This window comes from Vibrio splendidus, from assembly GCF_002873455.1.
Taxonomy (GTDB): Bacteria; Pseudomonadota; Gammaproteobacteria; order Enterobacterales; family Vibrionaceae; genus Vibrio; species Vibrio splendidus_J.
The window spans coordinates 461,374-519,044 of sequence record NZ_MCUN01000010.1 but is presented as its reverse complement, the minus strand read 5'-3'; the positions used below and the strand labels follow the sequence as shown (position 1 = coordinate 519,044).

Sequence of the window (57,671 nt, the reverse complement as noted above, 5' to 3'; positions counted from 1 at the left end):
TTTGACACCCTCGGATTGTTCTAACCTGCCATCGGGCTTCATCTCCATATCTACAAGACTAATACGATAAGTCTGGGCTTCCTCACTTGGGTTAAATAAATATAAATGCTGTAATCTTTGATTAGGCTCAAACTCTATTCGGTAATGACTTAAACTGACACCAGCATGAATAATTGTAGAAAAGCAGAATAAAAACAAAATAACTACATACTTATTAAACATAATACTTCCTTAATATGCGTAATATTGAGTTATAAATAATAGAATTGGAGCTTCAATAGTTTGAAGCTCCTTTTATGGATTAAATATATTTTGCTGTTAGCGTATAGCTACAGTTGATATGGCCTGTTTTACCACCCTCGATACGCATGGTGACACCAACCGGGAATGAAAACTCTTCCTCGTCACCGTTATATTTCCAAGGCAATTTCCACCACTCTTCACCTGCAACAGGGGCACGATATATAGCCGCTACTTCAGAAGTAGCAATACCACCAGTACAGCTCGCGATTGCGCCCATATCAATTTGAGAACGCTGTCCTTTTGTTCCTTTGTACTTGAATTGACCGGGTACAGCGCCAATTGCCGGCACAGATTTCAAGAACAAAAGGCCCTCATATACTTTCCCATCAGTACTTAAAGTGATATGACGATCTTTACTTGAAACTGGAAACTTACCAAACGAAGCTGCTTGGCTTTCAGTTAACGAAATAGGGTTTAAAACATCGCCACCTACTTCACAGTCAGCATTATCTTCAGCAATTGCAAGCATAGGAATTGATGATGCAACGGCTATAGCAATTAATAATTTGTTCATAACACTATCCTTAATGTTATCTGCGCTTATTCACGTATAATGTCACGTAATCTCGCACTATTAATGTCAATAACTTTGTCATCACATATATGTGGCAGCCAGATTAACCATACATTCTGCGCCAATTTTAGCGACTTTAGGCGAATGGTATGTATAGTGAACAGGCTCCATGAAGTCATCTTGCGTAGGAGTCATGTTATAGGCATCTGGCTCATCAAGCACAACGGCACCATCTTCTCCCATAGCATCGCCAATATCCTGACAACCATCTAGAACAATGGCTTGGAACTGAAGCTCATAACCTTTCGTCGCTTCAACGTTGAAGTCTAACTGTGCCTTTGTTTGTGTATCAATTAACACTTTACCAAGTGCACCATTGTTACCATTTGTTGGTGCTGACACTGTAAGCTGGTTTAACACATCTGCAGTCACCGTTGCATTTGCGCTTGATGAATCCCAATTAGCATTAGCGACAAAAGAAGAAGAAGCTAAAGCCAAACCCATACTGACAACGATATATTTATTTTTCATAATAAATTTCCTTATTTCCTACTTATTGTAATGTCAATCAAACTGTTGACACTATGAATTATGGAATCATCCATTAAATTTTCATCACCCTTTTCGGGTGATTTAAAATAATCAGAAATAATTAATATTTAAGCATGGCAATTATCTTACGTTAGGTGCGCTATGGTTAGTTCAATTGCAGTATTGACAATAAACTCGAAAGTATCTTTGTGTTATTTATTTATTATTTCTAGCATCTTTATTCTTATCGCTGGATGCTCAGATAATGAATCGACAAATAATAAAGATATACAATTAGGATCACTCATAGAAAAGAACGAACTGTCCCTTAGCCCTTTAATTAATTTGTCCGTTCCCGACATAAATTCCCCAATCGCCCAACTGGGGAAAGCACTGTTTTATAGCAAATCCTTAGGTGGAGAAGAAGATAGCGCTTGTGTAACCTGCCACCATCCGTTACTTGGAGGTGGGGATGATTTAAGCCTGTCTGTAGGTGTCGGAGCAGAGCTACCCAATCTGTTAGGCGTAGGGAGGACAACGACTGATCGTTCGGCACCTACAGTACCTAGAAATGCGCTGACCGTTTTCAATATCGCGCTTTGGGAACAAACTCTGTTCTGGGACGGACGAGTTGAAGTTGTCCACAACGTTGGGCTAAAACAAATTAATACCCCCGATGGCCAACCTGATCTCAACGCCGGTGACGAGCTGTTATTCGCCCAAGCGGCTTTTCCTGTGACGTCCTCAGAGGAGATGCGTGGACATTTTAAACAAATGGCAACGAATGATGAACTACGAAAACACCTTGCCAAGCGGCTAGCTGACGTTCCTGATTATGGGGATCCTCAGCTTGCCTTCAGCCATTGGCCCGATATGTTTCGTACGGCCTTCAACCGACCTTCGGCAAGCGCAAGTGAAGTCATCACCCCTGCAAATATTCAATTAGCCTTAAGCGCTTTCCAACGAACAATGCTCTTTGTTGATAACCCATGGTTTGCTTACTTAAAAGGGGACATATCTGCACTCACAACACAACAAAAGCACGGGGCGATTCTCTTCTATGCAGAAAAACAAAATGGAGGTGCACACTGCGCAAATTGCCATAGTGGCCTTTTGTTTTCCGATGAAAAGTTCCACCCGTTAGGCTTTCCACAAATTGGCCATGGAAAAGGAGATGGCGTTGCAGACAGTAATGGAAATACCGATGATTTTGGAAGATACCGAGTAACAAATGATATTGAAGACATCTACAAGTTCCGTACACCGACACTGCTGAACGTGGCTCATACAGCTCCTTACGGTCATGCTGGAAGTTTCAACAGTCTAAAGGAAGTGATTACTTATTCTGCCAACCCATCACTATCATCTTCTACGTATTTTCTGGAGCATCAATGGTGTCAAAGCTCCCAACTATCTCGTTTAGAGGACTGTATGGAACTCTACCCTTTGGTTAAAGAACGAACCCAACAGTCGCTTTCTGCACGTCAAGCGTTTGAACAAAAACATCCAATTTCGGTCACTCTAACTGATAACGAGATTGAAGATATAGAAGCATTCCTTCATGCATTAACAGATCCATGCATTCTTAACAAAGAGTGCATGAAGCCTTGGCTCTACGATTCACCCGTTATAAACGACCCAGATGAAAACGTACTTCGAGCCGTGAGCGAATCAGGAGAATTGTTATGAAAACCATCAAGAGCTTGACTTTGTTTTTTTCTGTTTTTGTACTGATTACCAATACACATGCCTCTATTGACACTGCAGAGCGCCATTTAAAGAGGCTTCAATTGAAACAAGTCGAGAGTTTCGATTTTGGAAGACTCATAAGAAATGGAAACCTAAAGGGCACAATTACCATTTCTCCGTCCGGGCAAGTCATCGAAAGAAACATAAGAGCATTGGAGCGAATTAAGCCAGCTCTGTTCTATTTATGTGGCGAACCTAACCATAAATTTCAACTCGAATTGCCAACTCAGGTTAATTTGAAATCAATCAAAGCGAGTTCAATCTCCATAGGAGATTTCACTAGCAATTTGAACAACTGGGAAGGTCAATTACCAGTATCCGGGTGCAAAAACATAAGGATCGGAGCAACCATTGAGTGGTATTCGCACAAAAATATAGGTGGCATCGACAGTCACTTCCCAATTTCAGTCCACTATGTTAATCCCCAGTAGAACAAAACAGACAATTTTTAGACTACAGTTCTAATTAGAATAATGTTTTTCATCATCATAGGAACAACAAATTTATAGTCCATACTTATATCTGATATTAGGAATACACTGTTGAATAAACCTCATTTATAGATGATCATAAAAACAAATAAAATCACATTCAATTTGATCTCAATCAGTTAATTCATCACTTGATAAAGTTTTATTAAAACTTCACCCATTAGGGTGATGATAACAACTAAGTAAAATGAACAAATATAAAAGACGCATAGTATAAATCATTAATTCAACGAGTGTTGGCTACAATATGTCTATAAAAAATAATAACGAATTGACAAATCAAAATATCTCCTATCTTCCGAACGAGCTGGAAAGTGAAGTTCGTGAAGGACTAGAAAAAGTTGGAGTTGAACATGTGAGCCTAATCATTTTGTCCGAAGGTAAGGACATCGTTTTTGAAAGTTTGGAGAGTATTTCAAATAGAATATCCATTAACAGAAGAATATCGGAGAGCATTGAGATCTATCTAGACGCAGCCACTTGCCATGAGAAAAACATTTTGCACTTTACCTATGACAATGTTTTGGAAAATCGTATATTTGATCACAAAAAGCTGTCAATCATCACCAATAAACTGAGCCAATACTCTGTTTTTTCTCAGCTAAACTACGATCATAGAATGGTAGCTATCTTTCACAGTGTTGAATCATTATCTGAACCTCAAACCAAGCACTTACAACTGGTAGCTGATATCATGACAGCCTGGTCCAACTCATGGGTTGCCCACAACACTATGTTGCGCTACTGGAAAAAGTACTCCGAACCTAAGAACATAGATATTACTTCAACGTTAACCAAATCAGAATTCAACGTTTTAGAGTTATTGATAAAAGGGTTTACTGGGCCAGAGATATCCAGCATTAGAAACGTATCAAAGGAAACCGTACGAACTCAAATCAAGAGTATTCTTCATAAGACTCACTGTCATAGTCAAAACCAACTGATATCGAGATTTTCTCAATCTCAATGGACTATCAATTGTCACTACCGAGGAGTTTACTCTTAAAATTAGCAAATGATATTGAATCGACTTCAAGTTGTCAGTTAATTAATGGTTAAAGGATAAACCATCATGAATATTCTTAACTTTCTGATTATCAAAAGGAACATACTGATATCTTCACTAAGCTTACTAATACTGTTATTCCACTACAATAGTATTCATAGCTTGGTAAAAACAATAGAATTCGAAAAAGGGAAAAGAGAGGACTTAATCTCAAACCTAATTATAAATAATATCGATTACAACCTCTCTTTTTTAAAAAAAATTCTTGCTGACCTTGAAAAATCCACGTTTTTAGAAAGTAAAGAATCTAACGCTGGGAAGGTAGGCAAAGATTTTTTACATGATGTAAAAAGTCGCTTCAATTTAAATTATTATTTTGAAAAGATCTCCCCTTCAAATGCACAAAACATAATACTTCAAGACCAAAAAAATCAATATTATCTACTTTCAGGAAAACCCATTCGCATTGTCTTTTCCTCTTCCTTATCACCTGATTCAGAAAAAACATACCTCAAAGTAACACCTGTATCCCTGCTTTCACTCGATTTATACCAATTAGACTCGCGGAAAAATCGGTACTTTCATCTGATTAAAGTACCGTTACCAGTTTTCAATGGAAATGTACTCATCTTCGATGATATGACAAGTTCAGCTATCGAGCTAAAAAATGAGCTGCAAAGCCTCGTAGAGATCCTATTACTTCTTCTTGCTAGCTATATTCTCTTGGCGACTTTTGCAAAATATCAACACAATACCAACATAAAACTGGCTTCAGACGCCTTAACTGGGCTAAAGAATCGAGCCTATTTACAATCAGCAAACGTAAGATTAAAGCACGACCACCTTAAACATGCGTGTATCTGCGTGATTGTTATCGACCTCGATTATTTTAAAGATATCAATGATCAATATGGCCACCCAACCGGAGACGATATCCTCATCAGAGTTGCAAGTATTTTGGCCGATAATGTACGAAGCAATGACGAATGCTACCGCATTGGCGGGGATGAGTTCATTGTCATCGTTAAATCTCAGACTCTGTCTGATACTAAGAAATTAGCCGAGAGACTGAGAGAGAAAATTGCTGAAGATGAACAGCTTCATATCATGTCTAGGGGAGGTATATCAGCATCATTAGGACTCGCGGTATTGTTACCTAACCAACCTATTGAAGAGGTCGTATCAATTGCAGATGAGATGCTTTACCGAGCTAAGAGACAAGGGCGAAACTTAGTGCAAAGTTACATTTAGACATAGCTACTTAGACTTTGTATAAACGACTGCAAAGTCTACAAAACAGAGTCAAAATTGTAATACTCTCGACTAAATGGTACCCCCACTAGTCACTGACTAGCATACAAAGTCCATGATATTTGTTCATAACCTCAAATCTAGACCGACTTATGAAGCACTCAGATTTCAACCTAATACCCATATTCGTTGCTGTTATGGAAGAACTAAGCCTTAGTAAAGCCGCTCATCGTTTAAACATGAGCCAACCCGCTGTGAGCCAAAGTATCCATAAGCTTAAAATTCTGTTTGATGATCCTCTTTTCTTTCGTGAAAGTCATGGTGTTTCCCCTAGCAAGCTAGCTAAAAGTATTTATCCCCAACTGTCCACCGCGGTTCATCAAATCAAACTCACAGCCCCACCTCTTTCAAACTTTAATCCAGAAACCAGTTCCCGAAAGTTCATGATTTCAACTGCATCTGTATTCGGACTGAGTATTCTTTCTGTTGTTTCGAATCTTATATTTACGCAAGCTCCTAAGGTAAAAGTTAAGGCGGATTCAAACCTAGCGCACAAAGACATGAGTTCATTGCTCAGAAACCACTATGACTTGTCGATAGATATTGATCATGGGCAATATCCTGGACTCAAATCTGAAGAGATCTTACGAGAAGAGTTATGTGTTTTATGTCACGTAAACCACCCTCGCTTAACAAACCCAACAGTATCAATTGAGCAATTTTTGTCAGAAAAGCATGTCGTGCACACCACATCCAATCAGAAACAACCTTATTTACACGACAAAGGATTGGATTATGGTGATATCCTGAAACAACGAGATATAGCGTGGAGCGCGAATAGCATCGTTGAAATGATGAGTATCATTGAAAATAGCCACCATGTTTGTTTGTTCCCGAAGCGGTTACTTAATAAATACCTTCAACATTCAGATTTAAAACTCCTACCCTGTGATTTCATTTCAGAAAGTGTAAACGTCGCGATGTTTTGGCATCCAGCTCAACACGATGACATAGGGCATCGCTGGCTAAGAGATCTGATTTCTGAAGCGAGCTATTGTAGCTAACTGAGCTAGCACTCCTTGCTCCAGCTCCCAGGCGGCCAGTGACACCTCTTGTTTCTTGTTAGAGGCTTAATCTTGGTTGAATAAAATCAATAAACGCCGAGATTCGTTTAGAAACAGAAGACGACTTATAGTAAACGGCATTCACTCGTTCTCGGTCTGTATTGGCAAGTTTATCTTGTTCCAAAATAGGGATCAGACGCCCTGCTGCCATATCTTCCTGCACCATAAACCCCGACAAACAAGCAATCCCATTTCCAGTGAGTGCGAGCTGACGCACTGTTTCGCCATTACTGGCTGTCACAGTTGGCGCGACATAGCTTTGGTTTGGCAAAGGCCAGTAATTAAGTACCTTGTTTCCTGCAAAACCGACGATTTGATGCGAACTCAAATCTTCTGGCTTAGTGGGCACCCCACGCTTAGCGAGATAATCAGACGATGCAACAATGTGGAGCAAACTTTTGCCTAGCGGGCGGGCATGAAGTGTTGAATCAGATAACTTACCGATTCGAATCGCAACATCGGTTCTCTTTTCTAGAAGATCAACAAAGCCCTCGTTGGAAGTGAGTTCCAATTCAATGTCTGGATAAGCTTCTTTGAATGACTGCACCAAAGGCACCAATTGATGAAAAAAAAATGGGCTTGCCGCATCGACTCTTAAACGACCTTTGGGTAATTCTCCGCGCGACACAATTTCCTCTTCTGCGCTATGGATCATCTGTAACCCCAACCTTACTGAATCGACAAACTGCCGCCCTTCATCCGTTAACTCCACGCGCCTCGTTGTTCGGTTGAATATTGAGACACCGAGTTGCGACTCAACCTTACTCACCGAGCGAGATACCTTGGCCACTTGCACGTCTAATGCTTCTGCCGCTGCAGAGAACCCACCAGCATCGACCACAGTGAGTACCATTTCTAAATCATCTGAACGGGTTAGCATGAGGCTCCTTCGTTATTTTCATTTTAGTTATGCTCCTTTCGCTAGTGCTCATCACAGCTCAAATCATCCGTTTCTTTGAACTTTCATCCACTTATTTTTTATGATCGTCTAACTCTTCAATTATTGCAAATATCACAAAGGTTATTTGTTAATAGCGATATTTTTCACAAATATATTTTGCTAGATAATCCTCGCCATCAAACGAAGCGCACCTATTGCAGTCACAAGCTGCCCCATTTTATCGCGCTCGGTATTTAACAAAACATAGTAAGAGAGATGATTATGCCATTAGCATTACTTGCATTGACGCTCAGCGCCTTTGCCATCGGAACCACCGAATTTGTCATCGTAGGCTTAATCCCTACCATGGCGAGCGACTTAAATGTATCTCTGCCATCGGCAGGTCTATTAGTCAGTTTATACGCGCTTGGCGTTGCTATTGGTGCACCAGTGCTTACGGCGTTAACGGGAAAATGGAACCGTAAAGTGGTGTTGTTATCCGTAATGTCGCTATTTGTTGTCGGTAACTTACTGGCGTGGCAGGCTCCAGGCTATAGCACGCTGATCGCCGCACGAATTTTGACTGGTCTTGCCCATGGTGTGTTCTTCTCTATTGGCTCAACCATCGCGACAGGTTTGGTTTCAAAAGATAAAGCTGCCAGTGCCATCATGTTTACAGGTTTAACTGTTGCATTGGTTACAGGCGTACCACTGGGCACTTATATCGGCCAAAGTTTTGGCTGGCAAGCGACCTTCTTGATCGTTGCATTGCTTGGTCTTATTGCTCTTATCGGTAGCGCTATCTTGGTTCCAAGCAACCTTAAACAACCACCAGCGGCTAAGATTTCGGCGCAACTAAAAGTTCTAACTCAACCACGATTACTCTTGGTTTACGCTATCACAGCACTCGGCTATGGCGGTACATTCACAGCCTTTACGTTCCTAGCTCCAATACTTGAAAACGTATCAGGGTTTGATTCAAGCTCTATCAGCCTAATCATGTTGGTCTACGGTGTGTCAGTAGCGGTAGGTAACATATGGGGCGGTAAAATGGCCGATAAGATGGGCCCAATTAAAGCGCTGACCGTTATCTTCTCAGGTTTAGCTGCAGTATTAGTGGTATTCAACTTTACCGCAGTAAACCCTTACGCAGCTGTTGCGACCATCTTGGTTTGGGGTGCATTCGCGTTCGGTAACGTTCCAGGCTTGCAAGTTTACGTGGTTAAGCTGGCAGAGAAATACACACCTGACGCAGTCGACGTGGCTTCTGGATTGAACATTGCAGCCTTCAACGTTGGCATTGCATTAGGTTCATGGGGCGGTGGTTTGATTGTCGCGAAATCTGGATTAATGAACACCCCTTGGGTAGGTGCTGTGATTGTTTTAGTCGCTCTTGGACTGACTCGATTCAGCGGTGCGTTAGATAAGAAGCAAGCACAGCAAGCTGTTCCATCTAGCATCTAGCATCTAGCATCTAGCAAGAATAGAAAAACAAAGCCCGAACCTAGGTTCGGGCTTTGTTTATTAAATATCGATATTACTCGTTATCAATCGGCTTCAAAACTTTACACGGGTTACCTACCGCAACCACATTATCTGGGATGTCTTTAGTCACCACGCTGCCTGCACCAATCACACTGTTCTTACCAATGTTCACGCCGGGGCAGATGATCACACCGCCGCCGAGCCAAACATTGTCACCAACGGTAATTGGTGTGCCAAACTCCACGCCTTCTTCAACACGGCCTTTCACATCTAGTGGGTGGCCTGCAGTAAGGATTTGAACGTTCGGACCAAGCAGCACATTGTCACCAATGGTCACTTCAGCCACATCCAAAATCACACAGTTAAAGTTAGCGTAGAAATTCTTACCCAGCTTGATGTTTGAGCCGTAATCACAACGAAACGGCGGTTCTAAGTGCGCATTTTCACAGCCCGGAATGAGCTCTTGAGTTGCGGCTTCCCATTCGGGTGTGTCTGGAATACTGTTATTGAGTTTTTGAAGCACTTTTCGGCACTCAATTCGCGCCGAGTACAACTCTTTATCCCAAGCCTGATAAGGTTCGCCTGCTAGCATTTTTTGTTTTTCTGTTTTCACGTTACTTACCTGTTTTTAAATTACTTATCTAGTTTCACACTACTTACCTAATGGCGGTCAATTCAACTACCAAAAAAAGCAATATCGCACATCTAAATAACAGTGAATAAGGAGTGTTTGAGCTTGATTTCAGGGATGCGCAGCTCGTCACTTTTTGTGGGTAAAATATGGAACTCAATCACAGTTAAGTAAGCCTAGACACGCGGGGCAACCGAATCGCGCAGAACTAAACTTCCGGTAGTGCTGATCGATTCAACTTGTTCGATATCTCCTACAATTTTGAGGATCGCCTTTTGCGTCATTTGCTCTAATGGCACGCTTACAGACGTTAAGCTTGGTGTTAAAAATGCACCTACTTTGCTGTTATCAAAACCGACGATAGAAACATCATTAGGCAATAAATACCCAAGTTCGGTTAACGCTTTAATCGCGCCAATCGCCATGTCATCGTTTTCAGACAAGATCGCAGTGAAGCTTACTTTACTTTCCACTAAAGCTTGCGCGGCACGGTAACCGCTCCCCATCGTCCAATCACCCTGAACAACTTTGGACTCATTCAATGCAATACCATGTTTAGTTAACACATCTTGATAGGCTTGGTAACGCAGCTCATCGGTTGAAGAACCGGCTTTACCACGAATGACTGCAATGTCTGTATGGCCTTGCTCGATGATGTGTTCAACCATCAAACAAGCGCTCTGATAATGATCTGTGGTGATGGCATGATTAGGCTTCGACGGCATTTCACGGTTGAGCACCAAAATCGGTGTATTCGTACTTTCGATGATCTTTGCAATCTCGCTTTCGGTTAAGCACTGCGGATAAATGATGATGCCCGCGCACTTCATATCGAGTAGGAAATTGATCGCCTTTATTTCGTCTTCCGCACTGTGCTTACCGTCGGTGATCACCAATTGGTGATTCGACTTCTCACTGTATGACGCAGCGTGATACATCAAGGAAGAAAAGTAAGGGCCATTGAACAACTCATTTGTGATCACAAAACCGATGAAATTGGTCTTCTTAGTTGCCAGTTGTTGAGCCAACAAGTTCGGGCGATAACCCGTTTCTTGAATCGCATCGAATACCTTTTTCACCACATCTGGGCGCACGATATTCTTGCCATTTAAGACACGAGAAACCGTCGATTTAGATACCCCTGCGCGGTTCGCGACATCAAGCATGGTGACCATGAGCTTCTTTTCCTCATATAAAAAATTAGCCGACATAAGCCGACTAATTTAATGTTAATTCATATTGCGTGTAACTTTGTATTGCGTGTACTACGCAGCAAAACGCATTCTAAATAGTGGCACCGTTAGATGCAATCACGCCTTTATACCACTCGAACGACTTCTTGCGCTTACGCTCTAAAGAACCGGATTGATCATTGTGCTTATCTACGTAAATGAATCCGTAGCGCTTTTTCATTTCACCGGTAGTGAATGATACCAAATCGATACAGCCCCAAGGGGTGTAACCCATGAGATCAACGCCATCGATCGCCACTGCTTTTTTCATCTCTTTGATGTGATCACCAAGATAAGCAATGCGGTAGTCATCGTTAATGCTGCCATCTTCTTCGATGCTATCAACAGCACCGAAACCATTTTCGACGATGAACAATGGCACTTCATAGCGCTCATAAAGAGACGCTAAACAGAAACGCAGACCGGTTGGGTCAATCGGCCAGCCCCAATCGCTCGACTTGATAAACGGATTATCGACCGAGTTTTCATGGCCGCCGTCCATCGCCTCTTCAGTCGGCTGATGCGAAGAAGAATCCAAGGTATTCGACATGTAGTAGCTAAAGCCTAAGTAATCAGCCTTACCTTCTTTTAGGATCTGCTCATCTTCAGGCTGCATTTCAATATTGAAGCCTTTGATTGCCCAATCACGCTTAGCGTAATTTGGATAGTGACCACGCACCATCACATCAGAGAAGAAGTAGCGGTCACGCATCGCTTGCTGTGCCACCATAATGTCTTCTGGTTTAGAAGAACGAGAATAGAAAGGCACCATCGCACACATTGCGCCGATTTGAAGATCTGGGTTAATTTCGTGACCTTTCTTAACCACTAAAGCACTTGCCACAAACTGGTGGTGGACCGCTTGATACATGGCTTCTTGCGGCTTTTCGCACTGTGGGAATTTCACGCCAGAGCATAACCAACCAAAGATATCTGCCGAGGTGTTCATCTGGTTATTGATTTCATTGAACGTCATCCAGTATTTCACCTTGTGCTTATAACGCTCCATCACTGTAGTTGAGTATTTAACGAAAAAGTCGATCACATTTCGGTTCATCCAACCGCCGTACTCTTTGGCTAAATGGTAAGGCATTTCAAAGTGGCTCAGCGTCACCACTGGTTGAATATCGTATTTCAGAAGCTCATCAAACAGATCATCGTAAAACGCTAAACCCGCTTCACACGGCTCGGCTTCATCACCATTAGGGAAAATACGCGTCCACGCGATACTGGTTCTGAAACACTTAAAGCCCATCTCAGCGAATAACTTAATGTCTTCTTTGTAGCGGTGGTAGAAATCAACAGCCACTTGGTTTGGGTAGTTTTCACCATCAATCACACCATCGGTGATTCGGCGCTGTACTCCGTGAGCGCCTGCCGTTAACACATCAACTACACTCACACCTTTACCATTCGCATCCCAGCCGCCTTCTAGCTGATGCGCCGCAACCGCACCGCCCCATAAAAAATCGTTCGGAAATTCGTTGTTCATATTGCTACTCGCTAAGAAAAAAAGATCCACTAAGAGATTGAATCGCGAAAAAGTGATTCGCTAAAAAAGTACTGGTTCAAGACAACCAACTTGAACTCCGCAGCCCTGAAACCGATTTCAACATGGAACAACGATACATTTTGAAACCGGTTTCAGCAATAGTTAATCGATCTTTTTTGATCGAAAAACAGACTAATCAGAAGTCAGCGTCTCTATCAGTGCTCTTCAAAATATTGATCATGTGAGTGTTTGCTAGATTGGTCTTGAGTTCCTGGATAGAACTGAACCAAAGTCTTATCGGCTAGAGTGAGGTGGATCCAACCCTCTTTAACTCTCAACCAATTGGTGCCGTTTGTCTCATAGACGATAGGAAAACTGCCCCAACCAGACTCTGATACCTGCAGCTCTTGAAAGCGGTCAATCGATTTCAGTTTGTTACTTTCGAAGTCTGCGGCAGCATAGGTCACCAAGGGTTCGATAGCATTATCAGGCTTAAACGAATAACAACTTACAGAAGCTAAAGTGCGATCAAACCATTGATAGGGTTGTGCGCCTGTTAAATCGAAGACCGTGCAGTCGTTAAACTTAATGGCCCACTTTTGGTGATTCACAAAACCTAGGAAACCTATAGGTTCTTTTGGTAGAAGTTCTTGTGAGAATGGAGCAACCCCTGGGACAGTATCAGAAACCGTGCACCCCATAAGCCCAAGGCTAAAAATGAAACTCAACGTGCGCTGCATATAAACGTCCTGTGTTTAATGGATGGAAGGGTTAGCAAACCCGCCCATCTTAGTATCCTAGCATTTCAGTATCCTAACATCTGATGATGCCATCAGGCTTGCGTTGATGAAAGAGCCCAATAATCGACGTTTATCCCATCGAATCTAGCAATTCAGACACCAACTAAACCCCAAACAAAGATATCACTGCTAGTGATATCTTAAATCATCACGACTCTATTTCTAGAACCCTTAATCACAGACATAATATTCATAAGTTAATCAAACTTTGAGAGCATCCATGAAAAAAGCCACGCTACTTACCTTAATGGCATTCGCTTCTTCAGGCCTTATTGCCGCTGAAGTAAAAAAAGAAAATTACGTTGAAGCAGAAACAGACTGGTACTTTTCTGGCGTACAAAACAATGCGGGGGTAAACACATGGATGCACGACGCCCCTGTAGGTATTGATAATCAGCAAGTCATTCGCTCAAACCGAGATGTGGTGTACTCAATTGCAATTGTCGACGTATCACAAGGCGCAACCTTTACTGTTCCAAACTCAGAGCACTACCAAATTATCCACTTGATGGATGAACAACACCTATCGCACCAGGTCGTGTCTCGTGGTGAATCACTAACCATCAATGCTGATGATATCAACGGTGAGTATGTTTACCTGCTTGCGCGTACCAAAATTGCTGGTAATGACACCACTGAACGTCAAGCACAACTAAAGATCGAGGCTAATTCTTCGCGCCCTTATCAAGGTAAAGGCTATTCAGAAGCAGACGTACAAGCACTGCGTAATCAGCTAGTCATGGAGTTTGTTAAAGGCGAAGTGAAGATCCTAGAGCACATGTCTTTTGTAAAAGAGATTGAGCAAGCGGATCCAACTTCATATATCTACGCGACAGCGGTTGGTTATGGCGGCTTGCCATCATACGAAGCTCAATACTTACCATACGTGGTAGGTGGTGGCTCTGATAAAGCGTGCCAAACCTTCAATATGCCAAAGCCCGATCTCGATTATGCAAACGGTGGTTTCTTCTCTCTCACAACTTACGATACTGCGGGTTGGATTGTAGAAGACAATTTCTACATCGGGCATGAAGAGATGAAAGACAACGGTGACACTTTTGAAGTTGTATTTAACTGCCCACAGTTATCGCACTCAATCGATGTAAAGGATGGTTGGACGGGTGTATGGCGCTTCTATAAGCCAAACAATGAAATGGAATTTATCGAATTTATCGACGGTATTCGCTCTGTCAGCGTTCAATAACCTGACGCTTCGCAACCGCTGAACTTAACAAGGAGGGCATTCTCTCCTTGTTTCAAACGAATCCATTTTTGCAAAGATATTCATAAGGTAACACATGAAAAAGACTCTTCTGGCAACACTTATCACCATGACTAGCTTTTCTGCATTCGCAGGCACTTCAGCATCTGCGCTTGAAGCATCACATCAACCGTTTTCTTCAATCGAACCGATCAACTCATCAAGCTGGGACATCAATCCAGTCGATTATGGAATGACACCAGAACAGTTCCTTGAGGCCGAGTCTCTGCACTTCATGACCAACATGGCAAAACGTGAAGGTATCAATGGCATCTTCCACTTTACTACCTTAGCCAAAGCCGAAGATCGCTGGGTTGTATCTCCGAACAATGACGTGGTTTACACCATGATCGTAGTAGACGCGAGTGAGGGCTTTACTTTAACCATGCCAAACACAGGCGACCGTTACATCACGGCGCAAATCGTGTCGCAAGAACACATGTCTACCCAATTAATGGGTGGGGGTGTTTACGAGTTTGATGGCAGTGAGTTTAACGGCTCTCACGTGGCGATTGGCATCCGCGTTGGTACCGACGGTACGAATGCAGACGTACAATATGTGGTTGATAACATTCAACCTAAAATGACGCTAGAAGCGGCATCGAACAACCCAGTGCCAGATTACGATGTAGACACGCTACTGAAAGTACGTACCGCGCTTATGCAAGGTTACAACGCGCTACCTGATACCTTTGGTCAAATGACGGATAACGTGGCTAAAGTGCAAAATTGGGAGAAGTTCACCTATTCAACAGCTGGCGCTTGGGGGTTATCTGAAGACCAATACGCGATGTACGCTCCATACAACCCTGGCGTAAACCAAGAGACATGTTATACCGCGACCTATAGTCAACCAGACGTGAAAGACTTTTGGTCTATCACTCTATACAACAATGAAAAGTACTTGATGGCGAATGAAAGCAATGTGATCAACTCGGGTAATGTAAAGCTAAACAGCGACAACACCTTTACTGTTCACTTTGGTACTAAAGAGGCATGTTCTGACATCGATGGTATTAAGAACTTTGCGCTCGTCACCGAAGATAATTGGGGCTTTTTAATGCGTGCCTATGGCGCTGACGTTCAGGCATTCAAACAATACAACATGCCAGAAATAGAGCCAGCAAGCTAAGGGCTGACTTTACCGCGAACGGTTAGCATAGACTTTAAAGCTTAAGGTCAGGCTATAAAGCTTAAGGTCAGGCTATAAAGCTCAAGGTCAGAATTTAAAACCAAAGTCAGGCTTTAAATAAAGGGCTTAACACCATACTATAAACCTTCTACCTCAGTAGAAGGTTTTTTTGTTTCTAAAACAAGCCACCCCACAGGAGCATGCATGGATTACAATCTGATCAAAGTATTTGTTGCATTAAGTCAGACTCGCTCGCTCACCAAGGCCGCAGAAGCCATTGGCATGACCCAACCCGGTATTAGCATGGCATTAAAAAAGCTAAAATCGGAGGTTGGCTATGAACTCTATATACGCAAAGGTCGTGGGGTGGAACTGACAGCCGAAGGGCTTTGGCTAGCAGAGCGATTTACTCAAGCCGAGCAACTTCTCGATGTAACAGGTAATGCCGCGAAACCGGTCATCCACTGCACCGAGTCCCTGTTATACCTATTAGAAGACAAGATCTCAGGTCACTTTATTGAGTCCCCTCTGAGCGATGAGCAGCTCGTTGATGACTTAACATCAAGAAAGGTCCACCTAGTCATCGATCATCTTCCAAGGCAATCTAGCGCCTTAATTTCCGAGCCTGTCCATCAAGAAAGAATGGTCGTTATCTGTAACGAAAGCCATCCTCGCATCCAAGACCAATTGTCCGCACAAGACTACTTAGCCGAGCAACACGTAGCAATAAAGATGAAACGCCAAAGTATGTCTGCCTTCGATTACTTACTAGTTGGGCAGCCACAACAACGTAACGTGGTTGTAGAGACGAGTTCTATCGCCAGTATGATGTTATTGGTTGCAGAAAGTGATCGACTAGGCAGCACATCGGAAAGCATGTATCAAAGGTGGGGAAAGCGACTTGGCCTCAAATCGTTTGAATTTCCATTCGAGTTTACCCCTGTAGACTATCATCTCACTTATCACCGTCGCTATCTCAATGATGCAACCCATAAGCAGTTGCGAGAACAAGTGAAACACTGCTTCGAGATGAATAACTAAAGGCTAACGGCACTCTTCTCAATCAAACCAGTGAGAACCCGGCAACAACGAATTCACAAACCCATTTAGACGTAGCGATAAGACGCCATAGATGCCTCAATCAAATCTAACAATCACTTGTACTTAGCGGAGTGCTGATTAAACCACTACACCCTCAATAAAGAGCAATTCAACAGGCGCTCATTGCTCTTTTAATATAACGAATTAGCAGGTTTGCTTTGTTCTCCCTATCAAGCAGTAAGTTCTAAGCGATTACCATCAGGATCGAGCACGCAGCTCTCATAATAACCGTCGCCAGTTCTTCTTGGGCCATCTAAGCGCTCATAGCCGTCTTCGACCAAACGGCTTGTGAGTTCATCGACTGCTTGTTCTGAGCCTAATGAAATCGCCATATGAATGAAACCAGTGAACTGCTCATAGATATCATCTTTTGATTCAGGAACCGAGTCCATTTCCATAATCTCCAAGCGGCTACCACTCTCGAAAGATAGGAAATAAGAAGAGAAGCCTTTTGTTGGATTGTGATATTTTGAGTTCGATGTCGCGCCGAAATAATCTTCATAGAATCGTTTCAGCACTTCGAGTTGTTTGGTCCAAATTGCAATGTGTTCAATTTTCATTTCGTTCACCTAAGTTTGATGTCTAACGTTAGATTACTCATCAAATAAGGAACAATAAACAGAACAGAATCAATCAAAGGTGTTCCTATTTAATGGGTCAGTAGAGTTATCAAAATCACAACAATTAGCTGCACAGCATTAACATCTAAGCTTGTGTAATATATAGCTTTGATCAATAGTCAGTGTTTTACATATTCCGAGATTTAAACTGTGAGCTTTTTAAAACTGATAACGCTAGCTGCCATATGGGGAGGCTCGTTCCTTTTCATGAGAATTGCGGCTAATCCTTTAGGCCCAGCAGTCCTGATTGAAGCACGAGTTCTGTGCGCGGCGGTCACCCTACTCTTGGTTTCTTTTTATCTGAAAAGAAAGCTTTCCTTTAATGCTCACGCGAAACACTTTTTCATTCTAGGCTTGTTTAACACCGCACTCCCTTTTCTGTTTTTCGCTTATGCGGCTCAAACTCTCAATGCGTCGACCCTTGCCATCCTTAACTCTACAGCTCCGATATGGGCAGCAATCATAGGCGCTATATGGACCAAAACAACACTCGAGGCGAGAGTTCTATTAGGGCTTGGGATTGGGGTTGCGGGCGTTGGTGTGTTGGTCGGTTGGGATGCGATGAACATTGGCCGAGAAGCTGTACTTCCTATTTTTGCTGCGGTGATGGCAGCTTTTAGTTACGGAATAGCATCAAACTATACCAAACAAGCGCCTAAAGTTGAGGCATTCAATAATGCTCATGGCAGCATGTGGGCTGCAGTATCAATCGTGTTGCCGTTTGTCTTTTTCATGCCGATGAGAGAAGCTCCGGATCTCACCATCACCACATCGGTGATCTTACTGGGCGCCGTGTGTACTGGACTTGCTTACCTGCTTTACTTCAATCTCGTGTCGGAATTGGGTGCACCCTCTGCGTTATCAGTGACCTTCTTAATTCCGGTGTTTGGCATCTTGTGGGGCAACCTGTTCTTAGATGAAGCAATTGGTCTTAACACCATTTTCGGCTCAGTTCTTGTTATTACCGGCACCATGTTAGTGACCGGCATGACACCTTCTAAGATGCTAGAGAGTGTCAAACAGAAACGAGCGGCAAGAGCGGCTCGTTAGTCAGATTCCAATAAGCATTTAGCATTTAGCAGGTTTTCTTAACAAGCCCTGAAAAACAGTACTGTGTTTGTTAAACCACACCCTTATTTCACGGTTTCTCAATAGCAACACACATCCGCGCTTTCTATGTCTCAGCATGTGAAGTAGTAGAAACTTTGTGCAATGAAACTTTGTTATAAAAGTTGTCCGGACTCTTTATTCAAGGAAGGAATATGCGAAAAAAGATCATGATTACAGGTGCTACAGATGGTATCGGTTTAGAGACTGCGAAAATGCTAGCTCAACAAGGGCATCACATCCTTATCCACGGGCGTAACCCAACAAAACTCAGCAAAGTAGAAACAGGCCTCTCTCGATTATCCAAGGATGCGATTATCGAAAGTTATGTTGCCGATCTCTCTTCTCTTTCTGAAGTTGAAGCCCTCGCCAACCAAGTAAAATCGGAGCATGAAAAGCTCGACGTACTAATTAATAACGCTGGCGTCTACAAGGTTTCCGACATCACCACCAAAGACAATCTCGATGTCCGCTTTACCGTCAACACCATTGCGCCTTATCTACTGACTCAAAAGCTGCTACCACTTTTTGATGCCAACGGTCGCATCGTTAATCTATCTTCAGCAGCCCAATCATCCGTTGATCTCGAGGCACTTGTCAGCCCAAACCCTGATGCTTTAGACGGCCCTATTTACGCACAAAGTAAGTTGGCGTTAACGATGTGGTCAATCCATCTGGCGCACAAATTGGGAGATCAAGGGCCTCTAATCATTCCCGTTAATCCGGCCTCATTTCTTGGCAGTAAATTGGTTAAGGATGCGTACGGGTTGGAAGGTAATGACTTAGGAATTGGCGCTGATATCTTGTGCCGAGCTGCACTGTCAGATGAGTTTGCCAACGCTTCTGGGAAGTATTTTGATAATGACTCAGGGCTATTTAAAGACCCTCATGCTGATGCATTAGATACGGAAAAAAATCAAAAGCTGGTGACGACTCTCGACCAACTGCTTGCAGAACAGCTCTAGCTGAAATCCCGCTCTAGCCAGATAAGGGGTGCTCCATATTTAGAAGCACTCTAAAACCCAAAACTGTCTGATGTCGTGACAAGAGAGCTTCAACCAGTGTTTCAATAGCATTGAAATGGTTCCTCTCCCAACAAATTGGCATGCCGTTAGCGAAAGGAAGACATTACGCATACTTGATGAAAGCTTGGCTTAACCGCTGAAAGAGTGAGTCTACGTTGGGGAGGCCCGTCAAATGCGCGGACAACGGAGTATGAACCTGCGCATCTACTACGGTTGGATTTCCGCAAATTTGATTATAAAAATTCACAGGCGCAACGATGTTCTCTAAGTCGGCATCTAACAAGATACAAGCTTGCGAAAGTACGATTTGGCCGCCCCCTTGTTTAAGCAATACGCGCTGCGCGGTGCCTACTATTTTTTGTTTATTGATATTAAGGTTGTACTCACCATCACAATAAGAACCGGGAGTTGCGTGTACATCCACATCAATGCCCAGTTCTTTAAAAAACAGCGTTAATACATCGCATAAATGTCGATACGCTTTTTGGATATTGTAGGCTTCATCACGAGGCCAATGGTAAATGTGCGATAGGTTAATGATCCCCGGCAGTTGAGGAACGGGAGCGCCACCGGTTTTTCTCGAGGTAAGTTGCCAACCTTGTTCCGATAATTGTTTTCTAGACTCTACCGTCACTGGCCACTTTTTACCTGCGGGCAAAACGAGTGTTGGCGTTTTTGCTTGCCACAGCATTAAGGCTTGTCCAATCTCGCCAGCCTGTATTTGCTGCAATAACGCATCTTCTTTTTCAAACGCACGAGCAACATCAATGTGCGGGTAACGTACGAGTTTATTCGTTAACTTCAATGCACTTTTCCTCTACAGATTGTGGTGACCTACCATTTAACGTTCCCTGATGATTGATAAGAGATAGGGCTAGTTATCCCCAAAAACTTCCGTACACATCCTCATTTAGAACCTCAAAAAACGCCTCAAGGCTCTTCACCTCTGTTGTCGGTTCGTAAATGTGCCATTTTAAATCAGATTTCATCCAATAGATTGCCCACTCATTACGTGATTTGTAGTACTTCACTTTGGCTATAGGACTTTCCATTTTTTCACTTGGGTCGTTCCATTTCGGGCGAATCTCGAATATTTCTATTGCCTGCCCATCCATTCGATACCCCAGATCTAACTGATCCCTAACTTCTATAGATGGTCGACGAGAGTCGAGATAGCTACCAACTGCTTTTTCATATCGTTTTTGTTCGATTTCAGAGAATGCCATATCAGTTACCTAAAAGATTAATCAACTTCAGTTTACGACGTAAAGTAGTCGTACACATTCGTTATATTTTTAATGGCAACAACAATACTGGTAAGGAATTCCACTTCGACAAAAACATTTCCTCAATGCTTTCCCTGTAGCCAAGCATTTTAAACTTAATATTGCCCCGTTCTGATCCACCGGTCCTTCAGGGTTATCCCAGATGATATATGGTCTGCCACTAATTTTGTCGATAAATGCTTTAGGTGGAAATGGATTCGCAACAACAATAACGCAATCTTTTGGGAGAGAGTCGACGATTTTATCTAATTCAAGTCTATCGCACTCGAAGTAAGATATACCAATGAATAAACAATAATCACTGCCTTTTAGCTGGCCTTCAAACCACTGGTTAGCAGGTGCTACCCATTGATATGAAGCGTATTTGTTCGATTCATTTGGCACTATACATAGAGCCTGTCTTCTCGGAGACATAAGCTCATGCTCCTCAAGCCTGATAATTCCAGTATCGTTCAGGTCAACAAAGTTACTCAAAGGATACTGAGGTGTATAAAAAATACTATTAGGCGTAATTTCAAAATCCACAGAACCGTGTGGTTTGACTAACGGAATGCCATAGCCATGATGGTTAACTTGGAGAGAGTAGTATTCTCGACTTAAACGGTCTAAAGCGGTTTCAAGAAGTAAATCATAATTCAACGAAAATGCAGCCGTAACTTCATCTCTATGTAATTTTAACCATCGAAACCAAGACCAGTCAGTAGAAAATAACTTACGTTGTCTTTGACTATACATTGAAAATGCAATCGTTAAGAAATGCCTCGATTCAAGAGCTGTTTTGAAGCTATCTAAACCAATACTGTGGCAGTAGTCTTCGTCTAAGGCTAGTTTAAACACCTCAAAGTGGGGTTTCTCTGAATTTAATTTGTACAGAGCTTCTAATCTATGCAGACTAGTTAAGAGAGCTTTCCCCGTTGAGGGGCATGTAACATCCCACGTAATAGGTTCCTGGGAATTAAGCTGATTAACTAATCCAGAAAAATAGCCAAAACTAATAGAAAAACCATTACCAACGACTAAGGAAACTTTAGGCATACTGACCTCAAAAAAATACAACGAATGACATGGATTCCCCTTCCAAGGATCTGCCACGCTTGTGCGGTATCAACCTAGCGAAAAACCACTTTAGCCTTCATGCCGTAGACCAAAACGGTAAAGTCTTACTTCATAAGTCGGTAACTCGCTCTAACCTGCTGACTACAATAGCAAATATGCAACTCATACGTATAGATATTGATGCGTGTGGTGGTGCACATTATTAGGAAAGGGTAATCTAAATTGTGCCGTGGCTATCTCCAAAACAGTCCAACACCTTTTCTCGATAACTCAGGGGCTTGATAGCTTCTGTCTGACAAGGTTGTCTGATATGGTGGCGGCAGAACTTCAGCAATTGTTTAGATAGTATTGAATATGAAAACACTAACCATACTTGATGGCGGCATGGGCCGAGAACTCAAAGAAATTGGCGCGCCATTTTCTCAACCGCTTTGGAGTGCTCAAGCGCTGATTGAAGCACCCGAATTTGTCAGCCAAGCGCATCAAAACTTTATCGATGCAGGTGCTGAAATCCTGATCACCAATAGCTACGCGTGTGTGCCTTTTCATTTGGGTGAAGCGCTCTTTGAACAACGAGGCTTTGAACTCGCTGCACTATCTGGCGAATTGACTAAAGCAGTTGCAAAAAATGCTCCTCATACAGTGAAAGTAGCGGGCGCGATTCCACCGCCATTTGGCAGCTACCGACCAGACTTGTTTAAAGTAGAAGAAGCTGCACCAATCATTCAAACGCTTTGCGATGCTCAAGATCCAAACATCGATCTTTGGATAGCGGAAACCATCTGTAGCCTGCAAGAATTCGAATCCATTCATGCAGTACTCAAGCAGTCAGATAAACCGTGTTACTACGCATTCAGTTTGGAAGACACCAAGGGCGATTCTGCTAACATTCGTTCTGGCGAGAGCGTAGCAAACGCGATCAAACTTGCCTGCCAATCAAACGCAAAAGGCATTATGTTTAATTGCTCAGTGCCTGAAGTGATGGATCAAGCCATTATCGATGCTAAGAAAGTGATTGGTGAACTAGGCAGTGATTTAGAAATTGGTGTCTACGCCAATAACTTTGCACCTATCAGCAGCGAACATGAAGCGAATGACATGTTTCAAGAAATGCGTGAGTTAGATGGCCAAGGTTACTTAACTTACGCCAAACGCTGGCACGCATTGGGTGCGAATATCGTCGGAGGCTGCTGTGGCATCGGGCCAAAACACATTCAAGCCCTAGCTGATTGGAAACGCTCCATACAGAGCTAAGCCAGAGCTTCAACTAGAATAAATAAATAGAGAACAGGTTGAGAAATCTGTTCTCTATTTGTATGTGATGTCTCTGAGTACACTGAGACAAAACAACGATTTGGAGTAACTGATGAGCGACACGCAACGCAAAATTAAATGGGGCATCGCAGGCCTAGGCAATATCGCCAATCGATTCGCAACGGCTGTAACAGAGCACTGCCTGCATGGTGAACTTTATGCGGTTGCCGCTAGAGATCACTCCCGCGCAGCCACGTTCGCCAACAAGTTTGGTTGCGACAAGGCTTATGGCTCTTATGAAGAAATGGCGCATGATCCAAGTGTTGAGGCGGTTTACATCGCTACGGTTCACCCATACCACCAGCCACTCGCCGAACTGTTTCTAAAGAACAATAAGCACGTATTGGTCGAGAAGCCGGCTTTCACTAATCTTGGTGATTGGCTTGAGATGAAAGCCCTCGCGAAACAAAATGGCGTGATGCTGTTAGAAGCAATGAAAACCGTGGTGTTTCCCGCGTATCGTGAGCTCCAATCATTCTTGGTCGACAACAACATTCGGATAGACTCAATCGAAGCCAGCTTTGGTAACCATCACGACTATGAGCCCGATTTGTTTATCTTCAATCCGGATTTGTCAGGCGGAGCAACGCTCGATGTCGGCGTCTATGGGCTTTGGTTCTTCTACGATCTGTGCCGCACACTTGGTGTGAAGCCTTCAAAGCCTCATGTAGAGATGTCATGTCTGTATGAGGGGGCGAATGTTGATACCGATGCATGCTTTACCTTCTCTGGTGATATGAACGGTAAGATATCGGCATCAACAGTGCAAAACCTTCCCCGGTCAGCACATTTGAGAGGGCCTGATACCAAGATCACCATTCACGAAAAATGGTGGAACCCGGCCTTTATTGAGATTGAACATCAAGGGCAGAAGTCGACCATCAACACACGAGTGACGGGCAATGGGTTCGAATTTGAAATCGACCATTTTTCAGATTTGGTGCTTCAAGGCAAAACGGAATCGGATATCCTAAGCTCAGAGATAACCTCTCAAGTTCTCGATACGATGGAAAAAGCACTCATTGACTCTGGCTACCAACCTTTAACTCAACCTCGTCGTTAGGAAAAGCAAATTGGGCAACCTTAAGCGCAAGCTTGAACGGTATGAAAAGATATTTCAGGCTTTTGGGCCTGGAGTATCACACTGTCAGGTCAACCAACTGGCCACTCTGCTGCACGTGAGTGAACGTCACGTTCAAACCTTACTCAAAGCGATGACAGCGCAAGGTTGGATTGAGTGGCAAGCTAGCTCAGGCCGCAGCAAGAAAGCACAACTCACATGTCTGGTTGAGCCCATTGAAGCATGTTACCAATACGCACAAACCCAAGCCGACGCGGGTAACATAGAGCAGGTGTTTAGCACCTTAAGCTTCAATGGCCGCAATGCTGGCGCTGAGTTGCAAGCCTTTCTAAGTAGCACCAATTCGTCGGCGCAGAATATTGCGTACATCCCCTTTCACCGAGAATTAGAGGCTCTTCATCCTCAACGTGTGCTTAGACGCACCGAACGTTTCTTAGTGATGCAAGTTTGCCAACGCCTAACCTCAGTTAAGCACGGTAAACTCAGCGGCGATCTGGCTTACCATTGGCAACCTAATGAAGACGCTACACAGTGGCGCTTTCAGATTCGCAATGGTGCTCAGTTCCATAACGGTCGAACACTCGAGCCTCAAGACATAGCACGCAACCTTAACTTGCTCTGCCAAAACAAAATATGGCGTCGCTGCTATCAGCATATTGATGAGGTTTCAATTTCGGCAGGTAATGTGATTGTCGTGAAATTGAATCAACCTGATTGGCATTTACCGCGCTTACTTGCCAGAGCCGAAGCCTCCGTATTTGATCACTCATCAGCGACGGATAGGCTGATTGGTTCTGGCGCGTTCTCGTTAGACATTTTCTCAAGCAAGATGTTGAGATTAAGCCGTAATAACGCGTATTCACACAACACACCCATCCTCAATCGAGTCGAGTTGTGGGTCTACCCAGAATGGGCACAGAGCAAAGCTTGCGCGCAAAATCAAGTTTGCGTGAAACTGCCCGAAAAGACACTCACCGTGCGTGGCAATGACCATACTTCCCAACCAGATTTCGGCTCAACGTTTTTCAAGGTTCAGAACCCAAAATTATCTAAACCCCTTCGCAAATTCACTGTTGAAGATACTTCTGAATGCCAAACCCTTTTCAAGCAGTTATCGGTGTCTGGCGAGAGCCACGTTAGTGTGGAGTATGGGAACTATCTAACCCCCAAAGACGTCGCGCTATGCAGCATTATTGATGAGAACGACACCTTCACTTCGTGGTTTAGCTTCTTCGCTCGTTTCCCGTTTGAGGACTTAACGTTGCCCCCCGAGATGTTCGAAAATCTTAGTGAAAGTTTGGCCTCAATTCGACGCGAACCAAACATCAAACTCGCAACGAGTAAGCTGTTGGCAATGAGACATTGGTTAAACGAAGCTGAGATTGTGGTTGAGCTCAAACAAGAGTCATTTAACTTGGAAATTTCTGAAAAGATACACGGCGCGCAAGTGAATGGTTTCGGTTGGTGCGAACTCGACAAGTTGTGGGTTAGTCATTTATCAGTCTAGTCTTAGTAAAGGTAATCCATTGGTCACAAAGACTTATCTTTAACACTCCTCTGCCAATAGCAAGGTCATCGGGTGCTAATGTCCTTTGGAAGTGATACTCAACAAAAATAAGCACAAGCTAAATAAACCCAATAAGAAGGTAAACCATGACTCGACAGCTAAAAGGTTCATTACTGTTTCTTTGCGCACTCTCTTTTAACAGTATGGCGAGCTCCCAATGCGATGCGCTAACAGGCTGTGAGAAGAAGTTCTGTGAGATCGAATATCAAATAAAGAAAGCTGAGCAGTACGACAATCAGTACAAAGTGGAGCGATTAAGCACGGCGTTAAAAGCCGCGAAAAAGAACTGCACCAATGAAGGCTTGAAGGATGATCTGCGCGAGAAGATTGAATCCAATGAACAAGATTTAGCTGAGTACCAAGCTGACTTAGAAGAAGCAAAAAGAGATGACAGAGCGGATAAGATTCGAAAGTATGAAGGTAAGATCGAAAAAGAACTGCGTAACATCGACAGCCTAAAACAAGAGTTGTCTGAGATCCCTTAATCGATAATTGAAACAAAAATGGTCTTACTGCTTAGTAAGATCATTTAGAAAATACCGCTTTATGACGACTTCAGAATCAACCTAGCCAACGCCAGCCGTTATTATCCTACTAGCGCCAATTCAGATTCTTTATAGATACGGTTCGCCACTTTGTATGCCGCTGGAGACGACAGTGTTTCCTTGCATCGGCTCTTAAACTGCTCTACTTCGATAGTTTGTGCTTCCAACAAATATTGCAGCTCGCTCAGATAGTTGGCCTCAAATACCGCCTGGCCAAGCGGCGTGCATTCATATCTGCTCGATTCTTGATAACCAATCACGGTCAATACAGATTCAGGTAATTCCCAGAACTTAGCAATGGTGTAAGTCAAACGAATAGAATAGCTATTCATTAAGCGCTTCAATGCTAACGAGTTAGGCGGAACAGACGGGTCAACATGCTTGAAGGCTTCTACCATCATTTGGAAAATGATCATCTTGCCTAGGTTGCGAATCAACCCGACAAAGTACGCTGCAGTTTGATCTTCTTGAGATAAAGACTCTTTCATCAACTCTCTAGAAAAAGACGCAGTTTGGATACTATGATTCCAAATTTTCTCACCGAAATGACGCCAATAAATATTGTTCCCCGGCGTAAAGTTCTTCATGTAAGAATTCACCACTCCTTCAACGAGCCCTTGAGAGCCCATATTTAAGAAAGCGGTCTTTAAGTCCGTCACCTGTTTTTCATTACGTTTATAAAAAGCGCTGTTCGCTAATCTAATTACATCGGCTGCCATGCTCGGCTCACGTTCAATCACTTTCAGCAATGCATCGACATTAAACTCGTCACTTTGCAATTCAGCCATTAACGTCGTCACAGAAGTTGGCATGATTGGCAATTCATTCAACAAAGCTTTTGGCGAACGAATCAAACGTTCAATCTGGCAGGCTACAAAATCACTAAACGGGTCCGACTCCGTTCGAAGACGTGATTCTCCAAACAAATAATCAAGAAACTCACCATCGTGAACGCTTATTGCTTTATCGACAATAAGTGATGATGGCTGAGCGGACGAAGGCGGAACAAAAATTGAAGAGCGGGGAGTGACTTGCGCTTGCTGGTCAGGCTTACGCTGCTCAGAAATAGTTGTTTTAGAGACAAACGGTTGAGAGACACTTTTTGAAGACTCATTTGGCTTACTTTGATTAGAAACGAAAGGGGAAAATAGTGCCTGCAATACCCTTTTAAACATCAATACGACTCCTAGATGAATATAAAACCGATCGGGATATATAACGGCGGCGATTATCGCACAGCCTATTCATAAACCATACATTGATAGATGAATCACTTATATTTTCACTGTATAGGATCTATTACTCGACAAGGTTTTTAACTGAACCAATCAATATTTAACCTAACCCATTCAAACTCGCACTCTATGGAAACAAAAAGAGCGAGCAATTCAACCTTGCTCGCTCTTATATACATGGCTTTGAACTTTAATACTTTCTACGATTAATGCTCAGCCACTTCCAGTACGATCTTGCCTACGTGTTTTTTCTTCAAGAATTCGTCTTGTGCTTTATGGATATCAACCAATGGAAAAGACTGTGCGACGATTGCGCCGATCTGCTGTTTCTCAATACGGTTCACAAGATTTTGAAATACTTGTGGTTCTAAAACCGTGCAACCAAAAAAACTCAGATCTTTAAGATATAAAGTTCGCACATCAAGCTCGACCATAGCGCCGCCAATTGCACCTGATACAGCATAACGACCATGTGGCTTCAGCACTTCAAGAAATTCTGGCCACTTGTCACCAGCAACCAAGTCGATAACCACATGTACACTGTTTGCCCCTAGCACTTCCACTAAATCAGCATCACGAGCAATCACTTCATCAGCACCAAGTTCAAGTAACGGTTGATTCTTGCTTGGGCTAGTAATGGCAATAACATACGCGCCGCGAGCTTTCGCTAGTTGAATCGCCGCCGAACCCACACCACCTGATGCACCAGAGATAAGCACACGATCACCTTCAGCCACATTAGAGCGAGTTAGCATGTTTTCTGCGGTCGAGTATGAACATGGGAAAGACGCCAACTCTACATCCGACATAGAACTGTTCACCGCGTAAGCATGCTTTGCAGCAACCTTAGTGTATTCAGCAAAACCACCATCACACTCAGAACCGAAATACCATGGCTGTGGTAGATCTCGTCCATACACTTCCGTTAAACAAGGTTCGATAAGAACACGCTCGCCAATACGATCAGCAGAAACTTCACTACCAACGGCTACGATGTAGCCACACACATCAGCACCTTGGATACGAGGGAACTTCAACGCTTCGCCAGACCAACTTGCATCGTCTGAATCATCGCTTTTTGCATACCAACCAATTCGAGTGTTGACGTCGGTGTTGTTCACGCCCGCAGCCATCACCTTGATCAGCACTTCATTGGGATCAATTTGTGGTACAGCAATGTCTTCACGGTATCCCAGCATGTCTGCCCCGCCGTGTCCTAGCATTTCCGCGCCTTTCATCGTTTTTGGTAGTTCGAATTTCATCGTGTTTCCTTGAGTAACTTTTTCACCATATTCTGTGCTGATGTCACCGCTTCTTGCCCTAACACTGGCCATGCGCTTGATACACCTTCATGGAGTAAGAAGAGCTCTGAAGCCAGATCGTCTCGTTGACTCTGTTTACCCAGAAGTACTTTTACTTCTCGTTTATGTTCAGTAACAGCTTGATTGATTATCTCGTTGTCAGGAAAAGCAGCCATCGCATTCATCGACATGCAACCGTGCGGTGCATACTCTTCCATCCACTGTTGTAACTTGTCGAAGATATCCAGCATGGATGCCAGACCATCAGCAGGCGCACTTTCTAGTAGAAAATGTAGGTAACGGTGATGACGATGTTCTAAGGCTCCCACGATCATCGCTTCTTTCGATGGAAAATGTTTGTAGAGCGTACGCAGGCTCACGTTACACGCCGTCTTCAGTTTAGCCACACTCGGCTCTGCAAAACCATGCTGACTAAACGCAACCTCAAGGCTCTCTGCAATTTGTTCTCTTAACATACTGATCTTTTATACCTGACTAAAGGTAGAATGATTGTTCTACACACATAGTAGAGCGATCATTCTACCTATGTCAATATCCATACTTACGAAGGGATAAAATGATCAATCCCGCATCAAATAGGACGCGGAATTTATCAATATGAATGAGAGATTTACCGTTACAGCGAGAGTCGACTGCGTATCGTCACCAACACCGATAACGCGCCACAAAGCACCAAGACAACACCTAAGTCTTGAATCATTCCCGCTAAAGCGAGCCCTGAACCAATCAAGGTGTAATACATCAAACCAAACAGTGCGCCTGCACTTCCTGCTTGAGATTGGTAACGTACCAATGCTCGGCTCAATACATTAGGGATCGCAATGCCAAACGCCATAACCACCAACATCATCGGAACCAAGAACCAGATCGTGTGTTGTGAAAGATACACACCCACCGCGCCTACCGTTTGAAGCACTGCCGCCAAGCTAATCAAAGAGATAGATGACACTTGTCGCTTCAATAACGCCTTATTAACCAAGCTTCCCAGTAAGGTTCCGAACCCAAGTACGACACCGCTATAGCCAAACTGCTCGATACTGAATCCAAGCTGTAAGAAGATGAATGAACCCAGTTGGTAATACGAAAACAGCGCAATATTGAACGATGCGACAAGCAGTGCCGATACCCAAATATCGCCGTCTTTGATCATGTGGATACTGAGCGATTTTAATTGCAACGGTTGCTTTGATTGTTGCGTTTCAGGAAGCGACCATAAGCTATGTGCCAACAACGCCAATACCATAATAAACAAGGCAGTAAACACATATTGATGCCCACCCGCCTCGCTCAATTGACCACCTAGTAATAACCCGATGATTGGGCTAATCGACAGCCCCATCCCCATGTAACCAAACACCTTGGCTAGCTCTGTACCGCTAAAGGCATCTCGCAACATGGTTTGAGTAACGACAGAGCCAACCGCAAGTCCGAAAGCGCCCATCGCTCTTGCTATCATCAACCACGTAAAGCTATTGGTTTGCATGGCAATGAGTGCAGAACAGGCGAATAATCCCATCCCCAATAACATGGTTGGGCGACGTCCCCATTTATCAGCCAACACGCCCCATACCACCACACCCAACGCAAATGCGGAGAAATAGATCGAGAGGGTTTGTGCCGCTTGTGTGTAACTAACACCAAAGGATTTCGATATTGAATCCAGAGTCGGGCTATAGATGGTTTCTGCGATTTGAGGAAACATCAACAGCAGCACCATTTGCCATAAAGAAGGTTTTGTTTTCATCATTTTTCCAAGACCAGTGAACTTGACGGGAAGTCTAGAGGAAACTAACCTTGGCTCGTTAACAACATTAAAACCAAAAACAACAAGATTAGGACAAATGGCATTTATCGATGACAGCTGTGCTTTTGACGCAGATAGCATTAAAGCAAGCGTAGTGGGAATAGCGGCAGAGCTAGGACAGCATGATTCAGGTGTTCATCAGCATCGCAAAGGGCAATTACTTTATGCACCGCAAGGCTGCATTACCTTAACACTGGATAATGCCTTGTGTATTCTGCCTCCGACTAAGGCTGTGTGGATCCCGCCACATGTTCCACACCGAGCACAAATGACCAACGTGGTCGCGTATCGTTCTCTGTATTTTGATACCGATGTATTTGAGTGCCCAAAAGAAATCACAACGATTAAGGTTAACGATTTACTGAAAGCGCTCATCAATAAGATCGCATTATGGGAGTGGGATATCACGGAGCACAAGACACTCAATACGTCTGCGCTTTTTTGGGAAGAATTCCATTCCTTAACGCACCAAACCTTAATGCTTCCACTCCCAACAGACCGACGATTGGCGCGTTTCTGCGCGCAACTCAACAAAGCTGATTTTATCGTTCCTCCGTTGAATGTATTGGCATCATCCGTTGGAGCCAGTAGCAAAACCATCACTCGTCTATTTAAAGCCGAAGCTGGCATGACCTATCAAGATTGGCGTCAACAATGGCGTTTGATTAAGGCCATCGAACTGCTTGCTCAAAACCGAACCGTTACCGACACAGCGCACTACCTAGAGTTCTCTTCGAACAGCGCTTTCATTGCCTTTTTCAAACAACAAACCGGACAAACACCACTGGCTTTTACTAAATTAGGGGCGTGATTATTGTTATCCAAATACTCAGTTTACGGATTACAGAGACAAAAAAACCAGAATATCGGTTCTGGTTTTTATAATTCTCTCCGTCAACTAATCAATCAACACCAACGAATCGAGAATCCCTTTACCGCTATGGATCCCACCTTCGTTTTCGCTGGCGGGTTTGCTGCGAATCAAGTAGCCCGCGTAGCCGTCTAGCTCAGTGACTGGTTCACCTTTGTAATAAGCGGTGAACAGACCGACTTCGCTGACTAAGTCTGTCACTAGCGTTTGCTGAGTGTCACGAACTGCAATAGTAGGTACGTCTCGTTCATGTGGGTACAAGCGTTGCATCAATGCCCATGCATCGTATTCTTCTGGCTTAAGCAGGCTCAGTTGCTCACTGATATCGTTACCGAATACACAATGACCGCCGCCCTCGCCTTGGTTTTTCAACACCCATTCTTGCTTGTCGGCTTGCGTGTTAAACCATTCAATCGATTCACTGGTGATTGGTTTCATGTCCGCCAATACACTCTTAACCAATTCAGCCTCTTCTAGTGTTAAACCCCAACGTCCGTATTCTGACGCAGGCATCATGGTCAGCAGCATTTGCATGGTTTTGCTGGTCGCCAATTGCTGGCTGATGGTTGCGTTCATAGCGACATGGTGTTGCTCCATAAACAAACGAGTCTGACTTAGCGTGTGGCAACAAACCGATTCGTTTAGCTCTGGAGCCCAGTAATCTGAATACTGATAGCCAGCGCGCAGATACACCACATCGATAGCGCCAATACCTTCGAGTAATAAACGTTTGTTATCACCTGAAGAAAGCTGAGAGCTGAGTTGTTCAAAGGTACGGCGAACCGTGCGAACACCCTGTTTTTGTAACTCAACTTCAAGTAGGTGTTGGTCATAAACATTGTCTTCGTTCTTCTGTACCACCATCAAGAAAATCGGTTTACCTTGTTCATTAAAATCCGCTTTCACTTGCCTTGCAGTATCAGCGATACCATAAGCTAGCTGCGTTAAGCCTTGGTTTTCAGCCGGTGTTGCCGTTGGGTCTTCTAACCACTTCTTATACGTCTCTGGCCACTGGTTCTGCATAAACGAATGGAACTCAGTTGCACGCTGACCAAACGGTGCCATGCCTGCAGCAATGCCATTAAACTCAATCACTTTTGCGCCGTGTTGACGGTCATCCATGAAATCAGTGCGCATTAACAACAGTGGCTGACGAGCAGGGTTCAAGCGTTCATCTGCACTGCCGTGAGCTTGTTTATGCAGCTCCATCAAGCGGCCAAAGAACGGATCGGCTTGCGCCATGTCACTCAATGAAGACTGTAAAAAATCATGATCTTCCGACACGTTACTGATCAACTTAGTAATTAGCGGTGTCACGCGAAGTAAGTGTTCATACACATCACGTTCCATTGTCATAGGAGCAAGGCTAAAAGGGCAATGTCTCGCGGTATTGTCTGGTTGACGAAAAGCAACACCGTGCATGAGTGCCCACTCACACGCGTCTTCAATTACTTGTTGCGGAATCAATGGCATTGGATTCATTTAGATATCTCATTCTGACGGGCATTTGGCACCCGTAGTAAGACGACGCTCATTCAAAAAAGACGAAACAAATTTAAAAATGTTATCTCACCTTTTCGATCATCGTAATTCGCAGTTTACAGCTGAGGTTCTTGGGTCTTATTGACTATTAAATCGCGAAGCCATTTGTGGCTTGGTTCAGAGTCAAAATAACGATGCCAAAGCAGAAACAAGCCGCCGGGAACCAACTCAATAGGAATCGGCTTCATCACCAGTTCACCACTCTCAATATAGTCACGAACCGAGTTGTACGGATAACACATCAGCAAATCGCTTTGTTTGCACAGCTTTACTGCACTGGTGATGTCCGACACGTTGGCGGCTTTGTTAATTTGAAGCTGTTTGGCCTGCAAAATTTCAAGTAGCAGCCAGTCGCCAACGCCACCGGTCACTAACTGAATATGACGGTATTTGAGGAAAGCTTGCAGATTCCACTCTTCTTGAAGCACTGGATGATCATTACGCATCAAACACACAGAGTAATCTTGCAGTAATTCGACATAGTTTAGCTCGGCAGGGATGTTTTGAATATGGGTGCTCGCCCTTTCATCTAGCTCAAAAATTCCAATTCCAAAATCGACCTCACGCTTCAGTAAGCGCTTAAAAGTTTCGCTACTCCAAGTTGTGCTGTTTACCGTAATATTTGGCGCATCGGCCAACGCGTTAGGCATAAATTTTGGGTAAATCGCGGTATAAGCGGTTTCAACAAGATCGATATTAAAAGTGCGCTCGCTGTCTTTCGGCTCAAAAATGTCCGGCACGGTTAGCTGTTCAACTTGCAAAAGAATCTGATGAATCTTAGGGGCCAGGGAAGTGGCTTTCGGGGTGGGAAACAGACCTTTTGACTCACGTTCAAATAAAGGGTCATCAAACAAAGATCGCAGTTTGGTGAGTTGCTTACTCACCGCTGACTGACTAAGGAACAATCGCTCTGCCGTTTTGCTCACGCTACGCTCTTCAAGCAACACGTGTAAACACAACAGTAAGTTCATATCACATTTGAGTAAGCTCTTAACATCTACCATGATATTCCTTATATTCAGATTAATGATGATTAATTGTCACTTTAAATCATATCATTGTCTTGGTAAATTTAGCGCATGTGAGTTAACACACTCAAAGCATAATAGAATTAAGGAATACTCATGGATTTTCTAGCACTACCAAAGATTGATTTACACTGCCACCTAGACGGAAGTGTTCGCCCAGATACGATTATTGACCTGGCTAAACAGTACAATATCGAACTACCTGAAGATCGCGATGCGGTTGTTCAATCTCTAACGGTGCCTGAAGATTGCAAAAACCTAGATGAGTACCTAGCTTGTTTCAGCCTTCCGCTACAAGTGATGCAGACTGAAGAAGCGATTGAGCGTATTTCTTTTGAGCTTTACGAAGACGCAGCATTAGAGAACGTTAAATACCTAGAAGTTCGTTTTGCACCGATTCTTCACGTAAACAAAGGCTTGTCTCTTGATGTGATCATCTCAAGTGCGGTTAAAGGCATGAAGCGCGCAGAAGAGAAATACGACATTAAGGGCAACTACATCATGTCTGTGCTTCGTATGTTCCCTAAAGACTCTATCAAAGGCGTGATCGACGCAGGCCAACCTTACCTAGGTAAAGGTGTGGTTGCGTTTGATATCGCAGGTGGCGAAAAGCCAGGCTTCTGCGCTGAATTCCCAGAATACACACAATACGCTCTTGAAAAAGGCTACCGCATTACCGTGCACGCTGGTGAGCAATGGCATGGTCAAAACGTTTACGATGCAGTAACTATGTTGGATGCTGAGCGTATCGGCCACGGTGTTCATATCCAAGGTAACGAAGACGCATACAACATAGTTAAAGAGAAGCAAGTTGCACTTGAGACTTGCCCAACAAGTAACGTTCAAACCAAATGTATTCACAAATTCAGCGACCACCCAATTGCTGAATTCAAGAAAGACGGTATCGTTGTGACTATTAACACAGACAACCGCACGGTATCGAACACAACAATGACTAACGAAGTGAAGCGTGTATGCGAGACTTTCGGTCTAACGAAAGAAGACTACGTAGAAATCTACAAGTACTCTGTAGACAGCGCATTCGCATCGGATGAAGTGAAACAACATCTAATGGGTTTCGTTGAGCAAATCTAATTTGTAGAGCTTGTCTGGGCTCATTTAGTGATAAAAAAATAGGAAGAGAAAGGCTGAGGCTTTTCTCTTTTTTTATGTCCATTTGTCCGTATTCTAATACTCATGTTGACTAATGAGATGCAAGCAATGAAAACGAAAACAGAACTCGAGAAGATGCTGTCCGGTGAGGTTTTTGATGGAGCAGACCATGAAATAGACCATATGCGGACGCACGCGAGCAAAGCGCTGTCAGACTTCAACCAATGTTCAGACGATACTCAGCAGCCAAGCCTGCAAGCTAATCTGTTTGGTAAAGTAGGAAGCAGCGTTATCCGTCCCCCTTTTCACTGCGAGTTTGGTAAAACCATTGAGATCGGTGACGACACATTCATTAACATGAACGTCGTCATGCTAGATGGCGCGAATATCAAAATAGGCAACAATGTATTGGTGGGGCCGAGTACACAATTCTATACCGCTTCGCACTCCCTAGATTATCTAAGCCGCCGTAAATGGGAAACCTTCTGTCTGCCTATCACAGTAGAAGATGATGTGTGGATTGGTGGAAACTCGGTCATCAACCAAGGCGTGACGATTGGGGCTCGTTCTGTGATTGCCGCGAATTCAGTCGTCAACAGCGATATACCGCCAGACTGCTTATACGGTGGCACACCAGCCAAGTTGATTAGGCACTTGAATACTGAGCAATAGAGTTAAATAGAACATAAAGCTATCTAAAAGAACGAATAGAAAAGAGGCGATGCTCATGATGAATCATCGCCTCTGTTTACTCGGTTCGTTTTAGCTTTTATCAGTCTTTTCTATCCGTCGTTTTTCTACTTAGCTTGCCCACCTAAATTATCTGCATAGATTATCTGTATAGAGAAACCTGACTAAATATAGATAGCTTGAGAACTTCGCTACATGGTCACGTAAATTCAACGCTAAGAGCACGCAGTTCGTTCTCGCACTGGACCAAATCGATAAACTGAATACCCGCCATGCCTACGGTCTTTGCCCCTTCTACGTTGTAAGGCACATCATCAATGAACACCGTTTCTGAAGCTTCAAGCCCATTATTAGATAACAGCGCTTGGTAAATTTCAGGCTGTGGTTTAAGCACACCAAGTTCAGCAGATACGACTGCACCATCAAACAACGGCCAAAATTTGTAGGTGGCTTTTAGGTATTCAACAATCTCGGCCACGTTGTCGGTAAGCGCATACACACCATATCCAGAACGCTTTACACGCTAGATGAGGTCAACAGAACCATGCAATAAGATCTGCGTTGATTAACGTAGTAAAACAGGCGATCACACTCTAATGGGGATAAGTCGAGTTCTTGTTGGTAGCGAAGTTTGGCTTCATTTTCGGTTAAGAACCCTTTGTTCAAATCCGACCAAATCGCACTTTGGAAAATCGAAAGCGCTCGGGCTTCAGGGTCGGCAATGTTACCAAACGTTAGTTGAGTAATTTCCAGCGGCGACCAACGCACAATCACATTACCCACATCAAATACGACATTTTTGATTTGATTCGAACTCATACCCTACTCCTGAATTAGTCACTTAAAATAGCAACAACACAAACATTAAATACCGCACCTTAAAGCCCATAATCTTGTTTTACAAAATGAGGACTGAAATCACAATATGTCAGCGAGCGGGCACAAAAAAGTCCATCACTAATGTACCTAGCTACCCTCAATTATCATCACCCACTTAACCTTCTATGTTACAATTATCAATCATTCAGAGCTTGCTGAACCCCTGATTTAGTTCACTATTCTTTAGTCACAGTGAATACACTTTAAAGTGATTGTTTTATGAAAAAGTACGAGTTAGTTGTCCAAGATATTGTGAGTAAGATCTGTCAAAATAGTATCAGTCATAAGCTGCCAGCAGAAAGAGAACTCTCTGAAATATATGGGTTATCTCGATTTACTATTCGAAAAGCGCTAGCGAAACTAGAAGCGATTGGTATGGTGACATCTAAGGTGGGTTCAGGGTACTTCGTTAATACCTCCTTGGTTGGAACACCTTTAGTTTATAACTCAATCACTGAAAACAGCTTTGAAGAAATATCTTATAAAAAGATTCAATTAAATAAGGCGTTACCAAACAATCACGAACAACAAATATTTGCCCTACGTGATGACGAATATATTTGGAAGGTCAAACGTCTTAGGTTAATTAATAATAAAGTCGTTCAAATTGAAGAAACAAAAATACCTGTCAGTATATTCCACGAAATGAACACAGATATCATCGAGAGCTCGCTTCAAAAATATGCACTCGCTCAAGGCCTAGAAATCGACAGTTACCTAACGACTTATCAAGCCATCAACGTATCCAAAGATGATGCTGATTTACTGGGCTGTAAGAAGAATGTCGCGGCAATGAACATTACCAACCGTGGCTTCCTTACCTCTGGCGAACTGTTCATCGTCAGCGACATTATCGATATCAACTATCAATGCACTTATCACACACCTTTTAACAACGAGAGCATGAATTTCAGAGATAAAAATAGCCGCTAGTGCGGCTATTTTATTACGTTACTCAGTGACCGAATAGATACTGTTTGAGTTATGGAGTGTGAATCGCGCCATCAGGAAGGCGACTTTGAGTCCACTCGTGAGGGCGATACATTACAGGAAATTCAGCGGCGACTTCTCGATCAATCTCGACACCAATACCTGCGATTTCAGAAGCGTATAAGTAGCCATTAATTGGCTCTGCGGCATTCGGGAATACTTTGTGTGTGTTTTCGTTGTATTCAACATGCTCTTGAATTGCGGCATTGTGTAAGTGCACATTCAAATGCGTATTTACCGCAGCGCCAATTGGCGTCATGTCTGGCGGGCAGTGCCATGCAATACGAACACCAAAGTTCTGACATAAATGTCCGAGTTTAAGCGCAGGTGTAATGCCACCAATTTGTGAAACATGGCAACGAATAAAATCAATACGGCGGTTGGCAATCAAAGACTTCCACTCTTCAGGGTTGTTAAACAACTCCCCTAAACCCAATGAAACCGAACTTTGGCTACGAATATTATCCAACCATTCTGTTTGATTTGGCGGAAGAATATCTTCAATGAAATAAGGCTTATATTGCTCGACTTCTTTGGCAAATTGTATCGCTTGATTTGGGAAAAGGCGCTCATGAACATCGTGAAGAATATGGAATTGGTTACCGTATTTTTCTCTAAGCGACTTAAACATTGTCAGTGTATTGTCCATGTACTGATCTTGGTCGTAGTACGAGCCTTCAGTTGGATTTTGAGTGGTATGCAAATCGGTTGGAACACCGCCATAGAAACCAAGCTGACAACGAATATGCTTGTAACCTTTGTCTAGGAAAGATTCTACCAACTCATAAATGCCTTCCATTGTGTCGCTAGTCGCGTGTGTGTATACAGGAATAGCATCACGAGACTTACCACCAAATAATTGATGTAACGGCATACCCGCTAATTTGGCTTTAATATCCCACAGCGCCATATCAACACCGGAAATTGCATTATTGATAACAGGGCCATTTCGCCAATAAGCATTGACCATCATCATTTGCCATAAGTCTTCAATATTATTGGCATTTTTACCAACTAGAAGAGGTTTTAGATACTCATCGACCATTGTTTTTACAGCAAGCGGTCGTTGTTGGAATGTCGCACAACCAAACCCTGTCACGCCTTCATTCGTTTCAACTACCACGGTAATGAGATTGTGTCTGTCTGGTTTAGTAATAATACAATGGATATCAGATATAATAGTTTCTTTCACAATTAAATAACCTAAACTAACTTCAACTCCTATTATCTAACCGTGTTAAAAAGCACATTTCAAGCGTTAAATTTCATGCAAAATAATTGGTACGTTTAGTGTTTTTTTTTGATAAACAAAACATACCAATTGGCCGAAAATGGTCAAAAATAATTTATTCGAATTTTAAGTGTGATTGAAGTCTCTTTTTATCCCATTGGCTTTAAATAAGTTATCGATATGATTACTAGAGTTAAATATATCCCAGTAACAGGTGTAGTATGCAAATTGTTGAAAATAATGATGCTGTTATGAATAACTCTAAGTCATCGTCTAAAAAGAAAAATTTCAAAGAAAATATACAGTTATTAGTCACTGCACTTGGTGGTGAAGATAATATTGTGAGTCTCACGCACTGTATGACAAGACTAAGATTCAAATTGGCAGACGAGTCTCTGGTAAACGAAGAAGCGATCAAGCAAATCGCTGATGTGAAAGGTGTGGTACTTCAACAAGGTCAAACTCAAGTCATCATCGGTGTTGAAGTAGAGAAGTGGTTTAACGCGCTATCAAATACTCAACAAGCTGACGCTAATCCGGCTGATGAGCTAGAGAAAGGCAAACTGTTCCAAGGCGTGATGCGCATTGTCGCGGGTATCTTCGGCCCTGTAGTCCCAGCGATTGCCGGTGCAGGTATGTTGATGGGCTTACTTTCTGGCCTTATCGCAACCAATGTTATCTCTGAAACCTCAGACACGGTTTATTTCTTCCGCTCTATCTCTGTTGCTGTGTTCTTCTTCTTACCTATGCTGGTCTCTTTCTCTGCAGCCAAAGTATTTAAGGTGAACGAATACATTGCGCTTGCTGTTTCCTCTGCAATGTTAGCCCCCAAGCTAGTAGATAAAGCGGTGATGCTAAAAGATGCTAGCGCTGCACCTGAGTTGACGGTGCTAGGCGTGGTTCCTATTGAACTGCTTAACTACGGCGGCGCGATTGTTCCTGCGATTCTAGCAATCTGGTTATTATCTAAAGTGACTCCGTTAGTTGACCGTCTAGTTCCTTCTTCTGCGAAGCCTGTATTTACACCACTGCTTGCCTTTACGGTGACTTCAACCATCACACTATCATTTGTTGGTCCTGCGGGTATCTGGCTAAGTAATGGCGCGGGTTGGGTGATGAGTTCACTACTGGAAATCTCTCCGACGTTAACAGGCTTTGTTTTCGGTCTGACTCGCCCGATTACCATCGTATTTGGTATCCACCACAGCATGACGCCGATTAGCCTGAACAACTTTGCACTGTATGGTAAGGATTTACTTATGCCAATCATGTGTTTAGGTAACATGGCAATTGCTGGTGCGACAATGGCAATCTGGCACAAGCAGCGCAAAACAGTTTCTAAAGAGCAATCTTCAATTACGATGGGCTCAAGCGTTACCGCTATCTTAGGCATCACGGAGCCAGCTCTATTTGGTGTCCTAACGAAATACACCAAAGCGATGATGACCGCGAGTTTGGCTGCAGGTGTGTTCGGTGCTATCTCGGTAACAATCGATACCCATTTAACCAGCTACATTCTTTCTTCTGTATTCAGCTTACCGGCTTACCTTGCAGGCGGTACGCAAAACTTCATTCAAGCACTAATGGGCGTGGTTGGTGTGTTCGCACTGTCTTATGTTCTAACGCTGTTGTTCGTGAAACTAGACAACAAGTAAGACCTCCTCTCAAGCTATTGGGAAAAGAATCGACGTGGCTACTTTCCTTGTAGCCACGTTCCATCATTTATACCTAGCAATACCAATTTTTCTGTAAGGGCACACTATGAGCCACATTGCGATTATCGGCGAGTGCATGATAGAACTGAACGGCGCTCCATTCGGTACCATGCAACAGACCTATGGTGGGGATACGCTCAACGCCGCTGTTTATTTGAACCGAAGTGCCACCAGCTATTCCTGTTCGTCAGATACACCTATGATTCGTACCAGTTATGTCACAGCGCTAGGCTCAGACGCCATCAGTCAGCAGATGCTTAACCGATGGCAAGATGAAGGGCTATCAACTGATTTCGTACTGATTGACGAACAGCGCTCGCCAGGCCTGTACCTGATTCAATTAGACGACGTTGGTGAACGCACATTTCTGTATTGGCGTAATGACTCGGCTGCTCGCTACATGGTACAGCACCCAGATTTCGACAAAATAACCGCCCAACTTGAAGATGTCGATATGGTGTTTTTGAGTGGAATCTCTCTGGCGATCTTGCCTCATGGCGATCAGCTAAAGTTACTCACTATCATCCAAGGTCTACGTGAACGTGGTGTGGCCATCGCCTTTGATAGTAACTACCGACCAAAGTTGTGGGACTCGCAAGACGCAACCAAAGAAGCTTATCAGATTGCCTATAAAACGACAGATATAGCCTTGGTAACCTTCGACGATGAGCAACTTTTATGGCAAGACGCCCAGCCACAAGACACCATAAAAAGACTGCATGCACTCGGCGTCAAAACTGTTGTTGTAAAGCTTGGTGCTGAAGGCTGCTTGATCAGTGAAAGCCCCGAAGATATGCCAATAAAAGTCACAACGACACCTGTCGAAACTGTGGTTGATAGCACCTCTGCAGGCGACTCTTTTAACGGTGGTTTCTTATCTTGTTACCTCTCTGGAGGTTCTGTTTCAGAAGCCTGCCAACAAGGTAATGCACTCGCGAGACTAGTGATTCAGCACCACGGTGCAATTATTCCAAAAGCCATCACCGATACTCTTTCAAACCCTATTAAGAAGTGAACCATGCCTACAATTAATGACCAATTAAAAGCACTTAAAGTTATCCCTGTTATCGCGATTGATAACGCTGAAGATATTATTCCACTAGGTAAAGTTTTAGCGGAAAACGGTCTTCCTGCAGCAGAGATTACTTTTCGTTCTGACTCCGCAGTTGAAGCTATTCGATTGTTACGAAAAGCTCAGCCAGACATGCTGATTGGTGCCGGAACGATTTTGAATGGTGAACAAGCACTGGCCGCGAAAGAAGCGGGCGCAACGTTTGTGGTATCACCGGGATTCAATCCAAACACAGTTAAAGCATGCCAAGAGATCGGCATCGATATCATTCCAGGTGTGAACAATCCAAGCACCGTTGAAGCGGCATTAGAAATGGGATTAACGACACTCAAATTCTTCCCAGCAGAAGCATCAGGCGGTATCAGTATGGTTAAGTCATTAGTCGGCCCATACGGCGATATTCGGCTAATGCCTACAGGCGGCATTACGTCATCAAACATCGACAATTACTTGGCTGTACCTCAAGTATTAGCCTGCGGTGGCACTTGGATGGTAGACAAGAAGCTCGTTGAAAACGAAGAGTGGGATGAGATCGCCCGCCTAACGCGAGAGGTTGTTGAGCAGGTGAATCGCTAAGCAATCTAATCCAAGCCAGCCAAACTATTCACCAATTTGAGAACGCCTTACATACAAAAAGAGCGAGAGGTTAGCCTCTCGCTCTTTTTTCATCAACTTACTGTGACAGTTGTTGCTCTACAAGTGTCTTCCAGAACCCAACACCGTGTTCCAAAATATTATCGTTAAAATCATAATGCGGGTTATGAAGCGCAGTACCACCACACTCACCAACACCGTTGCCTACCAAAACATAACAGCCTTTTACTTCGCGTAACATGAACGAGAAATCCTCACTGATGGTGAAACGTTCACATGCTCCATTCACATTCTCTTCACCAACAACCGCTTGTGCTGCTTTCACTGCATGAGCCGTCTCTTCAGGCGTGTTAATCGTTGATAAGAAGCTGTTGTTGAAGTGGTATTGATAATCAACACCTGCCGACATGCACTGGCCAGCGACGACACGCTCAATCGCTTTCTCAATCTTGTGCAATGCTTGATCGGTAAAGCTGCGAGTATCACCAGAAATAGTCACTTGCGAAGGAATCACATTCACGGTGCCATTGGTAACAAAGTTAGTCACCGAAATAACCGCCGTCTCATCAATGGCGCTCAAATTACGCGAAACGATGGTTTGCAGTGCTGTGACCACCTGAGCTCCAACCACAATCGGATCGGTTCCCATGTGTGGCATCGCCGCGTGGCCGCCCGTCGCTTTGATCACAATCTCAAAGCTACTTTCACTTGCCATAAGCGAGCTTGGACGGGTCACAAATTTACCTTCTGGGATACCCGGTAAGTTATGCATAGCGTAAATCGCATCCATATTCCAACGAGTGAACAGGCCATCAGCGATCATCGCTTTCGCTCCCGTGCCTCGCTCTTCATCTGGTTGAAAAATGAAGTATACAGTGCCATCAAATTGCTTACTGGTTGCTAACTCTTGCGCCGCACCCAGTAGCATCGCGGTATGGCCATCATGTCCACAAGCGTGCATCGCTCCTTCATGTTTTGAAGCATGACAAAAAGTGTTCTGTTCATGAATGCGCAGCGCATCCATATCCGCACGTAAACCAATCGAGCGATCGCTTGTGCCATTTTTCAGAATCCCAAGCACACCTGTTCCGCCAATACCGCGGTGAACTTCAATGCCGAACTCTTCGAGCTTGTTCGCTACGAATTCAGATGTTATGAACTCTTCGGTACCGAATTCTGGGTACTGATGTAAATAGCGGCGCCATTCTGTGACGGTTTGTTCAAGTGTCATAGATTTCTCCAAAGCGGAAGGTGAGATCTCGCTCACCTTCATTGTTCTAGTTAATTTTATGCTTTTTGTTCTTCTAATTCTTTTTCTTCAACTGTCGCTTCTTGCTTCGTTTCAAACTTAGTGAACACGTAAAGTGCTACCACAATCAATGAAACAACGATAGTTTTCCCCATGACCATCTGTTCACCAAGTGTCACAACTGCCACTAAGTACCCAACCAAAGGCATGAGGTTTAATGCCATCGTTGCCTTTTCTACACCGATACGCTTGAAAGAATACAATTGAATCAAGTAGCTACCACCAGAGATGCCTGTACCTAAGAAAACAAGCAGTGCAATCAACAGCGGGCTAGAGAATATAATGTAAATCTGAGACAAGTCTAAACCCATGGTCAACACAACGATAATGCCCATCACTGCAACCGAAATGTATTGGTACAGCATAGAAACCACTGAGCCATATTTGTCCGCTAAGCTAGCACGTAAATGTGCCGTCCACGCCAAAGCCAGCATCGAACATGTCACGTAAACATAACCCAGCAGCGGAGTACCGCCTTCAATGGTGTTTGTTGGCCCGACACTCATTGCGTAAATACAAACTGCAGATGCGATGAAAGCGCCCCACTGAATCTTGTTCATACGGAAGTTCATAAACATCATACCGAAGAAGACTGTCGCGAACGGCTGCATACCTTGGATAACACCGTTTTCAGTCGCACCAATATGAGAAAGAGAAAGGAAATTAAAAAGTGAGAAAACCCCTTGTCCCACGATGCCACAAAGCGCAATACGTCCAATATCTTTGGTATCGATCTTTAATGAAGAACCTAAGTCTGCACTTAAGTTTTTGCTACGTGATGTAAAAAAGAAAATGATTGATAGGCCAATTACCGCGGTAACGTAGCGGAAAAATACCAATGTCATCGGATCAACAGCCATAGAAAGCGGCTTAGATACCACCCCTGTTACGCCCCAGATACAGGCAACGGCAATAGCAGCAGTCCATCCTAAAAATGTGTCTCTATTTGTTGTGTTCATTTCTATCTTCCGTAATCTTGTTTCTTATTGAATAAGAGCGATGCATCACCGCCCAGTTTTTTTATAATTTTTATATACTGACTCCAGAGTCCGGAGTCAGCTTTTGTAGGGTGTTAAATTTGTAAGGTGCTAAATTTTTAGCTAAATAATGATCAGTTCAGGTTCTGCTCGTTCGCTCAACCATTCAGCGCCGTCTTCAGTGATCACGATGTTCTCTTCGTGAACCATCGACTTACCCGGTGCGTAAACCATGCCCGGTTCTAGCGTCATCACCATGCCAGGCTTAAGTACTGTGTTGTCGGTAGCGGTGTTAGACGGACGCTCTGTCAGTTCCATACCTAAACCATGGCCAAGACGACCAACGTCGTTACCCAATGCACCATTAGCTTCTAGTACTCCCCACATCGCGTTGTAGATGTCCGTCGTGGTTGCGCCCGGTTTCGCAGCCTCGAAACCTTTAGTTGTTGCTTCGTAAGTAGCGCGGTAGGCCGCTTTGGTTTGCTCACTTGCATCACCAAATGCCCAGTTGCGGTCGAAATCAGAGAAATAACCATCACGCACGGCACCCGTATCGATGATCAACACATCTCCCGGTTCAATAATGCGATCGGTAGGACCCATGATGATGCTGTCATAACCATCTGGCCCTGAGCCTGCGATGATGTAAGGGCATTCGTCAGCACCTTCTAACAACATATCGATACGGAACTGTTTACAAATTTCACGCTCGGTCATGCCGGCTTTTGCGTAACCCGGAATCTTGCTAAACCCAACATTAGTAATGCGGCAGATTTCGCGAGTTTTTTCGATTTCAGCTTGTGATTTGATCTGACGAAGCTCATGCATTGCTAAAGACACATCAACAAAGTCTTTCTTAACCATGGTGGTTAATTTCAAGTAGTTGTTCACAGGCATACGTAGGTGAGATTCAATGCCCAGCGTTGCGCCTACTCGGCCATGACGACAAGGCAGAGAGTTTAATGCGCTAGCTACTAAGCTAATGCCATCATCTTCAGGACGAGGAGAAGGCCAAGTAATAATGTTGTCGACCCATGTTCCCGCCATACCACTTGCTCCGATTTCAGGAACAATCGCAATCGGCTTTCCTTCTGCAGGAACGATGACAAACCATGGACGAGTTGGGCTGTGCCAAAACTGAGTGTGGAAGCCAGTGAAGTAGCGAACGTTTGGTTCGGTTGTGAAAATCATCGCATCCAGATTCATCTCATGCATGACTTTTTGAGCGCGTGATGTTCTGTGTTCAAACTCAGCTTGTTCAAAGCCGCGGTTTAGGTAGTTAGTCATTGGAACCTCTAATTATTGTATTTAGGTAGGCACTTCTGCTGCTCTTCACAACCAGTAACCAACCCTATAGTTCAATTTTGTTTACGTTACGATGAGCATCTTACTGACATTTAAGTTAAATAATGTGACCAAGATCTTAGGGTTAACTATAGTGACCAGAAAGCATCTAAAACTGGGAATATTGTTGATTGCGATCAATTTTAGGTACTTATTTGTAACTTTAGCCTTGTATGGGAAGCGGATGTATAGTCTTATAGTTACATAAAGTTAATTGGCAACTTGAAATACATCGAGTAACCAAAGATAATGAAAGGCAATTAAAGTTAACAACAGTGGTCTAAAATGAACGCATCAGCATATAAATCGTTTAACGTAGAATTCACCGACAATGACAGAGAGCATCTCGCACTGAACTTTCGCTTAGCCGAAACCATTGCCGACTTTATTGGTCCGCACTGTGAGGTTGTGATTCATTCATTCGAGAGCTTTGAAAAGTCGGTAGTAAAGATAGTGAACGGACACCACACGGGTCGAGAAGTAGGATCACCTATCACCGATCTGGGGCTGAAGATGCTGAGTGTGTTTGAGAGCACTGGTGAGGTCACGCCAAAGAGTTACTTCACCACCAGCAAAGATGGATCGTTACTTAAATCTACGACCTGTGTGCTAGCTGGAGAAAATGGCAAACCAATTGGGCTGTTCTGTATCAATATGAACTTGTCTCACCCGTTTCCTGAGATCATAAAAACTTTAATGCCAGACATGGCTCATGCCCCTGTGGGTGTGCATGAGAACTTTGGAGCTTCAACAACAGAAGTGATTGAGCAAGCGCTTGAGCACGCTATTTTTGAAGTCGACAACGATGAGTCAGTCAACTTAAAAGGTCGAAACAAAGCCATTACCAAGCAATTGCTTGAGAACGGTATTTTCGAATTAAAAGAGGCGACAGCATTCGTATCTGAGCGTCTTGGTATTACTCGCCACGCTATTTACAAATACATCCGCGAGTTTAGAGCATAGAAATCATATAAAGAGAAACGAAATGAAAACAAAAATCCATACAGATCTAGCACCAGCAGCAATCGGCCCTTACTCTCAAGGTATGGCATTCAAAGACCTAATCTTCACTTCAGGTCAATTACCGCTTGATGCAAAAACAATGGCGTTTGTTGAAGGTGGCATCAAAGAGCAAGCTCGTATGTCACTAGAAAATCTAAAAGCAGTTTTGGAACAAAGTGGTGGTTCACTGGATACCGTTATTAAAACCACATGTTTCCTATCTGATATGGAAAACTTCGTTGCATTTAACGAGGTGTACACGGAAGTATTTGGTACAGAGAACGCGCCAGCACGCTCTTGTGTTGAAGCCGCTCGTTTGCCAAAAGACGCACTAGTCGAAGTTGAAGCGATCGCTTACATCAAGTAATCACGTATTGCTTTTAGTGACTGCGTATAGCAAAAAATAACTATGTAATGTTATTAACGACAAAGTAAGGTCATTGAACATCGCTTGATGGCCTTTAATTCCTCTGCCTGTATCTAAGTGTGCCCTATGTTAAAACTATCAAAAAATTCATTCTACACTGGACAAGTTTGCGAGCTATTCACTGCATCTCAAGCACAACAAGCGCGTGAGTTTCACCGTCAGATCGAAGGTTACCAACCAACGCCACTTGTCTCTCTTCCTAATCTTGCTAATCACCTTGGTGTTAAGGCGATCCTCGTTAAAGACGAATCAAAACGCTTCGGTTTGAATGCATTCAAGGTACTCGGCGGTTCTTACGCTCTGGGTCGCCAATTGGCAAAACACCTTGGCATTGATATCTCTGAGATCAATCTTAAAACGGTAGCTTCAAAACTAGAAAAACCACTTGTTTTTACTACAGCAACCGCAGGTAACCATGGCACTGGTGTCGCGTGGGCAGCTCGTGAAATGGGCCAAAAAGCCGTGGTTTACATGCCAAAAGGTTCATCTCAAGCAAGCGTTAACCGCATTCAAGGTTTAGGTGCAGAATGCATCGTGACGGAAGTTAACTATGACGACACGGTACGTATGGCGAACCAAACTGCGCAAGACAATGGCTGGATGCTTGTTCAAGACACTGCATGGGATGGTTATGAAGAGATCCCAACATGGATCTCTCAAGGTTACATGACCATGGCAGACGAAGCCGTCGAGCAAGTTCAAGAGCAAGAATTTAGCGCTCCAACTCACGTATTCTTACAAGCTGGCGTAGGTGCAATGGCAGGCGGCATATTAGGCTACCTTGCAGACAAGCTAGGCGCAGATACATTTGAAACCATCATTGCAGAGCCAGCAGCCGCAGATTGTATTTTCCGCTCAGGCGAGAAAGGCGAAATGGTCAACGTAACCGGTGAGTTGAACTCAATCATGGCGGGCCTTGCATGTGGTGAACCAAACCCAGTGACATGGCCAGTATTGCGTGATTGCAGTAACTACTTTATCTCGGTTGACGACAGTATTTCAGCAAACGGGATGCGTGTTCTAGGTAACCCACTACAAGGTGACAGCCAAATCATCAGCGGTGAGTCAGGTGCGATTACACTAGGTCTTCTTTACCAACTTTGCCGAGAGGGCGCAGACCAAGCAACGCGTGACACTCTAGGCTTAAATGAAGATGCAACCATCATGCTCTTCAGCACCGAAGGCGACACCAACCAAACACGTTACCGCGACATCGTTTGGAATGGATTGCACCACTCTAACTAATTGCTGACGGTCATAAACTCCACAACACTAACGACAAAGCCACAGCGAACGCTGTGGCTTTTCTTTTACCAGTTGTTCTTTAATCGCTCTCTCAAAGCACCATTTTTCTAACTCGCACCTTGATTAAGTAACCAATAGCTCACCGGATTATCAGGGCACTGATATGGACCGCATTCGACAAATGTAGCAATAGCATTCAATGCCACCACTGCGATAGCCAGCAGACAAACAATCCGCCCGAAATTACTCATCTTGTAAAGTTCATGAGACTCGGCCTTATTGGTCAGCATCAAGATCACGGCAACACCCAATATGGTTGCAGCGAACAACACAAAGGCCCAAGTGTAATAATGCATCCCAAAAATAGGGCTACCGTAACCAGGAGTACCCGGAATCACGTGTAGGGAAACTTGTCTTAACGATGTGGCGACACCATACAAAGCGCCAATTAGCACAACCCCATAGTGACGAGGTTGAGGCCCATAAACCACATTCAGCATGAAGCCAAACGCGACCATCACAAAGCCAATTCGTTGCAGTAAACACAGTGGGCAAGGAAGTTCATTGAGGACAAACTGAAGAATAAAGCCGATCAACAAAACGGCTGTCATACCCAGTAACCCAAGCGTATTCAGAAGAGTTAACTGATTTCGATTCATGCTCGCTCCTTACAATAAGATCGACAAAGGGTCAGTCGCATGGTGATTAAACCAATACAAACCAAGGATCACTGAGCCAGCGAAAAAGCCATACGCGGCGGTCTTCTTGCCGAAAAACCCGCACACCATCGCCACAAGTAACAACAAAAATAATAAAGACATCATAAGAGGCATCCTCTCCTTATTTATCGAGTTCACTCAAGGTGAACGTCATAAAAATATCCACACCTACGCCCTTAATCATGCAACTTCGGTAAATCTATGGATTACGGATTTAAAATCATCAACTTAATAGTTGTTAGTAACCTCTAAGCTGTCAAGTTAGAGACGATAAGTTCATTGACAGGGTTTGCTACACTTATATCGCTCTGAGAACGTTTTGTTATTCTTGCTTTAGCGAGTCTCCGGTATTTATTGATCACTACAAGGTGACTCCCATCGTAGCTAGGAAACTTCATGAAAAAACACAGTACCTCGTTATGGTCACTCCTCTCCTTTATCAGCCTCGCACTTCCAAATGCCAGTTTGGCCAACTACACCATTGTGCTGCCAAGCCAACATGAGAATGGGTTCAACTTACATGGTTCCCCGGTCTCAGCCAGAAAAGTGATCGATTGGGAGATCAACAATAGTGACTTGGTGTTTGGGGCTTACGCCGATAAAAATGATAACGAAAGAGTCAGCACGATTGGTTATATGTACAACCAAAAATTGGATCTGAATTCGGGAAGTTTAGAAAACGAGATTAGAAACGCCGCAGAGCGAAATGGCATTGATTACGAAGATTTTTTTCTACACTTTTCAGAAGACACTATTCTTGCAGAGCCAGACTTAACACACGGCGAAAATACAGTTTTAAATCGCAAGCCTATGATCGTTGGCTATACCGCAGACGAAAAACATGCGGGCTATGCACTTTATCAGCAGCCGCCTTGGGATGCTGATGTGTTTGAACATTTCGAACGTGGCGGAGCACTCTACGTTTACCATTCGGAGAAGTTCGATGGCTTAACATTCGAATTTTCACGCTTTGCACAAGGCGGAGAATTCCATATTGAATATCCAACATCGACGAATGATCTAAGCCAATCTACGACATGGGTTCGCTTAGAAATAATTAACGATCACACACATAATATGACTCAAAGCCAAGCGTTAAGCTGGCGAGTTCCCTCGAATTGGGTCAGAGCAACAACTCACGATGGCAGTGGCCAGAGTTACGGTGGCGGGCAGTATTTTGGTTCTACATTTGTGCGAGATGGCGGCCGTTTATACGTTGTCAGAATCCGTTGGCAAGGCAGCTCAAGCGATATTCGACCTCGCTTAAATCACGTTCAATTAAAGAACTATTTCCCGAAAATAGAATTCAAAGATCTGCAGTCTTCCAAGACAGACCCGCAACGACCAAGAGAAACCAACCATTGGCGAAAGATCCGTGGTTTTGACCAATCAGCCGATCTCGACCAAGACAACTATTTATCATCTTATGAGTATGAAAATAGGAACAACAAATCGGCCACGGCGCGCTTTCGTTGGGAATCTCGCGTCATTCCTTTTGGACGAATGTGGAACCAAAACTCATCGTGGTCATTGACCAACCTTGCTAACCCAGATCTGCTGATGTTGATACGAAACTACTATTCCAAACATTGGGGGCAACAAGGGCTCAATGGCGCCTACAACGACGATACCAATAAGCTTTTAGGCGGCAATCAATTTGAGGTTTATTCAGGAGGAACCATTCAAGAGCTTGGTCTTGTCGTAGGGTCTAATGAAGCGGATAAGCGATACAAAGCGCAATTCGCAGCCTTTCTCAAACAGTTATCAGCTAACGACGATACTCTTTCAATTGGCCTTAATATTGGAACGGCCAACCTGTATGGCCGAAACGGGCAATCACACTTAATTGACTCAGGAAACCTGTACTTTAGAGAGCACTACTTATTCCCCTCTACAGGCTTTAGTGGTTATGCCGGATTGTCTAAGTTTTGGGATAACTCAGCGTTAGCTAACACTGATTCAAACGTTATATTCCAAGCCACTACTCGCTATGGGCGCGTTCAATACCTAGGTAACAGCCAAGATAACTGGCAACAAGATCAGTATTCAACCCTCGCTATTTATTACCTCAGCTACCAGCCACAACATAGTTGTTTTAACCAGTGGAATAGCAGTTATGTGTATGGCAGCGACAATACTACCAAAGAGAATTTTTGGCAAAGTGGTGTGCCGAAAAACATGGCTTACCGACCGACACAACTGCTCAAAGTCGACCTAGGCTCTCCAGCCAACAGGATTCCGAATGAATTAGAGCCAATTCCCTTGATGCTTTCGACCATACACTCGACACCCAGTGACTACACCATTGTCGGCGATTCAACCAAACATCAAGTCATGCATCCAGACCTCCCAAACGGTAAGGTTCGGTTGTTACCAACCTATACCTATTTTCTTTATCGTTCGGAAACAAACATCGTACAAGGCGGCCCACAAGAGATGGTGCTCGCGCGAGAGTTTGAGCAAGGTCGCGTACTTTATCGAACCGATTTCTATGGTAAAAATCGTGACTTCTATTTGGTACCTAAACTCATTATTCCATTAAACAAGCCAATGAGGCCAATCGATGCAAATGGCAATATTGGCGACTATGTAAATGAAGTTAAGCTTGGGGGATATCAAGGGCTATTTCTGCTTTATTAGCTCTTGATTAATCAGTCAGCATTCGGTGTATTAGCCATCTTCACGCAAAGGAATTAAATACTTAAAGCTCTTCATCACTTGTAGCAACAGTTCCCATCGAGTATCAGTTAACATTGTTCTTGGCATGGCTTGGAGTCGTATTTTGTTTTTAGCAAAAGAAATTATAACTCCTTGTCATTTCGTTCAAAAAACAATCACGAAAGATCAACATGCCCAAAGAAGAAGCTGGTTTATTAGCTAATAAACTCTTGTGTCTGAATCTAGAACCTGTGCTAAAATTTATCAAATACAGAACTACGTACTTAAAAATTCACAACGATACAGGCAGCCCTCATCAAAGAACCACATGAGTTATTTAAAGAACGTTATAAAATCATTAACGACTATCTTCATTACGCGACATTGAACCATCTTGTTGTGGGGGGAGCGTTGGCTGGGTATTTAAGTTATTACCAAAATATGGGCCTGACGATTTTTATCTGGTTTTTTGTGTTGTGCTGTACTCTAGGACTTAGGCTATATTTCCAAAAGACCCTTGCACACAAACTAGAGATTGGAGAGGTTAATCGAGTTTGGTTTGATGCGACTTTCGCGATTGCCCCTTCTTTAAATGGCTTCGTATGGGGTGGTGTCTACTGCTTAATCGCAACGTTAGACAATCCTTCCTTGTTGCTTGGAGCCTCCTTTGTAATTTGCTCGGTTGCGTTTCATGGCTTCACGTACCTAACACATAGTAAGCTGTGCTACTTAAGCTACTTTATCAGCGTGTTTGTACTTCCTGTATTCTACCATTTTATATTAGATTCAAACTACGTTGTCGGTACGATCTTGGTTATCGGTTGTACACATTTCTTATTTTACAACCGTCTACTTTACGATCGATCAACTGCGTTACTAACCCGCCATTTTGATAATCTCGAATTCATAGAGCGACAAAAAAACATTGAAAAAAAGTTGAAGTATCTCTCTGAAATTGATCCTCTAACCCAAATAAACAATCGCAGCAGCTACGAAAAAAAACTTAAAGCCACGCGGTATAGGGCTCAGATTACTCATAAACCGGTCAATATTGCCCTGATTGATATCGACTTCTTTAAACTGATTAACGATCAGTTTGGCCATATCATTGGTGATCATGTATTAAAGCAAGTTGTAATGACAATTGACCGTTTAACCGATAGTAGTTTCACCTTAGGGCGATATGGTGGTGAAGAGTTTATTTTGTTTAATAACCAGCAGGAACACGATGCGTTTGCTCTTACTTTAGAAGAAATTCGTTTATCCATTGAACAGATGCCCCTAATTGATATCCCATCAGGTCTGTCGGTGACGGTCTCTATTGGGGCAATTTCATCGTATACTAATTCTAGTCAAGAAAGTTTGATTAGTAATGCCGATGCCTGCTTGTATAAGGCTAAGACCGCAGGGCGTAACCGAATAGTTTTACACTCCTATGGCAAGTGACATTTCAAACTCGTGTGTTTTACATTACTTAGGGCGTGTTGATCGCTGCTGTGTATTTCATGCTCAGCAACACATCGGTAGCCACATTAACATTAATGCCAGCGATAACATGCTGGCATAATTTCTTTCTAACTTGTCATATCTAATTGAAGTAGTTCGATAATTCTTAATTATCGCAAAGGAATTTTCGTTGAATTGCCCCAAGGCTTTTTCCCATTTGTTCAGACCTTTTCGTAGCCGCGCCCTTGCTATGATGTGCTCGGGCAATAGAGCCATCGAAAAAGACCCATCCAAAATCGGCAGTGCTTGATAACTGATTGAAAAGTTTAACTGAGACACCTTTCTTTAACCAAAGATTAAAACACCTGTAGACAGTACTCCGCTCACCAAATTCTTGAGGTAAATCTCATCATCGGATGCCTGCTCTCATTGGATAGAGTATTCCTCCAAAAGTCATTCTGTGCTCAGGCTTATCATAAATACGACCCGTGCTCTTCATAACTTGTTGCAGTAGTTCCCATCGAGTATCAGTTAACATTGTTATTGGCATGACTTGGAGTCGTGTTTTGTTTTTGGCAAAAGAAATTATAACTCCTGTCATGTCGTTCAAAAAACAATCACGAAAGATCAACACGCCCTAATAAACCAACTAAAAATAAGCGCAGGCATACTTGTTCAACTTCAGCTTATTTTAATGGGTCATTGTCCGGCAGTGCTTTGTGAATCCATAATGCTAAGCGTTTCTTGATGTTCGCCCCATCAAGCTTACTTTCCGGAAGGGGAGTGATCTGATTAACTTCAACGAGGAACAAATACACCGATTTAACCTTTATCGGTTGGGATGAATGTGGCAAATCAAAACCTTGTAGCTTTGCCATTTTAAAACCGACCTCAACTGCTTTTTTTACCAGCTTATCTTCATTAATAATTTTTGCAGTTTTCGACATATCATCTCCATTACATTTATCGAGTGTACATTAAGTATATCAAACAGAATTACGAACAAGATTACCACGATCTCAAATCAAAAAATCTCTTTGATAAATAACATAAAGCGCATCACAGGCTAAAAACTGATTCTAATTTGATAGATATAAACGAGATGAAAAATCATAAGCAAATAGTCTCTTAATAGAATTCTCAATAAATGAGATCCTCAGTCAAGAAACCAAAAATCGAACAATTTTTGACTTATCATTCCAAAGAATACGGAATATTATGACTTTCATATAAATGATAAGAACTCTATCAACAGGAAATAACCCCCTGTTATTTAACCAGTTTTACACTAAAACGACTTAGATCATATTTACGGGCACCTGTAACCAAAACTTATTTACAAAACACTCATTAAGAAAATAGAATAAACCCACTAATTTTATACTGGTGTTAAAAATGCGTTACCTATGGGCTTCATTCTGTCATAAAAACCCTGTTCTCGGACGAATCGTTCATATCCTTGTTATGTTGATAGCGCTAGCTTCTATCGTCGTGCCACTGATCTCCAAAGACGCTACAACTATCATAGCTTCACTGTGTGTCGCTGTAGTATGTATTTTGTTGTTCGTTTTCTTTGCGCTCAGCGACAAAATGCGTTCAGGTATGCACTAATTAGCCCTATATTCGCCAAGCATTCTCTTTTCTAAAATTCATTATAAAATGCTGACTGCCAGATACGGAAAAGTCCAAAGCTATTAGCTTTGGACTTTTCTTTTAGGAACCGCGGTTGATTACAACGGAGTGGTACGGCTAGCGGTACGGACAGCGTCATGTGCAGAATTGAAAAAAGAACGAATCAATCAGGCATCACAACAATACCCATGGTTTCAAGTAACTGCTCTTGCTGCCAAGCAACAATTTTAACGCCTGTGGTATCAACTTTTCTTGGGTCTAACCCTTCTAACTCAGCGTGGCATAAATTAGCACCCTGCATACTAAATTGCCCCCACACATCTTCCGAGAACACACCTCGGCTAAGATCCGACTCTTTCAGTGATGCACCACCTAAATAAGTGCCTATCCAGCGGTTTTCAAACAGCTCGCACTTCTCTAAGCAAGCTTGCTCTAAATTGGCGTAAGACAGGTTACAGCCCGTAATATATGCTGAGCAAAAATACATCCTATTGCTTACCTGATTGGCAAAGTTAGCACGAGTAAAGTTCGCCCCTTTCAAATCGCATTCACGTAGTTCAATCCCATAACAATTCGCATTACTAAAATTCGCCATCGCGAGCTGGCAATTCTGGAAGCTTGCATCTCTTAAGTCGGCAATATCAAAATGGCATCCCTCAATATCACCTTGTTCAACAAACTTGCAATTAATAAACGTTGCATCACGCAAGTTCGAACGTCTGAAATCACAACGTATAAACGTACAGGCTGTAAATGTAAGCTCTGATAGATCTTGCTGAGCAAAACTGTGCTGATGATAAGTACTGTTATTGGTGTCCATTTAGCCCCCTAAAGAAATTAAGCTAAGACTATCATTGCGACCTTAAGAAAACACCAAATTAAAAACCAACAAAAACAGCAAGTTACAACGACCCAATTTCGCCATTTAAAGGCATCAAACAAGCCATTTAAAGCTGCTATTTTAGATTTATAGGATGTGGTTATCTTGAAAAAAGTTTTGTGGCTTAGAAGTGCCAATAAAGAAAAAGTCACTTTGACGAAACGAGTCAATTATTGACAACACCCTAACGCGCTAGACTGGACGGTTGGTATGTTGCTCGTTACACTATTTCTCATTCTCAGCATAAAGAGTAATAACAATGAAAGACATGCGACAAGCTATGCTCGATGCAGGGTTTAGCCTTATTAATGAACACGGGTTTGCTGGCGTTGGCCTGATGAAAATAATCAACCAAGCGGAAGGCACAAAGGGTTCTTTTTACCACTACTTTAAATCGAAAGAGCACTTTGGCGAGATTCTTTTGGCCAACTACTTTGATGAGCATCTCGCTAAACTGGATGACTTTTTAAGTGATGAATCGCTTTCCCGTCGTGACCGCGTAAAAGCCTATTTCGAGTTTTGGTGTGCATCCAAATTGACAGAAGAGTTCAATATCCAGTGCCTTGTGGTCAAACTCGCTGGAGAAGTATCTGGGTCTGCTAACTCGTTACAGTCCACCATGGCAGAAGGTTCAGAAAGGATAATATTGCGCATGGCGAAGCTATTTGAAGAAGGGAATGAAGAGGGTGATTTCGCTATCACGGATCCTGAATCGCTGTCTCGAACGCTTTATGGCTTATGGCTAGGCTCTACGTTAATGGCAGCGATGCAGCGCAACCGTTCGATTCTGGACAATGCCATGGAAGAGACCATTCTTGCCATGGACCCGGCACAATAATCAGCTCACTATGTACCGGTCATAAGAAGCCAATCACCAATCACCAATCACCAAAAGGCTCGCACAATTTAGCGAGCCTTTTAGCTGGTTTTAAATCTTTAGTTGAATCGATTCGAGCCAACCCCACTATCCCAAACGAGCTTGAATATTGTTCGCTTTGAGTAAGGCCTTAATCACGGGGTCGATATGTTGAAAGAACTTGAGCCACCCTTCACAGAGGTAATTTAACCCCGCCTCACCATCTCGGCTTGTGATGATACGGTTTTTAGGGCACTCGCCATGACATGCAAATTTAAATTCACAGGTTTGGCATTGTTTCGGCAGAGACTTCTGTTTGGCAAACCCAAAACGCTGCTGCTTTGGCGAAAAAGCTAAAGTTGAAAGTGCTTGTTCCTGAATATTACCCAGCTGAAATTCAGGAAAGACATAATGATCACATGAGTACACATCGCCATTGGGCTCAACCGCTAATCCTTTTCCGCAGATTTCACTCAAGGTACACATGGTACTTTCTCTACCCATCC

General features: G+C 43.3%; 56 protein-coding genes and 3 pseudogenes (2 of these 59 only partly in view). 30 read left to right on the top strand and 29 right to left on the bottom strand.

Going from position 1 to position 57,671, the window contains the following annotated elements; translation table 11 throughout:
* The 3 genes from BCU75_RS11340 to BCU75_RS11330 form a co-directional block, all read right to left on the bottom strand.
* Positions 1 to 222, bottom strand: the 5' portion of a protein-coding gene (locus BCU75_RS11340) for a fimbrial biogenesis chaperone (protein WP_076679366.1). 591 nt of this gene lie to the left of the window's left edge; the window shows 222 of its 813 coding nt (coding positions 1-222); it begins with the start codon at positions 220 to 222; its stop codon lies off the left edge, out of view.
* Between the two features lie 79 nt (positions 223 to 301).
* Entirely contained in the window at positions 302 to 817 is a 516-nt protein-coding gene (locus BCU75_RS11335; RefSeq protein ID WP_076679365.1) for a hypothetical protein, read from the bottom strand.
* Positions 818 to 898: 81 nt separating this feature from the next.
* Positions 899 to 1,348, bottom strand: a complete 450-nt coding sequence (locus BCU75_RS11330) for a hypothetical protein (RefSeq protein WP_076679364.1) — start codon at positions 1,346 to 1,348, stop codon at positions 899 to 901.
* Positions 1,349 to 1,510: 162 nt separating this feature from the next.
* Between BCU75_RS11330 and BCU75_RS11325 the strand changes: the two genes are divergently transcribed.
* From BCU75_RS11325 to BCU75_RS11305, 5 genes are all read left to right on the top strand, one after another.
* Positions 1,511 to 3,037 (top strand): cytochrome-c peroxidase, encoded by a 1,527-nt coding sequence (locus tag BCU75_RS11325; protein WP_102473917.1) that lies wholly within the window; start codon positions 1,511 to 1,513, stop codon positions 3,035 to 3,037.
* Positions 3,034 to 3,528 (top strand): DUF4402 domain-containing protein, encoded by a 495-nt coding sequence (locus BCU75_RS11320; RefSeq protein WP_076679362.1) that lies wholly within the window; start codon positions 3,034 to 3,036, stop codon positions 3,526 to 3,528. The genes BCU75_RS11325 and BCU75_RS11320 overlap by 4 nt, the downstream gene beginning before the upstream one ends.
* 307 nt (positions 3,529 to 3,835) lie before the next feature.
* Positions 3,836 to 4,594: a helix-turn-helix transcriptional regulator gene (locus BCU75_RS11315; RefSeq protein ID WP_102473916.1), complete on the top strand. Its 759-nt coding sequence runs from the start codon at positions 3,836 to 3,838 to the stop codon at positions 4,592 to 4,594.
* 66 nt (positions 4,595 to 4,660) lie between these two features.
* Positions 4,661 to 5,845 (top strand): GGDEF domain-containing protein, encoded by a 1,185-nt coding sequence (locus BCU75_RS11310; RefSeq protein WP_102473915.1) that lies wholly within the window; start codon positions 4,661 to 4,663, stop codon positions 5,843 to 5,845.
* Positions 5,846 to 5,997: 152 nt separating this feature from the next.
* A complete protein-coding gene (locus tag BCU75_RS11305) occupies positions 5,998 to 6,909 on the top strand; it encodes a LysR substrate-binding domain-containing protein (protein WP_102473914.1) in 912 nt (303 codons plus the stop codon).
* Between the two features lie 58 nt (positions 6,910 to 6,967).
* On the opposite strand, the gene BCU75_RS11300 is transcribed toward BCU75_RS11305, so the two are convergent.
* The gene (locus BCU75_RS11300) at positions 6,968 to 7,849 is read right to left on the bottom strand and encodes a LysR family transcriptional regulator (protein ID WP_102473913.1); all 882 of its coding nucleotides are present in this window, start codon (positions 7,847 to 7,849) and stop codon (positions 6,968 to 6,970) included.
* A gap of 282 nt (positions 7,850 to 8,131) precedes the next feature.
* Here BCU75_RS11300 and BCU75_RS11295 point away from each other — a divergent pair, with 282 nt between their 5' ends.
* Positions 8,132 to 9,313: an MFS transporter gene (locus BCU75_RS11295; protein WP_102473912.1), complete on the top strand. Its 1,182-nt coding sequence runs from the start codon at positions 8,132 to 8,134 to the stop codon at positions 9,311 to 9,313.
* Between the two features lie 73 nt (positions 9,314 to 9,386).
* On the opposite strand, the gene BCU75_RS11290 is transcribed toward BCU75_RS11295, so the two are convergent.
* The 4 genes from BCU75_RS11290 to BCU75_RS11275 all read right to left on the bottom strand — a co-directional run bounded on the left by BCU75_RS11290 (position 9,387) and on the right by BCU75_RS11275 (position 13,429).
* The gene (locus BCU75_RS11290; RefSeq protein ID WP_102473911.1) at positions 9,387 to 9,947 is read right to left on the bottom strand and encodes a sugar O-acetyltransferase; all 561 of its coding nucleotides are present in this window, start codon (positions 9,945 to 9,947) and stop codon (positions 9,387 to 9,389) included.
* 194 nt (positions 9,948 to 10,141) lie between these two features.
* Positions 10,142 to 11,140, bottom strand: a complete 999-nt coding sequence (locus BCU75_RS11285; protein WP_102473910.1) for a LacI family DNA-binding transcriptional regulator — start codon at positions 11,138 to 11,140, stop codon at positions 10,142 to 10,144.
* A 109-nt stretch (positions 11,141 to 11,249) separates the two neighbouring features.
* Positions 11,250 to 12,689: a 6-phospho-beta-glucosidase gene (locus tag BCU75_RS11280; RefSeq protein ID WP_102473909.1), complete on the bottom strand. Its 1,440-nt coding sequence runs from the start codon at positions 12,687 to 12,689 to the stop codon at positions 11,250 to 11,252.
* A 215-nt stretch (positions 12,690 to 12,904) separates the two neighbouring features.
* Positions 12,905 to 13,429, bottom strand: a complete 525-nt coding sequence (locus BCU75_RS11275) for a hypothetical protein (protein ID WP_102473908.1) — start codon at positions 13,427 to 13,429, stop codon at positions 12,905 to 12,907.
* Between the two features lie 280 nt (positions 13,430 to 13,709).
* Between BCU75_RS11275 and BCU75_RS11270 the strand changes: the two genes are divergently transcribed.
* The 3 genes from BCU75_RS11270 (at position 13,710) to BCU75_RS11260 (ending at position 16,923) form a co-directional block, all read left to right on the top strand.
* Positions 13,710 to 14,693: a DUF1254 domain-containing protein gene (locus tag BCU75_RS11270; RefSeq protein WP_102473907.1), complete on the top strand. Its 984-nt coding sequence runs from the start codon at positions 13,710 to 13,712 to the stop codon at positions 14,691 to 14,693.
* Between the two features lie 94 nt (positions 14,694 to 14,787).
* On the top strand, positions 14,788 to 15,882 hold the full coding sequence (locus tag BCU75_RS11265; RefSeq protein WP_102473906.1) for a DUF1254 domain-containing protein: 1,095 nt from the start codon (positions 14,788 to 14,790) through the stop codon (positions 15,880 to 15,882).
* 204 nt (positions 15,883 to 16,086) lie between these two features.
* On the top strand, positions 16,087 to 16,923 hold the full coding sequence (locus BCU75_RS11260) for a LysR family transcriptional regulator (protein ID WP_102473905.1): 837 nt from the start codon (positions 16,087 to 16,089) through the stop codon (positions 16,921 to 16,923).
* A 230-nt stretch (positions 16,924 to 17,153) separates the two neighbouring features.
* Here BCU75_RS11260 and BCU75_RS11255 read toward each other — a convergent pair whose 3' ends face one another.
* Entirely contained in the window at positions 17,154 to 17,543 is a 390-nt protein-coding gene (locus BCU75_RS11255) for a VOC family protein (RefSeq protein ID WP_102473904.1), read from the bottom strand.
* A gap of 210 nt (positions 17,544 to 17,753) precedes the next feature.
* On the opposite strand from BCU75_RS11255, the gene BCU75_RS11250 reads away from it, so the two are divergent.
* Together BCU75_RS11250 and BCU75_RS11245 are read left to right on the top strand one after the other, a co-directional pair.
* Positions 17,754 to 18,653: a DMT family transporter gene (locus BCU75_RS11250; RefSeq protein ID WP_102473903.1), complete on the top strand. Its 900-nt coding sequence runs from the start codon at positions 17,754 to 17,756 to the stop codon at positions 18,651 to 18,653.
* Positions 18,654 to 18,865: 212 nt separating this feature from the next.
* On the top strand, positions 18,866 to 19,675 hold the full coding sequence (locus tag BCU75_RS11245; protein ID WP_372200258.1) for an SDR family NAD(P)-dependent oxidoreductase: 810 nt from the start codon (positions 18,866 to 18,868) through the stop codon (positions 19,673 to 19,675).
* A 163-nt stretch (positions 19,676 to 19,838) separates the two neighbouring features.
* On the opposite strand, the gene BCU75_RS11240 is transcribed toward BCU75_RS11245, so the two are convergent.
* The 3 genes from BCU75_RS11240 to BCU75_RS11230 all read right to left on the bottom strand — a co-directional run bounded on the left by BCU75_RS11240 (position 19,839) and on the right by BCU75_RS11230 (position 22,056).
* The gene (locus BCU75_RS11240; protein WP_102473901.1) at positions 19,839 to 20,540 is read right to left on the bottom strand and encodes a lipoate--protein ligase family protein; all 702 of its coding nucleotides are present in this window, start codon (positions 20,538 to 20,540) and stop codon (positions 19,839 to 19,841) included.
* A gap of 73 nt (positions 20,541 to 20,613) precedes the next feature.
* The gene (locus BCU75_RS11235) at positions 20,614 to 20,961 is read right to left on the bottom strand and encodes a DUF3024 domain-containing protein (protein WP_102473900.1); all 348 of its coding nucleotides are present in this window, start codon (positions 20,959 to 20,961) and stop codon (positions 20,614 to 20,616) included.
* Between the two features lie 69 nt (positions 20,962 to 21,030).
* Positions 21,031 to 22,056 (bottom strand): hypothetical protein, encoded by a 1,026-nt coding sequence (locus tag BCU75_RS11230; protein ID WP_102473899.1) that lies wholly within the window; start codon positions 22,054 to 22,056, stop codon positions 21,031 to 21,033.
* Between the two features lie 29 nt (positions 22,057 to 22,085).
* Here BCU75_RS11230 and BCU75_RS11225 point away from each other — a divergent pair.
* The 5 genes and pseudogenes from BCU75_RS11225 to BCU75_RS11205 all read left to right on the top strand — a co-directional run.
* Positions 22,086 to 22,280 (top strand): annotated as a pseudogene (locus BCU75_RS11225) (IS110 family transposase); the annotation flags it as partial.
* A 151-nt stretch (positions 22,281 to 22,431) separates the two neighbouring features.
* Entirely contained in the window at positions 22,432 to 23,331 is a 900-nt protein-coding gene (locus tag BCU75_RS11220; protein ID WP_102473898.1) for a homocysteine S-methyltransferase family protein, read from the top strand.
* 112 nt (positions 23,332 to 23,443) lie between these two features.
* On the top strand, positions 23,444 to 24,454 hold the full coding sequence (locus BCU75_RS11215) for a Gfo/Idh/MocA family protein (protein WP_102473897.1): 1,011 nt from the start codon (positions 23,444 to 23,446) through the stop codon (positions 24,452 to 24,454).
* Between the two features lie 10 nt (positions 24,455 to 24,464).
* Positions 24,465 to 25,979, top strand: coding sequence for an SgrR family transcriptional regulator (locus tag BCU75_RS11210; RefSeq protein WP_102473896.1), 1,515 nt, complete (start codon positions 24,465 to 24,467; stop codon positions 25,977 to 25,979).
* 146 nt (positions 25,980 to 26,125) lie between these two features.
* Positions 26,126 to 26,524, top strand: a complete 399-nt coding sequence (locus BCU75_RS11205) for a DUF1090 domain-containing protein (RefSeq protein WP_102465928.1) — start codon at positions 26,126 to 26,128, stop codon at positions 26,522 to 26,524.
* A gap of 101 nt (positions 26,525 to 26,625) precedes the next feature.
* Here the strand turns inward: BCU75_RS11205 and BCU75_RS11200 are convergent, their stop codons facing one another.
* From BCU75_RS11200 to BCU75_RS11185, 4 genes are all read right to left on the bottom strand, one after another.
* The gene (locus tag BCU75_RS11200) at positions 26,626 to 27,759 is read right to left on the bottom strand and encodes an HDOD domain-containing protein (protein WP_102473895.1); all 1,134 of its coding nucleotides are present in this window, start codon (positions 27,757 to 27,759) and stop codon (positions 26,626 to 26,628) included.
* A 266-nt stretch (positions 27,760 to 28,025) separates the two neighbouring features.
* Positions 28,026 to 29,081, bottom strand: a complete 1,056-nt coding sequence (locus BCU75_RS11195; protein ID WP_102473894.1) for an alcohol dehydrogenase family protein — start codon at positions 29,079 to 29,081, stop codon at positions 28,026 to 28,028.
* Positions 29,078 to 29,596: a TetR/AcrR family transcriptional regulator gene (locus BCU75_RS11190; RefSeq protein WP_102473893.1), complete on the bottom strand. Its 519-nt coding sequence runs from the start codon at positions 29,594 to 29,596 to the stop codon at positions 29,078 to 29,080. Before BCU75_RS11190 ends, BCU75_RS11195 begins: the two co-directional genes overlap by 4 nt.
* A 161-nt stretch (positions 29,597 to 29,757) precedes the next feature.
* On the bottom strand, positions 29,758 to 30,885 hold the full coding sequence (locus tag BCU75_RS11185) for a multidrug effflux MFS transporter (RefSeq protein WP_102473892.1): 1,128 nt from the start codon (positions 30,883 to 30,885) through the stop codon (positions 29,758 to 29,760).
* Positions 30,886 to 30,982: 97 nt separating this feature from the next.
* Between BCU75_RS11185 and BCU75_RS11180 the strand changes: the two genes are divergently transcribed.
* Complete coding sequence (locus tag BCU75_RS11180; protein ID WP_102473891.1) at positions 30,983 to 31,756, top strand: AraC family transcriptional regulator; 774 nt, start codon at positions 30,983 to 30,985, stop codon at positions 31,754 to 31,756.
* A gap of 87 nt (positions 31,757 to 31,843) precedes the next feature.
* Here BCU75_RS11180 and BCU75_RS11175 read toward each other — a convergent pair whose 3' ends face one another.
* Together BCU75_RS11175 and BCU75_RS11170 are read right to left on the bottom strand one after the other, a co-directional pair.
* Complete coding sequence (locus BCU75_RS11175) at positions 31,844 to 33,298, bottom strand: glutathione synthase (RefSeq protein ID WP_102473890.1); 1,455 nt, start codon at positions 33,296 to 33,298, stop codon at positions 31,844 to 31,846.
* Positions 33,299 to 33,414: 116 nt separating this feature from the next.
* The gene (locus tag BCU75_RS11170) at positions 33,415 to 34,362 is read right to left on the bottom strand and encodes a LysR family transcriptional regulator (RefSeq protein WP_102473889.1); all 948 of its coding nucleotides are present in this window, start codon (positions 34,360 to 34,362) and stop codon (positions 33,415 to 33,417) included.
* A gap of 120 nt (positions 34,363 to 34,482) precedes the next feature.
* On the opposite strand from BCU75_RS11170, the gene add reads away from it, so the two are divergent.
* Together add and BCU75_RS11160 are read left to right on the top strand one after the other, a co-directional pair.
* Complete coding sequence (gene add, locus BCU75_RS11165; protein WP_102473888.1) at positions 34,483 to 35,481, top strand: adenosine deaminase; 999 nt, start codon at positions 34,483 to 34,485, stop codon at positions 35,479 to 35,481.
* A gap of 126 nt (positions 35,482 to 35,607) precedes the next feature.
* Complete coding sequence (locus BCU75_RS11160) at positions 35,608 to 36,171, top strand: sugar O-acetyltransferase (RefSeq protein WP_102473887.1); 564 nt, start codon at positions 35,608 to 35,610, stop codon at positions 36,169 to 36,171.
* A 217-nt stretch (positions 36,172 to 36,388) separates the two neighbouring features.
* On the opposite strand, the pseudogene BCU75_RS11155 reads toward BCU75_RS11160, so the two are convergent.
* Positions 36,389 to 37,008, bottom strand: a pseudogene (locus tag BCU75_RS11155) (HAD family hydrolase).
* Between the two features lie 279 nt (positions 37,009 to 37,287).
* Here BCU75_RS11155 and BCU75_RS11150 point away from each other — a divergent pair.
* Complete coding sequence (locus tag BCU75_RS11150) at positions 37,288 to 38,001, top strand: GntR family transcriptional regulator (protein ID WP_102473886.1); 714 nt, start codon at positions 37,288 to 37,290, stop codon at positions 37,999 to 38,001.
* 49 nt (positions 38,002 to 38,050) lie between these two features.
* Here the strand turns inward: BCU75_RS11150 and BCU75_RS11145 are convergent, their stop codons facing one another.
* Positions 38,051 to 39,250 (bottom strand): enolase C-terminal domain-like protein, encoded by a 1,200-nt coding sequence (locus tag BCU75_RS11145; RefSeq protein ID WP_102473885.1) that lies wholly within the window; start codon positions 39,248 to 39,250, stop codon positions 38,051 to 38,053.
* Positions 39,251 to 39,510: 260 nt separating this feature from the next.
* Here BCU75_RS11145 and BCU75_RS11140 point away from each other — a divergent pair, with 260 nt between their 5' ends.
* From BCU75_RS11140 to BCU75_RS11130, 3 genes are all read left to right on the top strand, one after another.
* Positions 39,511 to 40,944 (top strand): PTS transporter subunit EIIC, encoded by a 1,434-nt coding sequence (locus BCU75_RS11140; RefSeq protein ID WP_102473884.1) that lies wholly within the window; start codon positions 39,511 to 39,513, stop codon positions 40,942 to 40,944.
* Positions 40,945 to 41,050: 106 nt separating this feature from the next.
* Complete coding sequence (locus BCU75_RS11135) at positions 41,051 to 42,019, top strand: sugar kinase (RefSeq protein WP_102473883.1); 969 nt, start codon at positions 41,051 to 41,053, stop codon at positions 42,017 to 42,019.
* A 3-nt stretch (positions 42,020 to 42,022) separates the two neighbouring features.
* The gene (locus BCU75_RS11130) at positions 42,023 to 42,652 is read left to right on the top strand and encodes a bifunctional 4-hydroxy-2-oxoglutarate aldolase/2-dehydro-3-deoxy-phosphogluconate aldolase (RefSeq protein WP_102473882.1); all 630 of its coding nucleotides are present in this window, start codon (positions 42,023 to 42,025) and stop codon (positions 42,650 to 42,652) included.
* A 97-nt stretch (positions 42,653 to 42,749) separates the two neighbouring features.
* Here BCU75_RS11130 and BCU75_RS11125 read toward each other — a convergent pair whose 3' ends face one another.
* From BCU75_RS11125 to BCU75_RS11115, 3 genes are all read right to left on the bottom strand, one after another.
* A complete protein-coding gene (locus BCU75_RS11125) occupies positions 42,750 to 43,901 on the bottom strand; it encodes a M20 aminoacylase family protein (RefSeq protein WP_102473881.1) in 1,152 nt (383 codons plus the stop codon).
* Between the two features lie 56 nt (positions 43,902 to 43,957).
* Complete coding sequence (locus BCU75_RS11120) at positions 43,958 to 44,938, bottom strand: DMT family transporter (protein WP_102473880.1); 981 nt, start codon at positions 44,936 to 44,938, stop codon at positions 43,958 to 43,960.
* A gap of 141 nt (positions 44,939 to 45,079) precedes the next feature.
* Positions 45,080 to 46,243, bottom strand: a complete 1,164-nt coding sequence (locus BCU75_RS11115; protein ID WP_102473879.1) for a M24 family metallopeptidase — start codon at positions 46,241 to 46,243, stop codon at positions 45,080 to 45,082.
* 342 nt (positions 46,244 to 46,585) lie between these two features.
* Between BCU75_RS11115 and BCU75_RS11110 the strand changes: the two genes are divergently transcribed.
* The 3 genes from BCU75_RS11110 to dpaL all read left to right on the top strand — a co-directional run bounded on the left by BCU75_RS11110 (position 46,586) and on the right by dpaL (position 48,974).
* Positions 46,586 to 47,263 carry a helix-turn-helix transcriptional regulator gene (locus BCU75_RS11110; RefSeq protein WP_004732387.1) on the top strand — a complete coding sequence of 226 codons (678 nt, stop codon included), beginning with the start codon at positions 46,586 to 46,588 and terminating at the stop codon, positions 47,261 to 47,263.
* A 22-nt stretch (positions 47,264 to 47,285) separates the two neighbouring features.
* On the top strand, positions 47,286 to 47,669 hold the full coding sequence (locus BCU75_RS11105; protein WP_004732389.1) for a RidA family protein: 384 nt from the start codon (positions 47,286 to 47,288) through the stop codon (positions 47,667 to 47,669).
* A gap of 126 nt (positions 47,670 to 47,795) precedes the next feature.
* On the top strand, positions 47,796 to 48,974 hold the full coding sequence (gene dpaL / locus BCU75_RS11100; RefSeq protein WP_102473878.1) for a diaminopropionate ammonia-lyase: 1,179 nt from the start codon (positions 47,796 to 47,798) through the stop codon (positions 48,972 to 48,974).
* 107 nt (positions 48,975 to 49,081) lie between these two features.
* Here dpaL and BCU75_RS11095 read toward each other — a convergent pair whose 3' ends face one another.
* Both BCU75_RS11095 and BCU75_RS24405 read right to left on the bottom strand, forming a co-directional pair.
* Positions 49,082 to 49,633, bottom strand: coding sequence for a disulfide bond formation protein B (locus tag BCU75_RS11095; protein WP_102473877.1), 552 nt, complete (start codon positions 49,631 to 49,633; stop codon positions 49,082 to 49,084).
* A 9-nt stretch (positions 49,634 to 49,642) separates the two neighbouring features.
* Positions 49,643 to 49,798, bottom strand: a complete 156-nt coding sequence (locus tag BCU75_RS24405; RefSeq protein WP_017075701.1) for a DUF5993 family protein — start codon at positions 49,796 to 49,798, stop codon at positions 49,643 to 49,645.
* Between the two features lie 291 nt (positions 49,799 to 50,089).
* Between BCU75_RS24405 and BCU75_RS11090 the strand changes: the two genes are divergently transcribed.
* Positions 50,090 to 52,333, top strand: coding sequence for a hypothetical protein (locus BCU75_RS11090; protein WP_102473876.1), 2,244 nt, complete (start codon positions 50,090 to 50,092; stop codon positions 52,331 to 52,333).
* 429 nt (positions 52,334 to 52,762) lie between these two features.
* Positions 52,763 to 53,797: a GGDEF domain-containing protein gene (locus BCU75_RS11085; protein WP_133148290.1), complete on the top strand. Its 1,035-nt coding sequence runs from the start codon at positions 52,763 to 52,765 to the stop codon at positions 53,795 to 53,797.
* Positions 53,798 to 53,860: 63 nt separating this feature from the next.
* Here the strand turns inward: BCU75_RS11085 and BCU75_RS24400 are convergent.
* Positions 53,861 to 54,347, bottom strand: a pseudogene (locus BCU75_RS24400) (transposase).
* Positions 54,348 to 54,483: 136 nt separating this feature from the next.
* Entirely contained in the window at positions 54,484 to 54,744 is a 261-nt protein-coding gene (locus tag BCU75_RS11075; RefSeq protein WP_076679323.1) for a DUF5062 family protein, read from the bottom strand.
* 448 nt (positions 54,745 to 55,192) lie between these two features.
* On the opposite strand from BCU75_RS11075, the gene BCU75_RS11070 reads away from it, so the two are divergent.
* Positions 55,193 to 55,408 carry a hypothetical protein gene (locus tag BCU75_RS11070; protein WP_102473874.1) on the top strand — a complete coding sequence of 72 codons (216 nt, stop codon included), beginning with the start codon at positions 55,193 to 55,195 and terminating at the stop codon, positions 55,406 to 55,408.
* Positions 55,409 to 55,592: 184 nt separating this feature from the next.
* On the opposite strand, the gene BCU75_RS11065 is transcribed toward BCU75_RS11070, so the two are convergent.
* A complete protein-coding gene (locus BCU75_RS11065; protein ID WP_102473873.1) occupies positions 55,593 to 56,249 on the bottom strand; it encodes a Qnr family pentapeptide repeat protein in 657 nt (218 codons plus the stop codon).
* A gap of 319 nt (positions 56,250 to 56,568) precedes the next feature.
* Between BCU75_RS11065 and BCU75_RS11060 the strand changes: the two genes are divergently transcribed.
* On the top strand, positions 56,569 to 57,147 hold the full coding sequence (locus tag BCU75_RS11060; RefSeq protein ID WP_102473872.1) for a TetR/AcrR family transcriptional regulator: 579 nt from the start codon (positions 56,569 to 56,571) through the stop codon (positions 57,145 to 57,147).
* A 126-nt stretch (positions 57,148 to 57,273) separates the two neighbouring features.
* Here the strand turns inward: BCU75_RS11060 and BCU75_RS11055 are convergent, their stop codons facing one another.
* Positions 57,274 to 57,671, bottom strand: partial view of an anaerobic sulfatase maturase gene (locus tag BCU75_RS11055; RefSeq protein ID WP_102473871.1) — the end only. It continues 850 nt past the right edge of the window; 398 of the gene's 1,248 nt are visible here — the last part of the coding sequence; its start codon lies off the right edge, out of view — the gene reads right to left on this strand; the stop codon is at positions 57,274 to 57,276.

Excerpts from the sequence above, each read along its gene's own strand:
- BCU75_RS11060 (WP_102473872.1), top strand. The coding sequence starts at position 56,569 with ATGAAAGACATGCGACAAGCTATGCTCGATGCAGGGTTTAGCCTTATT.
- BCU75_RS11215 (WP_102473897.1), top strand. The coding sequence starts at position 23,444 with ATGAGCGACACGCAACGCAAAATTAAATGGGGCATCGCAGGCCTAGGC.
- BCU75_RS11175 (WP_102473890.1), bottom strand. The coding sequence starts at position 33,298 with ATGAATCCAATGCCATTGATTCCGCAACAAGTAATTGAAGACGCGTGT.
- BCU75_RS11325 (WP_102473917.1), top strand. The coding sequence starts at position 1,511 with ATGGTTAGTTCAATTGCAGTATTGACAATAAACTCGAAAGTATCTTTG.
- BCU75_RS11320 (WP_076679362.1), top strand. The coding sequence starts at position 3,034 with ATGAAAACCATCAAGAGCTTGACTTTGTTTTTTTCTGTTTTTGTACTG.
- BCU75_RS11270 (WP_102473907.1), top strand. The coding sequence starts at position 13,710 with ATGAAAAAAGCCACGCTACTTACCTTAATGGCATTCGCTTCTTCAGGC.
- BCU75_RS11230 (WP_102473899.1), bottom strand. The coding sequence starts at position 22,056 with ATGCCTAAAGTTTCCTTAGTCGTTGGTAATGGTTTTTCTATTAGTTTT.
- BCU75_RS11220 (WP_102473898.1), top strand. The coding sequence starts at position 22,432 with ATGAAAACACTAACCATACTTGATGGCGGCATGGGCCGAGAACTCAAA.
- BCU75_RS11185 (WP_102473892.1), bottom strand. The coding sequence starts at position 30,885 with ATGAAAACAAAACCTTCTTTATGGCAAATGGTGCTGCTGTTGATGTTT.
- BCU75_RS24405 (WP_017075701.1), bottom strand. The coding sequence starts at position 49,798 with ATGATGTCTTTATTATTTTTGTTGTTACTTGTGGCGATGGTGTGCGGG.
- BCU75_RS11275 (WP_102473908.1), bottom strand. The coding sequence starts at position 13,429 with ATGCAGCGCACGTTGAGTTTCATTTTTAGCCTTGGGCTTATGGGGTGC.
- BCU75_RS11140 (WP_102473884.1), top strand. The coding sequence starts at position 39,511 with ATGCAAATTGTTGAAAATAATGATGCTGTTATGAATAACTCTAAGTCA.
- BCU75_RS11150 (WP_102473886.1), top strand. The coding sequence starts at position 37,288 with ATGAAAAAGTACGAGTTAGTTGTCCAAGATATTGTGAGTAAGATCTGT.
- BCU75_RS11105 (WP_004732389.1), top strand. The coding sequence starts at position 47,286 with ATGAAAACAAAAATCCATACAGATCTAGCACCAGCAGCAATCGGCCCT.
- BCU75_RS11265 (WP_102473906.1), top strand. The coding sequence starts at position 14,788 with ATGAAAAAGACTCTTCTGGCAACACTTATCACCATGACTAGCTTTTCT.
- BCU75_RS11285 (WP_102473910.1), bottom strand. The coding sequence starts at position 11,140 with ATGGTCACCATGCTTGATGTCGCGAACCGCGCAGGGGTATCTAAATCG.
- BCU75_RS11310 (WP_102473915.1), top strand. The coding sequence starts at position 4,661 with ATGAATATTCTTAACTTTCTGATTATCAAAAGGAACATACTGATATCT.
- BCU75_RS11315 (WP_102473916.1), top strand. The coding sequence starts at position 3,836 with ATGTCTATAAAAAATAATAACGAATTGACAAATCAAAATATCTCCTAT.
- BCU75_RS11160 (WP_102473887.1), top strand. The coding sequence starts at position 35,608 with ATGAAAACGAAAACAGAACTCGAGAAGATGCTGTCCGGTGAGGTTTTT.
- BCU75_RS11095 (WP_102473877.1), bottom strand. The coding sequence starts at position 49,633 with ATGAATCGAAATCAGTTAACTCTTCTGAATACGCTTGGGTTACTGGGT.
- BCU75_RS11130 (WP_102473882.1), top strand. The coding sequence starts at position 42,023 with ATGCCTACAATTAATGACCAATTAAAAGCACTTAAAGTTATCCCTGTT.
- BCU75_RS11070 (WP_102473874.1), top strand. The coding sequence starts at position 55,193 with ATGCGTTACCTATGGGCTTCATTCTGTCATAAAAACCCTGTTCTCGGA.
- BCU75_RS11300 (WP_102473913.1), bottom strand. The coding sequence starts at position 7,849 with ATGCTAACCCGTTCAGATGATTTAGAAATGGTACTCACTGTGGTCGAT.
- BCU75_RS11180 (WP_102473891.1), top strand. The coding sequence starts at position 30,983 with ATGGCATTTATCGATGACAGCTGTGCTTTTGACGCAGATAGCATTAAA.
- dpaL (WP_102473878.1), top strand. The coding sequence starts at position 47,796 with ATGTTAAAACTATCAAAAAATTCATTCTACACTGGACAAGTTTGCGAG.
- BCU75_RS11075 (WP_076679323.1), bottom strand. The coding sequence starts at position 54,744 with ATGTCGAAAACTGCAAAAATTATTAATGAAGATAAGCTGGTAAAAAAA.
- BCU75_RS11125 (WP_102473881.1), bottom strand. The coding sequence starts at position 43,901 with ATGACACTTGAACAAACCGTCACAGAATGGCGCCGCTATTTACATCAG.
- BCU75_RS11295 (WP_102473912.1), top strand. The coding sequence starts at position 8,132 with ATGCCATTAGCATTACTTGCATTGACGCTCAGCGCCTTTGCCATCGGA.
- BCU75_RS11065 (WP_102473873.1), bottom strand. The coding sequence starts at position 56,249 with ATGGACACCAATAACAGTACTTATCATCAGCACAGTTTTGCTCAGCAA.
- BCU75_RS11090 (WP_102473876.1), top strand. The coding sequence starts at position 50,090 with ATGAAAAAACACAGTACCTCGTTATGGTCACTCCTCTCCTTTATCAGC.
- BCU75_RS11205 (WP_102465928.1), top strand. The coding sequence starts at position 26,126 with ATGACTCGACAGCTAAAAGGTTCATTACTGTTTCTTTGCGCACTCTCT.
- BCU75_RS11200 (WP_102473895.1), bottom strand. The coding sequence starts at position 27,759 with ATGTTTAAAAGGGTATTGCAGGCACTATTTTCCCCTTTCGTTTCTAAT.
- BCU75_RS11260 (WP_102473905.1), top strand. The coding sequence starts at position 16,087 with ATGGATTACAATCTGATCAAAGTATTTGTTGCATTAAGTCAGACTCGC.
- BCU75_RS11110 (WP_004732387.1), top strand. The coding sequence starts at position 46,586 with ATGAACGCATCAGCATATAAATCGTTTAACGTAGAATTCACCGACAAT.
- BCU75_RS11170 (WP_102473889.1), bottom strand. The coding sequence starts at position 34,362 with ATGGTAGATGTTAAGAGCTTACTCAAATGTGATATGAACTTACTGTTG.
- BCU75_RS11135 (WP_102473883.1), top strand. The coding sequence starts at position 41,051 with ATGAGCCACATTGCGATTATCGGCGAGTGCATGATAGAACTGAACGGC.
- BCU75_RS11195 (WP_102473894.1), bottom strand. The coding sequence starts at position 29,081 with ATGAAATTCGAACTACCAAAAACGATGAAAGGCGCGGAAATGCTAGGA.
- BCU75_RS11335 (WP_076679365.1), bottom strand. The coding sequence starts at position 817 with ATGAACAAATTATTAATTGCTATAGCCGTTGCATCATCAATTCCTATG.
- BCU75_RS11255 (WP_102473904.1), bottom strand. The coding sequence starts at position 17,543 with ATGAAAATTGAACACATTGCAATTTGGACCAAACAACTCGAAGTGCTG.
- add (WP_102473888.1), top strand. The coding sequence starts at position 34,483 with ATGGATTTTCTAGCACTACCAAAGATTGATTTACACTGCCACCTAGAC.
- BCU75_RS11305 (WP_102473914.1), top strand. The coding sequence starts at position 5,998 with ATGAAGCACTCAGATTTCAACCTAATACCCATATTCGTTGCTGTTATG.
- BCU75_RS11280 (WP_102473909.1), bottom strand. The coding sequence starts at position 12,689 with ATGAACAACGAATTTCCGAACGATTTTTTATGGGGCGGTGCGGTTGCG.
- BCU75_RS11330 (WP_076679364.1), bottom strand. The coding sequence starts at position 1,348 with ATGAAAAATAAATATATCGTTGTCAGTATGGGTTTGGCTTTAGCTTCT.
- BCU75_RS11190 (WP_102473893.1), bottom strand. The coding sequence starts at position 29,596 with ATGTTAAGAGAACAAATTGCAGAGAGCCTTGAGGTTGCGTTTAGTCAG.
- BCU75_RS11245 (WP_372200258.1), top strand. The coding sequence starts at position 18,866 with ATGCGAAAAAAGATCATGATTACAGGTGCTACAGATGGTATCGGTTTA.
- BCU75_RS11120 (WP_102473880.1), bottom strand. The coding sequence starts at position 44,938 with ATGAACACAACAAATAGAGACACATTTTTAGGATGGACTGCTGCTATT.
- BCU75_RS11115 (WP_102473879.1), bottom strand. The coding sequence starts at position 46,243 with ATGACTAACTACCTAAACCGCGGCTTTGAACAAGCTGAGTTTGAACAC.
- BCU75_RS11235 (WP_102473900.1), bottom strand. The coding sequence starts at position 20,961 with ATGGCATTCTCTGAAATCGAACAAAAACGATATGAAAAAGCAGTTGGT.